Source organism: Chryseobacterium sp. 1B4, from assembly GCF_036631475.1.
In the GTDB taxonomy this organism is placed as follows: Bacteria; Bacteroidota; Bacteroidia; order Flavobacteriales; family Weeksellaceae; genus Chryseobacterium.
Genome location: NZ_JAPNUF010000001.1, coordinates 1 through 57,671, shown reverse-complemented (window position 1 = coordinate 57,671; position 57,671 = coordinate 1). Strand labels below are relative to the sequence as shown.

Annotated in this window: 57 protein-coding genes and 17 pseudogenes (1 of these 74 running past the window's edge); 16 read left to right on the top strand and 58 right to left on the bottom strand. The window is 35.2% G+C overall.

Annotated elements, in window-relative coordinates; all coding sequences use genetic code 11:
• From OWR28_RS00375 to OWR28_RS00330, 10 genes and pseudogenes are all read right to left on the bottom strand, one after another.
• Positions 1-482 (bottom strand): annotated as a pseudogene (locus tag OWR28_RS00375) (aminotransferase class IV); it reaches 333 nt to the left of the window's first position.
• A 78-nt stretch (positions 483-560) separates the two neighbouring features.
• A pseudogene (locus OWR28_RS00370) lies at positions 561-946 on the bottom strand (START-like domain-containing protein).
• Positions 947-1,134: 188 nt separating this feature from the next.
• A complete protein-coding gene (locus OWR28_RS00365) occupies positions 1,135-2,310 on the bottom strand; it encodes an aspartate aminotransferase family protein (protein WP_332385019.1) in 1,176 nt (391 codons plus the stop codon).
• A 28-nt stretch (positions 2,311-2,338) separates the two neighbouring features.
• The gene (locus OWR28_RS00360) at positions 2,339-2,929 is read right to left on the bottom strand and encodes a hypothetical protein (protein WP_332385018.1); all 591 of its coding nucleotides are present in this window, start codon (positions 2,927-2,929) and stop codon (positions 2,339-2,341) included.
• Positions 2,930-2,934: 5 nt separating this feature from the next.
• Positions 2,935-4,672, bottom strand: a pseudogene (locus tag OWR28_RS00355) (OstA-like protein).
• Between the two features lie 3 nt (positions 4,673-4,675).
• A complete protein-coding gene (locus OWR28_RS00350) occupies positions 4,676-5,122 on the bottom strand; it encodes a Fur family transcriptional regulator (protein ID WP_494168412.1) in 447 nt (148 codons plus the stop codon).
• A gap of 92 nt (positions 5,123-5,214) precedes the next feature.
• A pseudogene (locus tag OWR28_RS00345) lies at positions 5,215-7,207 on the bottom strand (KUP/HAK/KT family potassium transporter).
• A 113-nt stretch (positions 7,208-7,320) separates the two neighbouring features.
• Positions 7,321-8,301, bottom strand: a complete 981-nt coding sequence (locus OWR28_RS00340; RefSeq protein ID WP_002976871.1) for a pyruvate dehydrogenase complex E1 component subunit beta — start codon at positions 8,299-8,301, stop codon at positions 7,321-7,323.
• A gap of 233 nt (positions 8,302-8,534) precedes the next feature.
• A pseudogene (locus OWR28_RS00335) lies at positions 8,535-8,953 on the bottom strand (DUF2147 domain-containing protein).
• 193 nt (positions 8,954-9,146) lie between these two features.
• Positions 9,147-11,075, bottom strand: a complete 1,929-nt coding sequence (locus OWR28_RS00330; RefSeq protein ID WP_332385016.1) for an LTA synthase family protein — start codon at positions 11,073-11,075, stop codon at positions 9,147-9,149.
• 89 nt (positions 11,076-11,164) lie between these two features.
• Here OWR28_RS00330 and OWR28_RS00325 point away from each other — a divergent pair, with 89 nt between their 5' ends.
• From OWR28_RS00325 to OWR28_RS00305, 5 genes and pseudogenes are all read left to right on the top strand, one after another.
• Positions 11,165-11,878 (top strand): CDP-alcohol phosphatidyltransferase family protein, encoded by a 714-nt coding sequence (locus OWR28_RS00325; RefSeq protein WP_332385015.1) that lies wholly within the window; start codon positions 11,165-11,167, stop codon positions 11,876-11,878.
• Between the two features lie 41 nt (positions 11,879-11,919).
• Positions 11,920-12,684 carry a 3'-5' exonuclease gene (locus tag OWR28_RS00320; RefSeq protein ID WP_131435691.1) on the top strand — a complete coding sequence of 255 codons (765 nt, stop codon included), beginning with the start codon at positions 11,920-11,922 and terminating at the stop codon, positions 12,682-12,684.
• A 1-nt stretch (position 12,685) separates the two neighbouring features.
• Positions 12,686-13,084 carry a putative signal transducing protein gene (locus OWR28_RS00315; protein WP_278351908.1) on the top strand — a complete coding sequence of 133 codons (399 nt, stop codon included), beginning with the start codon at positions 12,686-12,688 and terminating at the stop codon, positions 13,082-13,084.
• Positions 13,085-13,173: 89 nt separating this feature from the next.
• Positions 13,174-13,777 (top strand): annotated as a pseudogene (locus OWR28_RS00310) (fumarylacetoacetate hydrolase family protein).
• Between the two features lie 59 nt (positions 13,778-13,836).
• A complete protein-coding gene (locus OWR28_RS00305) occupies positions 13,837-14,274 on the top strand; it encodes a universal stress protein (protein WP_332385014.1) in 438 nt (145 codons plus the stop codon).
• Positions 14,275-14,358: 84 nt separating this feature from the next.
• Here OWR28_RS00305 and OWR28_RS00300 read toward each other — a convergent pair whose 3' ends face one another.
• Positions 14,359-14,592 (bottom strand): DUF6341 family protein, encoded by a 234-nt coding sequence (locus tag OWR28_RS00300; protein WP_332385013.1) that lies wholly within the window; start codon positions 14,590-14,592, stop codon positions 14,359-14,361.
• Between the two features lie 42 nt (positions 14,593-14,634).
• On the opposite strand from OWR28_RS00300, the pseudogene OWR28_RS26695 reads away from it, so the two are divergent.
• A pseudogene (locus tag OWR28_RS26695) lies at positions 14,635-15,538 on the top strand (DUF6427 family protein).
• Positions 15,539-15,544: 6 nt separating this feature from the next.
• Positions 15,545-16,129 carry a DUF3109 family protein gene (locus OWR28_RS00280; protein ID WP_332385009.1) on the top strand — a complete coding sequence of 195 codons (585 nt, stop codon included), beginning with the start codon at positions 15,545-15,547 and terminating at the stop codon, positions 16,127-16,129.
• A gap of 74 nt (positions 16,130-16,203) precedes the next feature.
• On the opposite strand, the gene OWR28_RS00275 is transcribed toward OWR28_RS00280, so the two are convergent.
• From OWR28_RS00275 to OWR28_RS00185, 19 genes and pseudogenes are all read right to left on the bottom strand, one after another.
• Entirely contained in the window at positions 16,204-16,782 is a 579-nt protein-coding gene (locus OWR28_RS00275; protein WP_332385008.1) for an insulinase family protein, read from the bottom strand.
• Between the two features lie 46 nt (positions 16,783-16,828).
• Positions 16,829-18,364: a hypothetical protein gene (locus OWR28_RS00270; protein ID WP_332385007.1), complete on the bottom strand. Its 1,536-nt coding sequence runs from the start codon at positions 18,362-18,364 to the stop codon at positions 16,829-16,831.
• Positions 18,351-19,058: a pitrilysin family protein gene (locus OWR28_RS00265; protein ID WP_332385006.1), complete on the bottom strand. Its 708-nt coding sequence runs from the start codon at positions 19,056-19,058 to the stop codon at positions 18,351-18,353. The genes OWR28_RS00270 and OWR28_RS00265 overlap by 14 nt, the downstream gene beginning before the upstream one ends.
• 153 nt (positions 19,059-19,211) lie before the next feature.
• Complete coding sequence (locus tag OWR28_RS00260; protein WP_332385005.1) at positions 19,212-19,430, bottom strand: hypothetical protein; 219 nt, start codon at positions 19,428-19,430, stop codon at positions 19,212-19,214.
• A 65-nt stretch (positions 19,431-19,495) separates the two neighbouring features.
• Entirely contained in the window at positions 19,496-19,696 is a 201-nt protein-coding gene (locus OWR28_RS00255; RefSeq protein WP_332385004.1) for a hypothetical protein, read from the bottom strand.
• Positions 19,697-20,086: 390 nt separating this feature from the next.
• Positions 20,087-21,419 (bottom strand): annotated as a pseudogene (locus OWR28_RS00250) (trigger factor).
• A 136-nt stretch (positions 21,420-21,555) separates the two neighbouring features.
• On the bottom strand, positions 21,556-22,128 hold the full coding sequence (locus tag OWR28_RS00245) for a hypothetical protein (RefSeq protein ID WP_332385003.1): 573 nt from the start codon (positions 22,126-22,128) through the stop codon (positions 21,556-21,558).
• A 52-nt stretch (positions 22,129-22,180) separates the two neighbouring features.
• Positions 22,181-24,565: a TonB-dependent receptor gene (locus OWR28_RS00240; protein ID WP_332385002.1), complete on the bottom strand. Its 2,385-nt coding sequence runs from the start codon at positions 24,563-24,565 to the stop codon at positions 22,181-22,183.
• 240 nt (positions 24,566-24,805) lie between these two features.
• The gene (locus OWR28_RS00235) at positions 24,806-25,159 is read right to left on the bottom strand and encodes a hypothetical protein (RefSeq protein WP_332385001.1); all 354 of its coding nucleotides are present in this window, start codon (positions 25,157-25,159) and stop codon (positions 24,806-24,808) included.
• A gap of 146 nt (positions 25,160-25,305) precedes the next feature.
• A pseudogene (locus OWR28_RS00230) lies at positions 25,306-27,225 on the bottom strand (ABC-F family ATP-binding cassette domain-containing protein).
• Positions 27,226-27,409: 184 nt separating this feature from the next.
• Entirely contained in the window at positions 27,410-28,180 is a 771-nt protein-coding gene (locus OWR28_RS00225) for a hypothetical protein (protein ID WP_332385000.1), read from the bottom strand.
• Between the two features lie 726 nt (positions 28,181-28,906).
• Entirely contained in the window at positions 28,907-29,152 is a 246-nt protein-coding gene (locus tag OWR28_RS00220; RefSeq protein WP_332384999.1) for a helix-turn-helix transcriptional regulator, read from the bottom strand.
• On the bottom strand, positions 29,149-29,580 hold the full coding sequence (locus tag OWR28_RS00215; RefSeq protein WP_332384998.1) for a response regulator transcription factor: 432 nt from the start codon (positions 29,578-29,580) through the stop codon (positions 29,149-29,151). The genes OWR28_RS00220 and OWR28_RS00215 overlap by 4 nt, the downstream gene beginning before the upstream one ends.
• Before the next feature lie 93 nt (positions 29,581-29,673).
• Positions 29,674-30,024 carry an ATP-binding protein gene (locus tag OWR28_RS00210; protein WP_332384997.1) on the bottom strand — a complete coding sequence of 117 codons (351 nt, stop codon included), beginning with the start codon at positions 30,022-30,024 and terminating at the stop codon, positions 29,674-29,676.
• Positions 30,012-30,233: a hypothetical protein gene (locus OWR28_RS00205; RefSeq protein ID WP_332384996.1), complete on the bottom strand. Its 222-nt coding sequence runs from the start codon at positions 30,231-30,233 to the stop codon at positions 30,012-30,014. The genes OWR28_RS00210 and OWR28_RS00205 overlap by 13 nt, the downstream gene beginning before the upstream one ends.
• A 299-nt stretch (positions 30,234-30,532) precedes the next feature.
• On the bottom strand, positions 30,533-30,826 hold the full coding sequence (locus OWR28_RS00200; RefSeq protein WP_332384995.1) for a hypothetical protein: 294 nt from the start codon (positions 30,824-30,826) through the stop codon (positions 30,533-30,535).
• Between the two features lie 136 nt (positions 30,827-30,962).
• Positions 30,963-31,505: a hypothetical protein gene (locus OWR28_RS00195; RefSeq protein WP_332384994.1), complete on the bottom strand. Its 543-nt coding sequence runs from the start codon at positions 31,503-31,505 to the stop codon at positions 30,963-30,965.
• A complete protein-coding gene (locus OWR28_RS00190; protein ID WP_332384993.1) occupies positions 31,502-31,741 on the bottom strand; it encodes a hypothetical protein in 240 nt (79 codons plus the stop codon). Before OWR28_RS00190 ends, OWR28_RS00195 begins: the two co-directional genes overlap by 4 nt.
• 62 nt (positions 31,742-31,803) lie before the next feature.
• On the bottom strand, positions 31,804-32,424 hold the full coding sequence (locus OWR28_RS00185) for a DUF5715 family protein (protein ID WP_332384992.1): 621 nt from the start codon (positions 32,422-32,424) through the stop codon (positions 31,804-31,806).
• A 219-nt stretch (positions 32,425-32,643) separates the two neighbouring features.
• On the opposite strand from OWR28_RS00185, the gene aqpZ reads away from it, so the two are divergent.
• Complete coding sequence (gene aqpZ, locus OWR28_RS00180; RefSeq protein WP_332385082.1) at positions 32,644-33,360, top strand: aquaporin Z; 717 nt, start codon at positions 32,644-32,646, stop codon at positions 33,358-33,360.
• A gap of 47 nt (positions 33,361-33,407) precedes the next feature.
• Here the strand turns inward: aqpZ and OWR28_RS00175 are convergent, their stop codons facing one another.
• The 25 genes and pseudogenes from OWR28_RS00175 to OWR28_RS00060 form a co-directional block, all read right to left on the bottom strand.
• Entirely contained in the window at positions 33,408-33,698 is a 291-nt protein-coding gene (locus tag OWR28_RS00175; RefSeq protein WP_332384991.1) for a hypothetical protein, read from the bottom strand.
• A 56-nt stretch (positions 33,699-33,754) separates the two neighbouring features.
• Positions 33,755-33,952 (bottom strand): hypothetical protein, encoded by a 198-nt coding sequence (locus tag OWR28_RS00170; protein ID WP_332384990.1) that lies wholly within the window; start codon positions 33,950-33,952, stop codon positions 33,755-33,757.
• Positions 33,953-34,149: 197 nt separating this feature from the next.
• Positions 34,150-35,141 (bottom strand): annotated as a pseudogene (locus OWR28_RS00165) (LuxE/PaaK family acyltransferase).
• A 192-nt stretch (positions 35,142-35,333) separates the two neighbouring features.
• Positions 35,334-36,068 (bottom strand): annotated as a pseudogene (locus OWR28_RS00160) (UDP-2,3-diacylglucosamine diphosphatase); the annotation flags it as partial.
• Between the two features lie 53 nt (positions 36,069-36,121).
• A pseudogene (locus tag OWR28_RS00155) lies at positions 36,122-36,567 on the bottom strand (6-pyruvoyl trahydropterin synthase family protein).
• A gap of 159 nt (positions 36,568-36,726) precedes the next feature.
• Positions 36,727-37,044, bottom strand: coding sequence for a hypothetical protein (locus tag OWR28_RS00150; RefSeq protein ID WP_332384989.1), 318 nt, complete (start codon positions 37,042-37,044; stop codon positions 36,727-36,729).
• Between the two features lie 102 nt (positions 37,045-37,146).
• Positions 37,147-37,371 carry a hypothetical protein gene (locus OWR28_RS00145; RefSeq protein ID WP_332384988.1) on the bottom strand — a complete coding sequence of 75 codons (225 nt, stop codon included), beginning with the start codon at positions 37,369-37,371 and terminating at the stop codon, positions 37,147-37,149.
• Between the two features lie 47 nt (positions 37,372-37,418).
• A pseudogene (locus OWR28_RS00140) lies at positions 37,419-37,948 on the bottom strand (serine hydrolase domain-containing protein).
• A gap of 260 nt (positions 37,949-38,208) precedes the next feature.
• Complete coding sequence (locus tag OWR28_RS00135; RefSeq protein ID WP_332384987.1) at positions 38,209-38,586, bottom strand: acyl-ACP thioesterase domain-containing protein; 378 nt, start codon at positions 38,584-38,586, stop codon at positions 38,209-38,211.
• Positions 38,587-38,679: 93 nt separating this feature from the next.
• The gene (locus tag OWR28_RS00130) at positions 38,680-39,489 is read right to left on the bottom strand and encodes a hypothetical protein (RefSeq protein ID WP_332384986.1); all 810 of its coding nucleotides are present in this window, start codon (positions 39,487-39,489) and stop codon (positions 38,680-38,682) included.
• Positions 39,490-39,757: 268 nt separating this feature from the next.
• Positions 39,758-40,366, bottom strand: a complete 609-nt coding sequence (locus OWR28_RS00125; protein WP_332384985.1) for a hypothetical protein — start codon at positions 40,364-40,366, stop codon at positions 39,758-39,760.
• A 93-nt stretch (positions 40,367-40,459) separates the two neighbouring features.
• A pseudogene (locus OWR28_RS00120) lies at positions 40,460-42,105 on the bottom strand (outer membrane beta-barrel family protein).
• A 1,040-nt stretch (positions 42,106-43,145) separates the two neighbouring features.
• The gene (locus tag OWR28_RS00115) at positions 43,146-43,736 is read right to left on the bottom strand and encodes a hypothetical protein (RefSeq protein WP_332384984.1); all 591 of its coding nucleotides are present in this window, start codon (positions 43,734-43,736) and stop codon (positions 43,146-43,148) included.
• Between the two features lie 94 nt (positions 43,737-43,830).
• Positions 43,831-44,895: a DUF1611 domain-containing protein gene (locus OWR28_RS00110; RefSeq protein WP_332384983.1), complete on the bottom strand. Its 1,065-nt coding sequence runs from the start codon at positions 44,893-44,895 to the stop codon at positions 43,831-43,833.
• A gap of 216 nt (positions 44,896-45,111) precedes the next feature.
• On the bottom strand, positions 45,112-45,729 hold the full coding sequence (locus OWR28_RS00105; RefSeq protein WP_332384982.1) for a S8/S53 family peptidase: 618 nt from the start codon (positions 45,727-45,729) through the stop codon (positions 45,112-45,114).
• 103 nt (positions 45,730-45,832) lie between these two features.
• On the bottom strand, positions 45,833-46,576 hold the full coding sequence (locus tag OWR28_RS00100; protein WP_332384980.1) for an SPASM domain-containing protein: 744 nt from the start codon (positions 46,574-46,576) through the stop codon (positions 45,833-45,835).
• Positions 46,518-47,183 (bottom strand): hypothetical protein, encoded by a 666-nt coding sequence (locus OWR28_RS00095; RefSeq protein WP_332384979.1) that lies wholly within the window; start codon positions 47,181-47,183, stop codon positions 46,518-46,520. Before OWR28_RS00095 ends, OWR28_RS00100 begins: the two co-directional genes overlap by 59 nt.
• Positions 47,184-47,247: 64 nt before the next feature.
• Complete coding sequence (flmA, locus tag OWR28_RS00090) at positions 47,248-47,391, bottom strand: FlmA family RiPP peptide (protein WP_332384978.1); 144 nt, start codon at positions 47,389-47,391, stop codon at positions 47,248-47,250.
• Positions 47,392-47,427: 36 nt separating this feature from the next.
• Entirely contained in the window at positions 47,428-47,574 is a 147-nt protein-coding gene (gene flmA / locus OWR28_RS00085; RefSeq protein WP_332384977.1) for a FlmA family RiPP peptide, read from the bottom strand.
• Between the two features lie 36 nt (positions 47,575-47,610).
• Positions 47,611-47,754, bottom strand: coding sequence for a FlmA family RiPP peptide (gene flmA, locus OWR28_RS00080; protein ID WP_332384976.1), 144 nt, complete (start codon positions 47,752-47,754; stop codon positions 47,611-47,613).
• Positions 47,755-47,792: 38 nt separating this feature from the next.
• The gene (gene flmA / locus OWR28_RS00075; RefSeq protein WP_332384975.1) at positions 47,793-47,936 is read right to left on the bottom strand and encodes a FlmA family RiPP peptide; all 144 of its coding nucleotides are present in this window, start codon (positions 47,934-47,936) and stop codon (positions 47,793-47,795) included.
• A 35-nt stretch (positions 47,937-47,971) separates the two neighbouring features.
• A complete protein-coding gene (gene flmA / locus OWR28_RS26690; RefSeq protein ID WP_433986344.1) occupies positions 47,972-48,118 on the bottom strand; it encodes a FlmA family RiPP peptide in 147 nt (48 codons plus the stop codon).
• Entirely contained in the window at positions 48,115-48,669 is a 555-nt protein-coding gene (locus OWR28_RS00070; RefSeq protein ID WP_332385080.1) for a S41 family peptidase, read from the bottom strand. The genes flmA (OWR28_RS26690) and OWR28_RS00070 overlap by 4 nt, the downstream gene beginning before the upstream one ends.
• Before the next feature lie 50 nt (positions 48,670-48,719).
• Positions 48,720-48,926, bottom strand: a complete 207-nt coding sequence (locus tag OWR28_RS00065) for a hypothetical protein (RefSeq protein ID WP_332384974.1) — start codon at positions 48,924-48,926, stop codon at positions 48,720-48,722.
• Positions 48,927-49,018: 92 nt separating this feature from the next.
• Entirely contained in the window at positions 49,019-49,930 is a 912-nt protein-coding gene (locus tag OWR28_RS00060) for a hypothetical protein (protein ID WP_332384973.1), read from the bottom strand.
• Between the two features lie 114 nt (positions 49,931-50,044).
• On the opposite strand from OWR28_RS00060, the pseudogene OWR28_RS00055 reads away from it, so the two are divergent.
• The 8 genes and pseudogenes from OWR28_RS00055 (at position 50,045) to OWR28_RS00020 (ending at position 56,051) form a co-directional block, all read left to right on the top strand.
• Positions 50,045-51,099, top strand: a pseudogene (locus tag OWR28_RS00055) (ABC transporter transmembrane domain-containing protein).
• A 32-nt stretch (positions 51,100-51,131) separates the two neighbouring features.
• Complete coding sequence (locus OWR28_RS00050; RefSeq protein ID WP_332384972.1) at positions 51,132-51,725, top strand: ATP-binding cassette domain-containing protein; 594 nt, start codon at positions 51,132-51,134, stop codon at positions 51,723-51,725.
• 13 nt (positions 51,726-51,738) lie between these two features.
• Entirely contained in the window at positions 51,739-52,215 is a 477-nt protein-coding gene (locus OWR28_RS00045) for a hypothetical protein (RefSeq protein WP_332384971.1), read from the top strand.
• Positions 52,191-52,730 (top strand): hypothetical protein, encoded by a 540-nt coding sequence (locus OWR28_RS00040; protein ID WP_332384970.1) that lies wholly within the window; start codon positions 52,191-52,193, stop codon positions 52,728-52,730. Before OWR28_RS00045 ends, OWR28_RS00040 begins: the two co-directional genes overlap by 25 nt.
• A gap of 266 nt (positions 52,731-52,996) precedes the next feature.
• Positions 52,997-53,344, top strand: a complete 348-nt coding sequence (locus OWR28_RS00035) for a hypothetical protein (RefSeq protein ID WP_332384969.1) — start codon at positions 52,997-52,999, stop codon at positions 53,342-53,344.
• A 21-nt stretch (positions 53,345-53,365) separates the two neighbouring features.
• Positions 53,366-54,267, top strand: a pseudogene (locus OWR28_RS00030) (DUF6734 family protein).
• 2 nt (positions 54,268-54,269) lie between these two features.
• Positions 54,270-54,806, top strand: coding sequence for a hypothetical protein (locus tag OWR28_RS00025; RefSeq protein ID WP_332384966.1), 537 nt, complete (start codon positions 54,270-54,272; stop codon positions 54,804-54,806).
• A 612-nt stretch (positions 54,807-55,418) separates the two neighbouring features.
• Complete coding sequence (locus OWR28_RS00020) at positions 55,419-56,051, top strand: hypothetical protein (protein WP_332384965.1); 633 nt, start codon at positions 55,419-55,421, stop codon at positions 56,049-56,051.
• 88 nt (positions 56,052-56,139) lie between these two features.
• On the opposite strand, the gene OWR28_RS00015 is transcribed toward OWR28_RS00020, so the two are convergent.
• The 3 genes and pseudogenes from OWR28_RS00015 to OWR28_RS00005 form a co-directional block, all read right to left on the bottom strand.
• The gene (locus OWR28_RS00015; RefSeq protein ID WP_332384964.1) at positions 56,140-56,343 is read right to left on the bottom strand and encodes an OmpH family outer membrane protein; all 204 of its coding nucleotides are present in this window, start codon (positions 56,341-56,343) and stop codon (positions 56,140-56,142) included.
• Between the two features lie 50 nt (positions 56,344-56,393).
• Positions 56,394-56,711 (bottom strand): OmpH family outer membrane protein, encoded by a 318-nt coding sequence (locus OWR28_RS00010; protein ID WP_332384963.1) that lies wholly within the window; start codon positions 56,709-56,711, stop codon positions 56,394-56,396.
• 102 nt (positions 56,712-56,813) lie between these two features.
• Positions 56,814-57,671: pseudogene (locus OWR28_RS00005) on the bottom strand (isocitrate lyase/phosphoenolpyruvate mutase family protein); the annotation flags it as partial.

The window sequence follows — 57,671 nt, the reverse complement described above, 5'->3', positions numbered from 1 at the left end:
TCGTCAAGATCGTTTTCCTGGGCATAAATTGCTCCGTAAATGTTTTCCGGACAGTGAGTCCGGATATTACTCAAAAGGTTGTTATTAACATTAATTTCCTTGATCAGGTCTAGCTCCAGAGGTCTTTGATGTACTGCCAGCACATCAGCCATCACAGTAACCTCGTAAAAATAGGAAACAGAAGATTTCGCCAAAGTCACTCCGTCATTATTTCTGAACACCTGGAAGTTGATAATCCCGTTAGCTACTCCTTTACCTTCAATAATATCTTTCTGAAATAGCGTCTGGAAAAACTCCAGCGTGTAAGTCAAAGGAATATTCATTCTCATCTTTCTCATGGAAGCCATCAGGAAAAAATAGCATTCTTCGTCCATGATCAATCCACCATTTCTTACAAAGAAAGAAACCTTCACTGAGTCTCCCCAAAGAAAAGCCCTGTTCTTTAGATTTAATTCGTCTGATGTAAAATATTGATTTTCCAATTTTTAATGTGATTTATTTACAAAAAAATAATGAACGATAAATCGTTCATCAGTTTTATCATTTAATAGAGCCCAGCATTATGCTGCCCCTAATTTTATCCTGAGGTTTTCAATAAGATTTTCCCAATACATTGCGTTTTCGTCTTCATCACCATCTTCACAGAAGTCTGTAATATTAAGAGACAGATCTTCTGTAATATCATCTATCACGATAGTCATTTCAAAGAAGTTTTTAGTTCCTTCATCTTCTTCCCATCTGAAACGCACGAAACCTTCAGGCTTATATCTGATCAAAGTGGCCTTCTCAGCAGGTCCTCCGCCCCAGCTAAAAAGAAATCATCGCCTTTCTCTGTTACCTCATCCGCAAACCATTCAGACAATCCCTCTGCAGTCGCCAGATATTCGTATAAAATCTCTGATAAACAGTGCATTGGAAATTCGTAATGGACTTTATGTTTCGCCATATAATCTTTGTTTTATCGTCCCGCAATATATAAATTAATTTTTTTATTACGCAAAAAAACAATTACTTTTTTATAGAATCAGCATGATATTTATCAGAGGTTTTACATCTTTATTTTGGCAGATTTCAAGCCTTAAAAAATGCCATGCAGAACATAAAAAATCTCTCCTTTCCGGAGAGATTTTATCTTTAATTTTCATTCAGTATGTCAAGAATAATCTGGCATCCTTCTTTGATTTCATCCATAGATAATGTAAGAGGCGGAGAGATTCTCAGGTATTCATTTCTGTACAGCTGCCAGAAAACAATAAGTCCTCTTTCCATGCATTTTTTGGCTACTTCCAGAGTATATTCAGGAGTTCCGAGATTGACAGCCAGCATCAAACCTTTACCGTTGATATTTTTGATTTTCGGATGAACCAAAAGTTCTCTGAACAGTTTTTCTTTTTCATCCACTTCATTCATAAGCCCGCTATCCAGAACTTCTTTTAATGTTGCATAGCTTGCTGCTGCAATCAGAGGATTTCCACCAAAGGTAGTAATATGCCCAAGCTTTGGTGAATGTGAAAGCGTTTCCATAATTTCTCTGGAACTCATAAAAGCGCCTACAGGAACTCCTCCTCCCATTCCTTTTCCCATTACGAGAATATCCGGAACAATTCCAAAGTGTTCGAAAGAGAACAGTTTTCCGGTTCTTCCGAATCCGGGTTGTATTTCATCCAGAATCAACAGCGCTCCTACTTCTTCACATCTTCTTTTTAATCTGATGAGATAATCCTGAGAAGGAACCAGAAATCCTGCTGCTCCCTGGATTGTTTCCAGGATTACACATGCGGTTTTCTCTGTGATTTTATCAAGATCTTCTACGTTATTAAATTCAATAAAAGAAACCATTGGCAGCAAAGGGCGGAATTCTCTTTTATGGGTTTCATTTCCTGAAACACTTAAAGCACCATGGGTATTTCCATGATAGGAGTTTTTAAAGGAAACGATTTCTTCTCTCCCTGTATATCTTTTTGCCAGCTTCAAACTTCCGTCAATAGCTTCTGCTCCGCTGTTTACAAGGTACGTTACCTCCAAAGGATCAGGAGTAGCTTCAGCAAGCAATCTGCATAATGCTACGGGCTTTTCCTGTGCATATTCACCATACACCATGACGTGAAGGTACTTATCGGTCTGCTCTTTAATGGCATCTACAATTTTAGGATGTGAATGCCCCAGTGTATTGGCAGAAACTCCCGCCACAAAGTCAAGATATTTCTTTCCGTCTGTACCATAAATATAGCTTCCTACCGCTTTCTCCACCTCAAAACCTGCTGCAAATTTTGTGGTTTGTGCCTGATATATAAAAAAATCTTTTTGCATTTCCAGAAATATTTTATGAAAGTCTAAATCAGTGATCTTCTTTAGAATCTTTTTTTATTTTTATTTTAGATGTATTGTTGTAATCAAAATCAGAAAGTTCATCAAGTTCAGTCTTAATTTTCTGTTTCCAATCCTCAAGTTTTTGAGCGTTAAGCCCGTAATTGGTTTCACTGTCTAATAAACCCTGAGCTTTTACATATTCAGCTGTCAGACTGTTAAACATTTCATTGGCATAAGCAAAACCCTTCCAAATAGTATTTTTATGGATAAGAAGATCTTTACGCATTCTTCGGGCATACACTTCAGCCAAATCAAAGTTGACTTGCTGATACTCGATCATTGCAGGAATATTGCTGGCATTTGGGTTTAGTGATGAAGCATTACTGGAAAATTTGTTGAGAATCTTCCTGTTAAAATTATTACTTAATGCGTTATAGCCCCTTAACTGATATGAAAAACTAATTGCTGATTTGATTGAGATATTCTCATTGTGAGTAATTAATTTATAATCTTCTTTCCGCAATTTTCTTTCTTTACTCCATACAAATTCATCCGGTTGTAAATCTTGTGAAAAAAACATCAATGGAAAAAATAATAACAGCAACAGTATTTTTTTCATAACTATTATTTTCTTGTTCGCTTAGGCTTTTTAGCTTCTTCTTTAGCTTTTTCGTCATCAATCGCTTTCTGAGCTTTATCGAAGAGCTCGTTATCAGCAGTATATTGTATTTCTTCGTTGTTCGGGCTGTCTACAAGGATATCCTGCCATTTTCTGATCCTGTCTCTGGTATTCCAGTTAAAGTCCGGGAATTTTCTTTTGAAGGTTCTATCATACTCATCGGATAGGTATCTGAAGCCGCTCCGATACTGCATGAAATAATCTGTAAAGCTCTTTCTTCAAATAATGCTCCGATAATTCCGCAGGTAGAAAGTGTAATTCCTATCCTTTCCGGCTTTTTGGTTTCCTGATCGGTATCATCCACATATACGATAGATTGGGCGTTTCCGACTACTCTTGCTTCTTTAATCGCATTCTTTTCATAGTATACCGTCATGAATTTTCCTTTCACCTGGTTGAACTCATCTTTCAGATTCAGGGAATCTACTTTACTGATGGCAAAAGCATTTCCGATAACTTTTAAAGAATCAATATCTTCTGTCTGGGTATTAAAATAAGCTTCTACTTTATCACCGGTCACCTGTTTTTCACCACTCCAAAGAATAGGGTTGGTATACATGTGCATAATTCCGTCTGTTTCATTGAAAGCGATAGAGTCTGCTCTTCCCTGGGCATTGGATTTATAAATACGGGCTTTTTTAAAGGCTCTCAGGTAGCTTTTCTTAACTTTGATATCAAGAGAATCTGGTCTTTGGTAAGAGATGATTTTTTCTGCAGCAAAATAGATGGAGTCTTTTTCCATTACTTTTACAGCATAAGGACTTTTCGTCATCATTGCAGAGTCTTTCTTCTCGAAAATCTCTCCGTATCCCCCTTTTATATATCTTTTTCTTTAGGATCATCAAGTGTCACATTTCCCGTTGCTTTACCAAATCCTGAAATCTGGTTATAATACATGTCGTCACCGGTAAGGATTTTCTCGTTATAAAATATTCTGGAGTTTTTCGTTAAATAAGCCTCCTTGGTATCCATTTTATAAGTACCTTTTTCAGTGTAGATCCTGTTTCTTGGATTCGTCTTGCTGGTAATGGTTGTCGGACCGATGAAATCAGCAATCTTTGTATTCTGATTCTGCTTGATATTGGGTCCGTCTATGATATATTGAGGGGTTTCTATTTTTACATTTCCGGTAAGGTCTACTACCCTTGTATTAAGAAAATAGGTTCCTACTTTGGCATAGGTCACATTCTGTCCGTCCGAGATCGTTCCTCCTGTATTAAAATAAGCCTGATTAGCCAGCCTGTCGTAATACAGAATATCTGTTTTGATGGTTTGCTTGGGATCGGTAAGGACCACATTTTTTCTGGCAACACCTTTCTGGGTATTGGCATCATATTCCATTTCTCCTGCTGTAATTACAGATCCGTCTGTATTTTGAAGCCTTGTATTGCCTATTGCTTTGACGAAGTTCTCTTCATTGTACAGAACTACTTCATCAGCCGTAAGAATAGAGCCTTGGTGTTCAATCTGAACATTACCTGTAAAATATTGATTCCCGTCGTATTTTTCAGGGTTTTTCTTGATCTCGTCCGCATGGATGATCTTTACTTTATCTTCAGGTCTCACCTGTTTAGGCTGAGTGGGTGAAGGAGCCTGCAAATAGGGATCTCTCTTCACAGGGGTTTTATCCTGCGCAAAGTTTAGCGTAGAAATAAAGAGTAACAGAAAAAGTACTATTCTCATTAATTAGTCATTCTTAGTGCCATAAAAATATAGCGAATGAGAATCAATTTTTACGCCAAATGCTTCTTCAATGGCTTCTTTGATTCCTTGAATTCTTGGGTCGCAGAATTCAATAATTTCTTCAATTTCTTTATCTGAGTCTTTTTTGTAGATCACCAGGTGGTCATGCTGCTTGTCAAAATAAGACTTCTCATAAGATGAAGAGGTCAATGTCTTTTCTCCGAACTGATGCTTACGGATTAAGCCTGCATCAAGGAAAATTTCAATAGTGTTGTAAATCGTTGCTTTGGAAACATGATATTTTTTCTGCATCATGAGAAGATACAGATCATCAACATTAAAGTGATGATCCATATTATAAATCTCTTCCAATATCGTATATCTTTCAGGAGTGTTTCTGAACCCTTTTTCCAATAAGTAGTTTCTCAAAACATCCTTGATCAAAGCTATATTTTTTCTTTTTGTACTGTATCCATTAAAAAAATTATCTACAAATTTATTGAATTTTATTTAAATAGATAGTATACTTAAATACCAGAGGATTAAGAGTTGTGACGGAAATACCCTGATTGCTCGATCTTATTATCATAAACTGTAAGCTCTGTGATAGGTGCAGATTCCACTTCAACGTTATGCGAAGATACTCCCCAGGCTTTAAAGTCATCACTTCCTATGTACTTCACAAAGTTGTAAATATTAAGCGTAATCTTCTGTTTAACAGTTAAAAGTATATCGTTGATATAGGTGTTATCTATGATCACATATTTAAGATCCGGCGGTATATCATGAGCTCTTAAAGAAGGATGGCTGCTTCTTGAAGGAATGGTTCCGTCTGCCATCAGATCTTTAAGGACCATATTGAAATAATCGTTGATTCTTCGGTCTACTTTAAATCCTAAAAGGAAGTTGATTTTATATACTGTTCCCGGAAGAATTTCATCTACGGTATATCTGAAAGTATAAGGATCTTCCTGGTTCACGATGCTCAGGATGAAATAATGATCTGCCCTTTTAGGTTGTTTTTTGATGATGGAATAAATAATTTTGGATTCCACCTCATCATTTCTTTTGCTCTGCTCAGGTAAGCCAGATTGGTAGCATATTTCGGAATGGTTTCATCCAGTTTCATGTCTTTAAGAATAGACACGTATTTTTCTATTTTCACAAACTGGATAAATCTTGTTTTGATCAGTCGTCCGTTATACCATGCATACATAGAAACTCCGATTGAGCCTGCCAATACAACGGTAATCCATCCTCCTTCCATGAATTTGATGATGTTGGCACTGAAGAAACCTAGTTCAATAGCCATGTAAACCAATGCGAAAAACAGGATTAAAACCTTGCTCACTCTGTGCTTCAATAACCAGAATACCAGCAGAACTGTTGTCATTAGCATTGTTACTGTAATGGAAAGTCCGTAAGCCGCTTCCATTTTTCCTGATTCCTTGAAATGCAGGACGACAATGATACACAGGATAAGAAGTCCCCAGTTGATTCTCGGAATATACATCTGTCCTTTTACTCCGGAAGGATAATCAATTTTCTGATTCGGCCAAAGGTTAAGGGACATTGCTTCTGAGAATATGGTGAAAGAACCTGTAATCAATGCCTGGCTGGCAATAATTGCTGCGGCTGTTGCTAAGATTACTCCCGGGATAATCATCCATTCCTGCATGATTCCAAAGAACGGGTTTACCACAGAGAATCCAGGTTTGTTATAATTGGTCAGCAGCCACGCTCCCTGCCCCAGGTAGTTCAGAATAAGCATGATCTTAACAAATGCCCAGCTCACTCTGATATTTTTAGCACCACAGTGTCCCAAGTCGGAATACAATGCTTCCGCCCCGGTTGTACAAAGGAAAACAGCTCCAAGAATTACAATTGCACTCGGAGAGTTCACGATAAGCTTATAGGCATAGTAAGGGTTGAAAGATCTTAAAATCTCAAAATTTTCACTCAAATGCATAACTCCCAGACCGCCTAATACCAGGAACCAAACCACCATCACCGGACCGAAAAACTTTCCGATAAAGCTGGTTCCGAACTGCTGTACTACAAAAATGGCAATCAGAATTCCGATAGTGATAGGAACAACGGGAGTGTGGGGATTATAAATCTCAAGACCTTCGATAGCTGACATTACCGTCAGTGATGGGGTAATAACTCCGTCTGCAATAAGTGCGGCAGCACCAATAATTGCAATGAGGTATAACCATCCTTTTTAAGGTTCCTTACCAGTGAAAACAAAGCGAGAATACCCCCTTCACCTTTATTATCCGCTCTCAAAGCAATGATCACATATTTGATTGTGGTCTGCAGGGTAAGGGTCCAGATAATACATGAAAGAGCTCCTTCTATGTATTCATTGAAAGGCATATTGCTCCCCTGGGATCTCGCGTTCACAATTGCTTTCATTACGTAAAGCGGAGAGGTACCAATATCTCCAAAAACAATTCCCAGAGACACTAAAACTCCAATAAAGGAAAGTCTTTTTATGTCGAAGTGGTAGCCATCTTCTATAACTTCTGCCATATCAGCTTAATTTATTTTAAAGGCGCAAATTTATACTAATTTTATGACGTCAAGAATTTTTCTTCATGAATATAATAAATGAAAAAACTTCCTTTCGGAAGTTTTTTCTATAACTATTTTACGTACATCGCTTTTTTGATTTCCTCTTTTACTTTTTCAAGTTTAGGGAACCATTCTGCAAATAATGCGGCAGAGTAAGGTGCAGGTGCATCAGGAGTAGTAATTCTCTTGATTGGAGCATCCAGGTAATCAAATGCTTTCTGCTGTACCATATAAGTAATTTCTGAAGATACTGAACCAAATGGCCACGCTTCTTCCAAAATAACCAATCTGTTTGTTTTTTTCACGGATTCCAAAATGGTATCGAAATCAAGAGGACGAACAGTTCTAAGGTCAATAACTTCTACAGAGATTCCTTCTTTAGCCATATCTTCAGCAGCCTGTAAAGCCAGCTTCATGATCTTTCCGAAGGAAACCAAAGTCACATCTGTACCTTGTCTCTTGATATCTGCTTTTCCTATCGGTAAGTAGTATTCTTCTTCAGGAATTTCCATTTTATCTCCATACATCTGCTCAGATTCCATGAAAATAACAGGGTCATTATCCTGAATTGCAGTTTTCAATAATCCTTTTGCATCGTATGGGTTAGAAGGTACTACCACTTTAAGTCCCGGACAGTTGGCGAACCAATTTTCAAATGCCTGAGAGTGAGTAGCTCCTAATTGCCCTGCAGAAGCAGTAGGTCCACGGAAAACGATTGGACAATTCCACTGTCCACCACTCATCTGGCGGATTTTAGCTGCATTATTGATAATCTGATCAATTCCTACCAATGAGAAATTGAATGTCATAAATTCTACGATGGGTCTGTTCCCGTTCATTGCAGCTCCCACAGAGATTCCTGTAAATCCAAGTTCTGCAATCGGTGTATCGATTACTCTTTTCGGACCAAATTCATCCAGCATTCCTTTTGAAGCCTTATATGCACCGTTATATTCTGCAACTTCCTCCCCCATCAGGTAGATGGATTCGTCTTTACGCATTTCCTCGCTCATTGCCTGTGCAATTACCTCACGAAAAGTATATTCTGCCATATTTTCTTGAAAAATTTAGACTACAAAAATAGTGTTTTTTTATTATACACATAATAAAAAGCCTCTTCATTTCAATGTGAAGTCATAATATTAACTGTATTTAAAATGAATTTACCTTCTTTCAGCTTAGTTCTTATAGTTTTTTAAGGTTCCGAAGAATTTATTCAAACTTTTATTCACAAAAAAGGCATTCCATTTCTGAAATGCCATGTAAATTCTATTTTAAACTTATATTAATTAGCTTTCTCCCAAACCTGGGTTCTTCCTAATAAAGACAATCCTAAATAACCTCTTACGTTCAGCTTGTCACCGCTTCTTGTAATGGTACATTTGTATGTTTTCCCGGTTTTAGGATCTGTAATGGTTCCTCCAGTGAACTCATCACCGTCTTTTTCAGTCCTCTGATGATTTCCAGCCCTAAAAGTGGTTTTCCTTTTCTGTCATCTTTACAAAGTGTACAGTTGGCATCAGCCGGTTTTATTAATAACTGAGAAACTTTTCCATAATATTTCCCATCAGATTTTTTATACACCTCAACAATAGATTTTGCCTGTTTGGTTTCATCATCTATCGTTTTCCACTTACCTTCTATCTGTGCAAATGTAAGCACACCGCATAAAGAAAGTGCGAACGTTAACAATATTTTTTTCATATTTCTTATAGTTTTAATTGTAATACAATATTCTTATCTACGTATTGATAAAAGTATAAATTAATTTTCAACAAACAAAAACTTTTATTATACAAAGCATAAAGAGGGTATAAAAAGTAAATTTCAATCAGCCTGTTTATGTTTTCGTCATTTTACGGTTTTGCTGTTTTACCTTTTTGCCATTTCGCTCTAATTAATACAGCTTCCTGTTAATCACTCTGTCCATATAATCCTGATACCAGGCTTTTGCTGTTTTCTTTCCCTGCTCTACTTCAGGATTTTTAACCTCATTAACCAGATTCTTTTCAAGGCCCAGATCAGATTTATCATACACCCCTACTATTTCTTTTCCGTCAAAACGATAAATATAATTTCCGATCATGAACTGCTCCATGCTTCCGTCAGAATTCACAACAATGAAAGGATATTTCTTATCGCTCACAAGACTTCTCCCCCAGCTTCTGATAGGTTTGTTATATCCGATAAGATCAGCCAGTGTAGGATATATATCTGCCTGCTGCGCAATTTCCTGACTGACTCCTTTAAGCTGGTATTCAGGATTCGGAGAATAGAAAATCAACGGAACAGCATAACGGTTCATTGCTCTCTCATATTCCGGATAATATACCTGGTTGGTATGATCTCCCGTGAAAACAAAGATCGTATTATTGAACCAAGGCTGTTTTTTAGCTGTTTCAAAATATTTCTTTATTGCATAATCCGTATATTGTATCGGTTCATGCATTTCTATTTTTCCCTTTTTAAATTTTCCGTTGTATTTTTCAGGGATTTTAAAAGGGTGATGTGATGAAGCCGTAAACACAGTAGTCATAAAAGGCTGTTTTTTTCCTACATTTTTTGCAAAATACTGAAGGAAGGGTTCATCCCAGATCGCCCACATCCCGTCGAAATCTTCATCATGATTATACTCTGTTTTCCCGAAATAATGCTTAAATCCTAAGATATTTCCGAAACCAAGGAATCCCATAGAACCATTTGGGGCTCCATGATAGAACGAAGTGTCATAGCCAAGATCATTGCATACAGAAACAATAGACTGGATTTTCTGATTGGAATAAGGTGATCCTGTAAATGCATCCGTAAGACTCGGAATTCCCGCCAATACGCTGCTCATCCCATGAATTGATTGTCTGCCGTTTGCAAAAGTATTCGGAAAAATAAGACTCTGGGTTGCCAGACTATCTATGAACGGTGTATAAGAAACATAGTCTTTGATATTTTTATCTTTATTGAAAGCTCCTGAATATTCTCTCCCGAAAGATTCTACAATAAAAATAACGATATTCGGACGGTTTTTTACTTTTCTGTCATACACTTTATAAGGCTGTACATACTGTTCTATATCTTTTTCACTCACAAAATGAACTTCCTTGAAATTATTGGTATTTAAAGTTCTTAAAAAGGAGAAGGTACTGTTGAGCACCATATTTCCCTGCAGCGGATTCGTTACAAAACGGGTCGCATCTACCATATTAATAGGTCTCGTACTGTGTTTAAAGTCACCTCTGATTCCTCCCACAACCAGTACAGCAGTGATGCACAAAGTAATAATGGAGGTAATAAAATAAGGCAGCAGCTTCAGAGGTTTTACCTCTTCAACTTTTATTCTTTTATAAAGGAAAACCCACAGAATCATCAGAATGACATACCAGATCAGCACGAAAGGATGTTGTCCGATAGAAATCATCAGTACCTTAGAAACATTAGATTCGTGCTCAGCTACCTGAAATACGGCTGAGGTAAGCCTTGCCTGTGAAAATTTATAGTAAATAAAATCCCCGAAATTCATCGCATAGGCAATCCCGTTGGTAATGAAATACAGCCAGAAAAGAATTTTCTGAAAAATTTTCTTTGTGTTAATGACCAAAGGCAGTAAACTAAGGAGTATAAATAAAGCATTGACATACAGAATCGCTGTGGTATCGAAAGCCGTGCCGTGGTATGCCAGCTTTATATATTCTGAAACAGAGTCAACCTTAATCAGATCTTTATTGAAATACCAGAATAAAAGTCTGGCGATCTGGTAAAAAACATAGGCCAGAAAAATCCGGTAAACCAATACCAGAACTTCCTGTTTTCTAAATCCTTTTAAAAATTTCATGGGGCAAATTTACATCAAAATCATTTTAATGCGTTTTTTAGTTCATATTATTTTGAGTTAGAATTTTTAAAAACTGTAATTTTGTGTTTATGGATTTTATAAAGAATAATCTGGCCAATGCTTTAACCCTGGCTAATTTATTTGCAGGCTGTATAGGTGCAATACATCTAATATTAGGAGATTATCAGACAACGGCAATCTGCCTTATTCTCTCCTCAGTTTTTGATTTTTTTGACGGCTTTGTAGCCAGAGCTTTAAAATCGAACTCCAATCTTGGTCTTCAGCTTGATTCCCTTGCGGATATGGTAAGCTTTGGAGTCATTCCGGGACTTACGATGTATAAAGCGCTTGAACCGTTTGGAGCAGAGCTTCTTGGGATTCACTTTCCATTTGAAATCAAATATATCGGGATCATCGTTACTGTATTTTCCTGTCTGAGACTTGCCATCTTCAATCTCGATGAAGAGCAGCGCTACTATTTCAAAGGATTAAACACGCCTACCAATACGGTTTTACTTTTTGGTCTTTATTATGCTTTTAAAGAAACCGGAAATTTCAGCTTTTTGTTTGAAAATGAACTGCTGTTGATTCTGCTGACTCTTCTTACTTCATGGCTTCTGATCAGCCCGATTAAAATGATGGCAATGAAATTCAAATCCAGACAACTAAAAGACAACTACCCTAAAGTTGTATTACTGGTGGGAGGAATTGCCATTCTTGCCCTACTTCAGGTAGTAGGAATTCCGATGCTTGTTATTTATTATATATTGGTGTCTCTTATTTTTCAGGGACAGTTAAAATAACTTATTAAAATAAAACACATTTCAAATTATTAATCACCGACATGAATTTAAAACTCCATAAACCACTTTGTATTTTTGACCTGGAAACCACAGGAACCAACATCGGGAAAGACAGAATTGTTGAGATCTGTATCCTAAAAGTAAACCCGGATGCTTCCAGAGAAAGCAAAACATGGCGCGTCAATCCGGAAATGCCGATTCCTAAAGAATGTAGTGAAATCCATGGTATCTATGACGAAGATGTAAAAGACGCTCCTACTTTCAGGGATATTGCCGCTAAAATTATGGAAATGATTTCTGGAAGCGACCTTGGAGGCTTCAATTCCAACAGATTTGATGTTCCGCTTCTGGCTGAAGAGCTTTTAAGAGTGGGAATGGATTTTGATCTGAGTAAATTCAGACTGGTAGATGCACAGACTATTTTCCATAAAAAGGAACCCAGAAACTTAGGCGCAGCTTATCAGTTTTACTGTGGAAAAACATTAGAAAATGCACACTCTGCCGAAGCCGATGTAATGGCAACGTTTGAAGTTCTGGATGCCCAGGTCGGAAAATATGATGATATTCCGAATGAAATAGCGCCGTTAAGTGAATTCACATTCCATAACAAAAATGCAGATCTTGCCGGATTTATCGGATATAATGAGAAAATGGAAGAGGTTTTCAACTTCGGGAAATATAAAGGCCAGGGAGTGAAAGCAGTGTTCCAAAAAGATTTAGGATATTTCGGATGGCTTCAGAATGCTGATTTCCCGCTGTATACCAAGAAGATTTTCACAAAAATACAACTGTCAAGCAGATTTTAACATGTCTGATCTGGTTCGTTTTAAATTTTATGAAACTGCCCTTGAAGCTAACAGGGACAAACAAATTCTGGCTGAAAACGGAATTAACAGCTTTATTGCCAATGAGCAGCTCATTCAGTCAGACTGGCTTCTGTCACAGGCGGTAGGCGGTATACAGCTTCAGGTATTTGAGGAAGATGTGGAAAAAGCCCGGCAGATTCTTCAGGATTATAAAGACAATGAACAATATTCTCTGGAAGTGGAACACACCATTGAAGATCCTGAGTTTGATTTTGTATGCCCGAAATGCGGCTCCAATCATATCTACAGGGATGACAGTGCTACCAGCTTCTTCGGAATTTCTTTTCTGACAAGTCACAAATTCAAATGTTATTATTGCGGGAACGAGTTTACCCACTAATTTATTTAGGAATCAATAGTCTTTAAACAATCCAGAAAATTGCTTCGCACCTCGCAGTGACGAGGTCAAAAAAATAAAATAAAAGAATTATGAAAATCATCTGCATAGGAAGAAACTACACTGAGCATGCGAAAGAATTAGGAAACGAAATTCTGAAAATCCTGTTATCTTTATGAAACCGGATACAGCTGTTCTAAAGGGAAATGATTTCTACATCCCTGAATTCTCCAATGATATTCACTACGAGCTTGAAGTGGTATTAAAAATTTCTAAGGGAGGAAAATATATCCAGAAAGAAACGGCACACAAACATTATGAAGAGATTGGTCTGGGAATAGATTTCACGGCGAGAGACCTTCAGAGCGAGCTGAAAGCAAAAGGACTCCCATGGGAACTTGCCAAAGGTTTTGATGGCTCTGCTGTGGTAAGCAGCTTCTTTAAAAAGAGAACTTCAATCTGGAGAACCTTCAGTTTTTATTATTAAAGAATAAAGAGAAGGTACAGGATGGCAATACAAAAGATATGATGTTCAACTTTGACGACATTATTGCATTTGCCTCCCAATACTTTACGTTAAGAGTAGGAGACCTTATTTTCACAGGAACTCCGAAAGGGGTTGGAAAGGTAGAGGAAAATGATATCCTGGAAGCTTATCTTGAAGAAGAAAAAATCCTTGATATCCGAATATTATAAGTATTTAACATCATAATCTGGCAAATTTTTCATATCTTTAGATAACAAAATTAGAGGTTATGATAAATATTGTATTACCCGTAGATTTTGGGGACAAGACAGACCAACTGGTAGACGGTGCCATAAAATTTGCAAAACAGCTTAACGGCAAAATTTACCTGATCCACGTAGCGCCATCAGATATCGGCTTTGCCATTGGTGATATGGGATTTCAATATTTTCCGGAAGTGGAAGCCAACGAGATCAGAGAAGAGCTGGTACAGCTTAATAAGATCGAGCAGAGGATCCTTGCCCATGATATCGATTGTGAACACCTTTTAAAACAGGGAATTGCCAAAGATATTATTCTGGAATATGCCAAGTCCAAAAATGCAGATTATATTGTGATGGGATCACATGGCAGAAGCGGAATATATGATGTATTCGTGGGAAGCTTAACCAAAGGAATTACAAAAAGCTCAAGTATTCCTGTTCTGGTACTTCCGATACACGACTAAGAAAAAGAAAATTTTAATCGTTAGTAATAAAAAAACCGATCAAAGCATATTGTTTGATCGGTTTTTTACTATATAACCAATTAATTAACCTTCTTTTTTGTAGATATTCGGATCGTAGTAAGGGTGCTTACCTTCCGTTGGAGAATAATAGTCTTTATCTTTGTCGCCACCAAGTGTAACCACCAGTACATAGCACCAATAAGTGAATAGTACACAGCAAACTATAAACAGAATCCAGTTTAAAATATTACCGAAAGCATCAAAGAAACCGAAAGACCATTTGAAAACTTTGCTTAAGAATAGAAAGAAAGACGTCATTATTTTCCTTTTTTAAATTAACTTTGTACAAATTTATAAAAAATGTTTAAATTACTTTCAAAAGAAAGCAATATTTTTTCAATTCCTGTTTATATTGGTTTTCTTCTTTTAGTAGTAATAATATTTAACATACTGAATTTCAATACTTACGAAGCTATTGTTGCCGGAATAACTTTTCTGGGAATTGCTTTGGGATATTTTTGTTTTCACAGTATTGCTCTTAATTATCAGACCCATCTTCCATTATTCCTGTATACTTTTTTTATTTTCGGGCTGTACCCCGGAAATCTGGATATTGGAATTGCCGTTTCGCTGCTTACCAACTCTTTTCTACTTCTTCTTCTGACCAGTGCAGATGAGGATGTCAGGAAAAATCATATGTGCTGGTGGGGGCTATTGTAGCGCTGAATTTTATTTTTCTTCCCACTACCTGGCCAATGGCTGTTTTTGTGATCATCCACGTGATTGCAACTTCTGCCAAAATCGGGCTGAATCTTTTCAGGTTCCTTCTGGGAATCGTCATGATTACATTCAGCTATTTTTCTGTCATGTATTTCGTTCAGTTTACTTCATGGAATATCGATTATTTTCCGTTTGGAAAAATGAAACCTGTTACAGATTACACCGAGCTTCTGCCACTTATTCCTGTGGTGCTGATGCTTATTTATGCCGTATATGACCATTTTAAAAATTATAATAAAAAAGTCCGATAAGCAGATATAAGTATACTTTTCTGCTGGTCTTTTCAGTGGCACAGCTTGTCACCATTATCCTGTATATGAATAAAAGCTATGAATACCTGCTGCTGCTGGCATTCCCTTCAAGTATTATTCTGAGCAGAATGATGAGATTTTTACCTAAATACTGGATGCGTGAAGCCAGTGTATGGCTTATTATTATTAGTTTACTGGCCTTTAAGGCGGGTACAGTTTTTGATTTATTTTAAAAAATTATGATTCAGATAGACGATAAATTGATTTCAGAGGAAATTTTTTCCGAAGAATTTGTTTGCAACCTTTCGAAATGTAAAGGTGCATGTTGTGTGGAAGGAGATGTGGGAGCTCCGTTGGATAAAAACGAGCTTGAAATATTGGACAGTATTTTTGATAAAATAAAACCTTATCTTACCCGGGAGGGAATCAAAGCCCTTGAAGAGCAGGGAACATGGACTACTGATCCGCACGACGGAATGTATGTTACTCCTATGGTGGAGAACCGCGAATGTGCTTATGTAACATTCGATGAAAAAGGAATTACCAAATGTGGTATTGAAAAAGCGTATGAAGATGGTGCTGTAGACTGGCAAAAGCCGATCTCCTGCCACCTCTACCCGATCCGTGTTACGGAATATTCTGCTTTTACTGCATTGAATTATCATGAGTGGAATGTATGCAGTGATGCCTGTACACTTGGAAAAGAGCTTCAGGTTCCTGTATATAAGTTCTTAAAAACTCCGTTGATCAGAAAATACGGCGAAGAATTCTATACCGTTCTGAGCGAAGCTGCTGATGAATGGAAAAAAGAATATGGTTCTTAACCTGTAAGGATTGAATTAAATAACAAAAACCGCAGACTGATCTGCGGTTTTTTATTATTGTAAATAGTGAAAAGTTATTGTTTTACAACAGCAGCTCCTGTAACTTCTATTTTAGGATCTTCTTTTTTTGCTTTTTCCCAGCCGTCTTCCGGCATTAGAGTCGCTACAATTCTGCCTTTTGTAAGGTATTTCCTGGCCACATCCTGAAGATCTTTTACCGTAAGTGCTTTTACTTTATCCTGATAATTTAAGATATCATATTTATCACTTCCGTCCAGCTGATTCTTGGCAATAGCATTCATCCAGAACATATTATCTTTAAGGTCTGTTTTGTTATCGTTATATTCTCCTTCTTTGTATTTGTCAAGATCTTTTTGTTCAGGCCCGTTGTCAATCAGTTTCTGAAGCTCTGCAATAGCGCTCTTCGTCAGCTTGTCTACATTTTCCGGTCCACAAGGAAAACTTATACTGAAGTTATAGCTACCATAAGGAACCCTGTTCATACCTCCTCTGGCCCCGCCGCCGTAAATACCGCTTTCGTCTTCTCTCAGTTTTTCGATTACTTTAATAGTAGCCACTTCTCCAAGAGCTGACAATGCCAGTGCTTCTTTTTCGTTATAAGGCGCTTCTCCTGTATAAGAAATGGTTACCATACTCTTCGGATCTTTTCCTTTTTATATACCTTGGTATAATCTCCTGTCATCGTTCTGTATCCTGTATCCTTAAACATTGTTGTTTTTCCTGATGAAGGCAGGCTTGCGATATACTGCAGGACTTCATTTTTAAACTTCGCTTCGTCAATATTTCCAACGAAATAGAACTGGAAGTTCCTGCATTGGCAAATTTATCCTTATAGATGTCATATGCTTTTTTATAATCCGTATTCGCCCAGTCTTTTTCCATTGGAAATACTCCAATGAACCGTGGATTCTTCTGGTTCATAAATTTCGCGTGCTCATTAGAAAAATAAGCCTGGGGGTTAGATAACAGGTTATTCGTCATTGCCGACTGCTTTTCTTTGTATGCATTAAAGGATGCCGGGTTATAATTTAAGTTTGTAAAATATGCATACATAAGCTCCATAGCCGTTCCTAAATCTTTTTGTGTAGTTCTTCCGGAAACACCTTCAAAAAGTGATGTCACCATAGGATTTACACTTACCTGTTTACCGGCAAGATAGTTGGTAAGATCCGCTTTGGAGAAACCGCCTACCCCAGCTTCCGTCAGTGCAGCAAAAGCAAACTGTGTTTTGTTGTAATCGGCATCCGGAACCAGAGAACTTCCTCCTAAGCTTCTTGCTGTAAACACAATTTCATCGTCTTTGAAGTCTGTTTTTTTGAAAGTTACTTTAGCACCATTGCTTAACGTCCAGGTTGTTGTCCCTAATTTTGTATCCGTTTCTGTTTTCGCAATCTTTCCTTCAGATTTGAAAGGTTTTATTAAATTTTTGATCGCGGCTTTTTCTTCATAAGGCTTAAGATCAGCCATTTTCACCGCATCAAATGTATTGAGAACCATTGCTTCTGTAGGCATGGCTACATTATCTTTTTTAGGTCCGGTGATCACAATTACCCTGCTGTCATCTTTCACCATTTTTTTGATGATTTCGTTGGTCTGGGCAAGAGTAACAGAAGGCAGGAAAGATTTGGTATCTTCATACTCCCAGGCAATACCAGGAATTGGTTCCTGCTCCAGAAAGTTTCTTACATACTCACCAACCAGCATATCACTTTCTGTTTTATCCCTGTTGTTATAAGATCTTTCAAGGTTGGAAAGAACCTGAGATTTTGCCCTGTCAAGTTCAGACTGTGTAAAACCGAATCTTTTTGCTCTTTCCACTTCTTCCAGTAAAACTTTCAGTCCATTAAGCTGATTTCCTTCTTTTACTATAGCAAATCCCTGGAAAGCTTCTTTGCTTCTTGCATAAGTGCCTCCATGGTATACGGATCCAAAAGTAAAAGGGGGATTTGTAGAATTGATCAGTTCTCTCAGTCTGTTGTTCAACATCGTTGTTGAAAGATTTTCTATAATACTTTGATTGTACTGTTCAACGGTTACATCCGGTTTGTAGGCATCAGCATCTTTCATGATAAACTGGACCATAGAATTGGTAGCATCAGGATCCGTTTCAACAGCTATCAGCGTTTCTTTATGGTTCGGAAGATCAAAAGATTTTCTTTCTCTGGGCTTTGAAGGATTTTTATATTTGCTGAAATTGTCCTTAATTTTTTTCAATTTCATCCACATTGATATCTCCTACCACAATAATGGCCATCAGATCCGGTCTGTACCAGTCCTGGTGAAATTTCCGGATAACATCAGGCTTAAAGTTTTCCAGTACTTCTTTTTTACCGATCGGAAGTCTGTCCGCATATTGAGACTTGTATAAAAGCTTGGGAAGGTATTTATCCATCATTCTTTTATCCGGTCCAAGACCCAATCTTAGCTCTTCAAGAACCACTCCTCTTTCTTTATTGATCTGCTCATCAGAAAGGGTGGCATTAAATGCCCAGTCTTCCATTACTTTCAGTCCGGCATCCAGATTTCCGGGTTTATCCAACGGAACAGGGAGCATGTAAACAGTCTCATCGAAGCTGGTATACGCATTAAGGTGCTGTCCGAATTTGACCCCGATTGACTGTAAAAAGTCAACAAGTTTATTATCTGGAAAATTTTTGGTCCCGTTGAAATTCATGTGCTCCATAAAGTGGGCCAGCCCTCTTTGATTCTCATCTTCAAGAATAGATCCGGCATTGATAGCCAGACGGAAATCTACTTTCTTCTCAGGCAGGGTATTTTTTTTGATGTAGTACTTCATTCCGTTGGAAAGGGTACCCATTCGCACGGAAGGATCCACAGGAATATTCTGTGCAAAGGCATTTGCAGACATTAAAAAGATGACTGCAAATGAAGATAATACTTTTTTCATGGTATTTGATTTTATTTACGGCTTAAAACTACCAATTATTCACAAGGTGAAGAAATCATAAAATCAGGTTTGATAGTTAAATTTGAGTTAAAAATATTAATATATCAAAAAAGCCGGGAAATTCCCGGCTTTTATACGTTAAAAAGTGATTTTTTATTTAAAATCAGCATCTGTAACTCCAGAGTTGATGACAACCTTTGTCGTTTTAATGGTCATTTTCTGCCCCCCTCCTTCAGCATCCAGTTCAGCAGGGAACTGTATTCCGTCTACAGTCATATAGCTCTTAATAGTTGCATTTCCTTCTCCGGCATCCGTCTTATACAAAAGTCCGGTTCCGGCATCAAAATAAAATTTTCCTTTATCTGAAGACAATACATTATAGTCTTTTCCGTCAAGTTTTTCTGTAGATACGGTCTGGAAATTAGAAGCATCAAATGCTAATGCATCAATGGGTCTTCCTTTTTCAGATCAGCAATTTTATCAGCAGGAATATCTGTTTTAGTTCCCATCTGGTCAAAATATCCTTTTTCTCCATCGAAAAGCTGAATCATTTCTTTCCCCATGAAAGATTGCACAGATTTGAATTTATTTCCTAATTTCTTAGTTGTCATTTGAATTTCCATTCCCTGTACAGCCACGGTGTTATCAGTAATGGTAGATTTTACAGCGTCCAGTTTATCTTTTCCACCTAATGCTTTGAAATAATTATCAATAACTTCTTTAGGTGTAAGTTTTGATTTTACGGCTTCTGTTTTAGCAGATGCAGCCCCTTTTTCTGAGCTGCTGCAGGCACTGAGAAAAGGACAGCGCAGAAAAACGGAATGATGATCTTTTTCATATTTATAATAAAGTTTAGAGAGTAAATATAGGAATATTGGCGGACATACAAATTAATAATGAGTAATGAGCAATCAGTAACGCTTGATAATTGATAGATGATTATGATGAAGGATTAATTTCAGGTATGGGATATATAATAAAAAAACCGCCAAAAATTGACGGTTTCCAAATATTTATATCTGATATAATTATTTCTTAAGTTCTTCTAAAAATTCGTCGTGAGAAATTTTAGTTTCTTTTTTGCTTGCTTTTTCAAGAATTACATCTTTTAATTTAGCCATAGCTACTTCAGAAGAAATTTGTCTTACCTGCTCCTGATCCTTCAACATTTCAACAGCATACTTCTGGATTTCTTCATCACCTAAGTGGTGGATTCCGTAGATTGCCAATTGATTTTTCACTAACTGCTCAGCCTGAGCCAATACATCAGCATAGTCAAGGTTGATTTCGTTTTCAGTCATCAGTTTACCTTCGATGATCTGATATTTCAACTGGTTTTTCTCAGCTTCAAGAATTTCTTTAGCCTGCTCTTCAGACTGGATGTTCTGGTTAGAGAATAATAACCACTTCACGAGGAATGATTCAGGAAGTTTTACCTCTTCTTTCTCAGTTACCTGCTCCAATACTTTATTCACGAAGTGAACATCAGCATTCTGCTGGAAATACTCATCCAATTCAGCTTTTACTTTCTCTTTAAGCTCTTCTTCAGATTTGATGTTTCCTTCTCCGTATACTTTGTCGAATAAATCCTGATTAAGTTCAGCTAAATTTAATGAATAGAAATCTTTTACTTTTACTTCTATTTCATTGTGGTGTAAATGCTCTACTTCTTCTTTGCTGAATCCTAATTCTTTAGCTAATTCTTCATCACCTGCAAGCGTTTCTTTAGTCACTTTTACAGACCCATCCATTTTCAAACCTTTTACCAGTTTGAAAGCCTCTTTGTTTTCAGCTGTAATAGTAAGGTTTTGGGTGGTGGTGGTGCTCTCCTTCAGCATCTTCTTCCACAACCTGAGAAACTTCTAAAGCAATGTAAGAATCTTTAGTGATTTTATCTTGAGGAACCTGCTCAGCGAAACGCTTCTGCATGTTTTCAATACTCTTACCGATTTCTTTGTCAGAAGCTTCTACTTTGTAGTGAGGTGCTTCATATTTAGCTAAATCTATAGTGAATTCAGGCTCAAATCCTACTTCGAAAGCAACTTCCAATTGATCAGCATTGTAATCGAATTCGTTTACTGGCTGAGGAATAGGCTGACCAACTAATCTTAATTTGTTTTCATTAACATAGTTGTTCAATGCATCAGAAACCTGTCTGTTGATTTCTTCAAATGCAATACCTGCTTCATATTGTTTTTTAACCATACTCAAAGGCACTTTCCCTTTTCTGAATCCAGGAACTTGCGCATTTTTAGCATAATTAATCAACTGCTTCTCTACTTTTTCTTTGTAGTCAGATTTTTCCAATGTTACTGTAAGCAATGCACTTACGTCATCATGGTTTTGTGCGGTAACCTTCATTATTGATTAAAATTTTAGGTTGCAAAAATAGGAATTTTTTATGAAAATCACCCATTTAAAATCAACTTATAACGCCAAATATTGTTAAATAAAAAACCGCCGGAGAATTCCGGCGGTCCAAACAAGATTAATTGTCCTAATTACTTAGGTTGTATTTTGCTTCAGCATCAGTTTCTCCTCCTACTACACTTCCCCAGGCAGTTCCTGATTTAGCATCATTTACGCTTTGTGGGGAGTGAATAAGGGTTAATTTTAAGAAAGGTTCTGTTCCGTCAACAGCTTTCACAACAGTCCATTTTGTTCTCAATCCTACTCTCTTTCCATCACTTCTAAGATCACTGCCATCTACTCTTTCTACAGTAATACTGGATTTTGGAAAATCGAAAATTAAAAAATGTTCGTTTTTAGCATCAATAATCTCCTGGGTTGCATCTTCATTTCCGTTTTTGAATTTTGCCTGAACGGTATAGCTCTTTCCGTTTGTAAGGGGAATCGTAGGTGTTCCTCCTGCACCAATACTGTAATCATAGCTTTGAGTAGTTCCGGCTGCATCATCTGTTACCAACAAAACGATATTGGTAAGTTCTTCCTGAGGAAGATCATCTTCTTCTGCAGAGCCGTTTCTCTGACAAGAAGTAACAACAGTAACGGTGATAAATAAAACAGCTAATAATTTGATGATATTTTTAGTATTGAATAGTTTGTTCATTGTTAAGAATTTTAAAATTGTAAAATTTTGATTAAATAATTTTTTGAAATCTTTAGAATCTATATCTAAAGTTTAAGATAAAGTTTCTTCCTGCCTCATCTGCAAAGAATCTCAAACGGTTCAGATACTCCCTGTAAGAAGTATTGAAAAGATTATTTACGATAAGTCCTGCAGAAAGATTTTTGCTGATATTGATTCCCGTCTGGATATTCCAGAGCGAGTATCCGTTTGGCGGGGTACTGAAATCAATTTCCTTATCCACCAATTCGCCGTTCACATACAGCTCCAATGGTGCATTTCGGATCGGGAATCTGGTTTGTTTTAAAAATGTCTGATTTTCAACAGTGAAATAGAAGTTACTCCATTCCTGTTTTTTAAACTGCAATGCATTGGAAAAATTCGGCGGCATCATCAGAATCAGTGGTTCATTATGGGTATCATCCTGACCATATACATAGCTTCCTTTTCCTACATAGGTAAGTTCATCTGTAAGCCTCCAGTTGATATCAAGATCAATTCCGTACATTTTTGCATCAATCTGCTGATACACCCATTCCGGAAATACTCCTCTTATCGTTCCTTTGATTCCTACCGGAATTTCATTAATGAAATTTTTAGTGATGAAAAAATATGGATTTACAGAAACATTCAGACCTTTGAGAACATTGAATCTTGAGTCAATATTTAAATTAAACTGATGTCCCTGCTCATTTTTTAATCCCATGTATCCTGTTTCAATAATACCTGCAGAATGGTGCAATCCATCTGAAAATAATTCAGCAACGTTCGGAGATCTTCCCACTTTTGCATAATTAAATTTCACATTAAAATTAGCATCGGGACGATATTCCAAACCTGCGTTGAAAGAAACATTATTATAATTAAGCTGAGGACGTGTCAGAACTCTGTTCTGATCTGTTTTCACATAAAATTGCGGATAAGTATCTGCATATGATTTCTCCCAATCGCTTTTATCATACCATTTGGTTACATCATAACGTGTGAAATCATATCTTGCCCCTGCTTCAAAATTGAATTCAGGTGAAATTTTATATTTGAAAACAGAATATGCTCCAGCAGAATATTTATCATAATTCGGGATCAGACGTCTTGCTTTTGTTGCCGGGTCTGAGTAATTGTTTTGAAAGCCTACATCAATGCCGGTTTCCAAAGACCATTTTTCCCTTTCTAATAAATCATTAACATTGAACTGATGTGTCATCAACGCCAGGTCAAGAGAAGGCGTATCACTTAAATCTCCTCTTCTGATATCATATTCCTGTCTATGGTTATACTGATAGCTATATGTTGCCGACAGTTTTCCTATATTTTCAAATCTTTTGAAAGCGGAAACTTTTGCAATGTGATGCTCAATAACCTGTCTTGGATTGTCAATATCATAACTGAATTTCCCTGAATATATCGGAGGATTGGCATTCATAGCCCTGTCGTAATCTTCAGAAGTTGAAACGTGTGAATCTCTTAGTATCCCAATATTCTGATTTGTCAGATAATAATCAAAAGAGATTCCTCTTTCATAAGTATTATTCTGAACAGTAAAATTGAAGGAAGAAAAATCCATCCCTGTATTTTTCAGATTATAGTTGGGAGCACTCTGGTCACCAAGCTTTTTAATGCTTCCGCCAGATTTTACCGCCCATCCGTTTTTCCAGACTTTAGCAACATCTACATCAAGTCCAAGACCCCTTCCGTTGGAAATCCCAGTAAGACCAACTGAGCCTTTAATAGTATCCTTTTTAGGGAAAATTTCCGGCTCCATTACCACGACTCCACCAATAGCATCGCTTCCATATTTCAAAGCAGAAGCTCCTTTAATCACGTCGATATGCTGAAAATTATTAATATCAACGTTCGGGGCATGTTCTACTCCCCATTCCTGCTCAGCAAGACGTACCCCATTGTTCAGGATGCTGATTCGACTTCCATACAGCCCATGAATAACAGGTTTTGAAATATTATTCCCGGTTTTCAAAGCCGTCACTCCTGAAATTTTAGATAATAAATTTCCCAGATTATCTGTTGAGTTTTTCTCTATATCAGATTTATTGAGAGTCTTCACTACCAATGAACCGTTATTTTTATGGCTTCCATGAATGGTGACGGTTTCAATATCTTTGATATGATGTTCCAGTGTAATCACCAGCTGAACATCCCGATCCACTCCTATATTTTCAGTATAATCATTGCAATCAGGATGTTGTGCAACGAGTGTATACTTTCCTGCAGGAATTTTATCAAAAGAAAATTTACCTTTCTTATTGGTTTTAGCTGTAAAGTTCCCGATCTTGATCACTGCATTTTCCAGCAATGTTTTATCATGGAAATCCTGAACGGTTCCCTCTACAGTATAAGTTTTTTGTGCACTTGTAAATACTGATCCGCAAAAGATCAGCAGCAGGCAATATATCAATTTCATTGTAAATAGATGATTGCGTACCCTTTTTAATTTCAATAAGGTACATTTTTCGTTAAAAATTGTGGGAAGGGTTTGTTTTGTAAACTGTACATTTACAATGTAAAAAGTAAAATGTATTAATGATGAGCGATTAAAAGTTAGTCCCTGAAATCGTTAATAATAATCATTATCAAATGATTTCCAACAGCTTTAAACTTTGAACATCAAACATTGAACTTTAAACCCTATAGAATCTATGAATTATGAAAGTGCGGGCGGTCCCCGAAGCTGAAAGGTGAATTTGGTCTGAGACCAGATTTTCTCCTGGATGGCGATGATCTGTTTTACTTCATGGCTGTAATGCTCAAAAGTAAAACTGAATTCTTCAGGAGCTAATGTATGTCCGGTAACCAAAAAGTGGCAGGCCAGACAGTCGCCAGCTTTCTCTTTAGTAACGGCTTTCGTCACCGAATTCTCGACTTTTTTAAAATGAAAAGCTTTAAAATAACCGACAGAATCATGATGGTGAAAGCTTTGAGAAAGCAGTGCGAGGAAATATATCCCAAACAATAGCCTGGAGATAAAATTCTTTAAATTTCTGCTTTCTTTAATCATGGTTCAAAATTATGAAAATAATTTAATTGTTCCCTTAAACTTTTATTAAATTACTTAATGACTATGGATAATAAGTTGTATTGAAGAGAATTCTGTTACAAAAAAATGCTTCATCCTTTTAAATTGATGAAGCATTTCTATTTTATTTAATCCAGTTGGGTTCCCAGGTATTCCCACTCCTGTAATGCCGTATCTAAGTCTTCCTTAGCTTTATTATACTGCTCCAGGGTTTCGTCTGAAGGATTTTCTCTGGCAAAAGAAGCTTCCATTTCTTCAATTTTGGTTTCAAGCTCAGAAATTCTTTCTTCTACTTTCTTGATTTTATTCTGAATATTTTTCTGTTCTTTACTGATAATATTTGAACTCTGGCTGATTACAACAGGTTTCTCTTCTACTTTCTTAGGTTCTTCCTTCACCTCATTATGAAGTTTGGCTTTTTCTGCAGAAATTTCCCTGATGGTTTCCTTTTGTCTGTACTCAAGGTATTCGTTGATATCTCCAAGGAATTCTTTCATTTTCCCGTCACGGAATTCGTAGATCTTATCACAAAGTCCCTGCAGGAATTCCCTGTCGTGCGAAATCACAATCAGTGTTCCTTCAAAGTTCTGTAATGCCAGCTTGATGATTTCCTTAGACTGGATATCAAGGTGATTGGTAGGTTCGTCCATAATCAGTGTATTAAAAGGACGAAGCAACAGCTTACAAAGTGCCAGACGGTTTCTCTCCCTCCGGAAAGTACTTTTGTTTTCTTAGTAACGGCATCTCCTGGAATAAGAAAGATCCTAATAAATCTCTTACTCTTGGTCTTGTTTCTTCCGTTGCTGCATCTTCAGCTTCTTCCAGAACTGTTTTATTAGGTGTTAATACCTCTTCCTGATTCTGTGCGAAATATCCGATATTGACATTATGCCCAAGATTCCATGTTCCTGAATAGTCTTTGATATCTCCCGCCAGAATTTTAGCCAGTGTAGTTTTCCCTGGCCGTTCTGTCCTAAAAGAGCAATCCTGTCTCCTCTCTGAACGATGAAATCTACATGGTCAAAAATCTGTTTGTTACCGTAAGCCTTACCAAGGTTTACCGCTTCGAAGATTACTTTTCCCGGAACCATAGACTGTACGAAACGGATATTGAATTTTGAAACGTCTTCGTTATCAACTTCAATACGTTCTATTTTATCCAGTTTTTTAATAAGCGACTGCGCAAAAGATGCTTTTGTAGCACTTGCACGGAACTTATTAATATTGTCTTCCATCTGCTTGATCTCCGCATCCTGATTCTTTTAGCCTGAATCAGTTTCTCACGGCGGTCTTCTCTCATGATGAGATATTTGGAATAGTTGGCTTTATAATCGTCAACCTTTATTATTGATATCGAAAGTACGGTTACAAACCGCTGTCATAAACTGCTTATCGTGACTTACCAGAACAATAGCTCCCGGATAGTCTTTAAGGAAGTTTTCAAGCCAGATGATGGATTCCATATCGAGGTGGTTCGTAGGCTCATCGAGAAGCATGATATCATTCTTCTGAAGCAGCAATTTTGCCAGTTCTATTCTCATTCTCCATCCTCCGGAAAATTCATCGGTAATCTTTTGAAAATCATCTGCCTTAAAGCCTAAACCAAACAACACTTTTTCCATATCCCCTTCAAGGTTGTAGGCATCATGATTCATCAAGAGATCATTCAGCTCGGTCATTTTATTAATCAGGTCCGTATAAGAATCACTTTCGTAGTCTGTTCTGACTGCCATCTGGTGGTTCACTTCTTCAAGCTCGTTTTTCCAGGCATTAATCTGTTCAAAAGCCTGCATGGTTTCATCCCAAACCGTTCTTCCTTTTACGAAGTCAAGATCCTGCTTCAGGAAACCAATGGTAATACTTCCTTCCGTGACAACTTCTCCTTCGTAGAAATTAATTTCTCCGGAAAGCATTTTCAATAAAGTGGATTTCCCCGCTCCATTTTTACCTACCAGACCTACTTTATCATCCTTTTTAATGGTGAAATTGACATTTTGAAATAAATAATTTCCTGAATGATGTAATCCTAAACTCTGAACCGAAAGCATCTTAATTATAATTAGTAATGAATAATGAATTTTCGCCGGCAAAAATACGGAAAAAGAAATGAATAGCCCAGAAATAAAAAAATGGTCCGTTGTGAAGTGCTTCTCTTCTATATAGATGAGACTTAAAAAAGGAGACACCATCAGATGTCTCCTAACCTAAATTTAAAACTGAGAAGCGTTGGCACTACTTTTTTATTTTATTGAATGCGATCTTTTCCGGTGCTTTTAAAATGGAACGGATCCAGATATCATTATTCGGAACACTGGTTCCATATAGAAAGTCAGCCACAAAACTGTCTTCCGGCAGGTGAAGCTCTGCAGAAAGCCTTATACAGTTCGTCTGATCAACAGAGGTACTGCTTGAAACGTTTAATCCGTTATTGATCAGCTCAATATTAATTTCATGTTGAGTTCTATACCGGAAACTATCACTGTACAGACCAAAGTTTGATGAAATATGAATATAATCTGCAAATTTTCCAAAATCATAAACCGGCTTTTTGTTTACAGAAAGATCTTTGATATATTCCTTCATTTTGCTATAAAACCGGTCAAGAAAAGAATGCCTGTTATAGTCTGTTCCGAAATAAGCTTCATTCCCGGCACTAAATACGGCTGATACTGCATTGGTTTCATCCATCATGAGCTTTCCATATATTTTTGCCAGCTCATTGTACACTTTATTACGGCAAACATAGGCTTTTGAAAGTCCATTGACTGTCTCTACTTCATATCCTGAGAGCAATGCATCCCAGATTTTATTTCCATCCGTATCCGTTTTGGTATTTCTGATTTCTGAAATATAGCTGTGCAGATCATCAGTATTGATAAACTCTGTAGAAATATATACAGATTGTGGCCCTTCCAGATATCCGCCTCCTATATCAGCATGGTCTCCCGGCACAAAGATTTCTTTCCAAACAGATGATCTGGTTTGTAATTTCTGATCCTGCATCGCTCTTGAGTTTTCAAAAAAACCGGTAAGCGGAAAGAAAACCTGCTCTCATTGACCGCACAGATGTGCAAAGCATTTTCTACCCGGCCCGGAATATGCATATTATAAGTATTAAAAGGTCTGGACTCTACGGTATCAAAAGCGCCTAAAAATTTTATTATGCAATTTCCCGGCGCATAATCAGTCAAAAACTGATTGCAGAAAGTTCTGGCAAGCATTCCTCCTCTCCCGAATCCATAAAGATAAAAGTGATATTCCGCAACCTCATTGTCAACTAAATTTTGTACAAAATCCCCAGCTTTCTGAAGTTTGTCATCTGAAGAATACCCGTTTCCATAAGGTGGGTTTGCGCAGGTTGTCATCGCAAAATTATTATCTTCACTACCTGTTACGGTTCCAATTCCTTCAATATATATTTTTTCTTCTCCAACGAATAAACTGTATAATTTATAGATATTGGTGAAGGTGCCATAATAGCTTTCATTATTGTTCAGCGGTTTATCCGGTGAAAGAATATTGCCCCATTGTTTCCTGTACCGTCAAAGAAAATCCCGACGGAAATCACTCTGCCATTCATGCTTTACTTTAATTTTTTATTACAGATCGTGTTTGTGTTTTTTTCAACTAAAATCCCTGAAAGAGACATTTCAAAATAACAGAAGAAAAACAAGGCTGGCTAGAGTGAAAAGTACCAAATAAAAAATTCCGTATTTCTACGGAATGCAATTATATTTTTTCAAGAGAGTAAATATTGTTGACAATGGCATAGATGACTATTCCTACTGTATTTTTAGCTCCTATCTTTTCCAGAATACGCTGCCTGTGGCTTTCCACAGTTCTTGGGCTGATGAAAAGTTTTTCTCCGATTTCGTTATTGGTCAATTCCTGGCAGATCAGCTTTACGACATCTTTTTCTCTCTCGGAAAGTTCATCTTCTGTTTCAAAAGAGATTTTTTTGGCCGAACTGTTCATGTAGGTAAACAGCATCTGATGGTCTTCAGCAGTGAAAAAAACGCCGTTTTTATCCACCATTGTAATGGCTTCAATAAATGTTTTTTATTTGAGTTTTTAGGAAGAAATGCCGATACACCCAGCTTAACCATATAACCCAGAATAGAGGTTTTATAATGGGAAGACAGGATAATGATTTTAAGGTCCGGATATTTTTCTTTAAGGATTTCTACCAGCTCAAAGCCATTCATAGGTTTCATCTGAACGTCTATAAGGGCAATATCAGGAAAATCATCTTTTGAAAGTTTTCCGAGGTCCTCTATAAAATCGGGGCCGTTATCAGCGGTAAGACTTACCGATATATTTTTTTCATTGGACAGCAACATTTTTACCCCTTCGAGGATGAGCTGTTCATCATCAATCAGTGCTAGTTTGATTTGGGAACTCATGATATTTTGGAATTTTTATGATTAAACGACTTCCTTTATTCAAAAAAGTTTTTTTCCATTTGTGTGTGGCATTCATTGATTTGATACGGGATTCTATATTTTGATTCCCATTCCTTTTTCCACTTCTTCGTATTCAAACCCCTGTCCGTTATCAGAAATGACAACCACTGTATCTTCCGGATAATCTTTAATGTAAATCCAAAGATCCGTTGCATCCGAATGTTTGATCACATTGGTAGTAAACTCCTGAATAATCCTGTACAGCTGCACTTCTGCAAAAAGGTCTTTCTTCTCATATCCCGGCATTACCTGCAATGAGATATTAATCTTATGGGAAAGATTCGCAATCAGTTCTTCCACATATAAAACCAGCCCTACCGATTCGAGATTAACAGGATATAACGAATGGGAAATACTTCTGGCTGCATCAATCAGGGAAGACATCTGGCCGTAGATATTTTTTTGATCTGCTCATCCCCTTGTGTGTCAAGGTTATTCAGCCATAAAGAAAGAATATTGAGACGGTTTCCGATATCATCATGAATCATGACCGCAATTCTTTTTCTTTCTTCTTCCTGAGCTTTGATGTTTTCCAGCACCAGTTTTTTCTGGTGAAGAACTTCCGCCTCATGCTGTGCATTCTTTTCCTTCATAATCCTGGTTATAAAAGTTCTGTAAGCCAGCAGAATAAAGGATACTATAACTGTTATGGTAACAATTATAAGGATCAGCAGGTTGATATTTAAGGTTACTTCTTTAATCTGAAAAAAGTATATAAAAATGAACAGTACAAAATACCCGAAAGAATATTATTGGCACTGAGAATAGTATAATAATCGTTTTCTGACAGATTGGCGATCTGGTGCTGGATGATAAAAATAAATACCGAAACGGAATAATAGAAAAAATACTGGCATCTGCAAGAAGGAAACGGTTCTGTAAGGAAGTATTTTTAATTTCCCGGATCAGGGTAAACCGAAAGACAAATGATTGTGATATTGGAAACTACTTTTGCAATATCAGCATTTGCAGGATAATCAAATCCGTATTTTGAGATCATAAAACCCGCTGCAAGTATACCTACAGCTCCAAGAACAGATTTTGGCCAATCCAGCTTTCTGATAAATAAACCGGCCAGTAGAAAAAATTCTCCTGCGATATATAAAGGATAGAGGAATGATGTATCATTAAGACTGAAGATATAAGGCAGTGCCAGATTCAGCAACTCAATAAAAAAAGAAAACAATATAATGAAAATACTGCTTTTCTTTAGCGTTTAATATGCGGTACTTTGCTGCTCCCAGCAGTATAACAGACAGAAGCAGTGCATAATTCAGGAATAAAATTATCTTATAAAGTTCAGCCATTCCTCAGCGTATCATTTAAAATTCGCATCCTACGTCTACATCCGGTATACGGCAGATAGGCGGACATGGTTTGGCCCAGTCATAGGTATTGGAGATAGTATCGACACCGAGTTCTGCATTTCTAAGATTCTCACGGAAAGAAATAAAGATAAGAGTTACGAGCATTTTCCCATAAATATCATTATATCTGATCCCGAAAGAACAGGTAATACCTGCCAGGCCTTCATCTGAAAGACAAAGGTCTGCTGTAGGAACATAGAATTTTCTGAAAATTCCGCTTCCTTCGTTTTCTCTGCTCTCTTTATAAAACCAGTCCATTCCTTCATTTCTCCAACGTTGAATCGCTTCTACAGCTATATCCTGTTCAAGAACCGGCGTACTGGTTACCGGGAATCCCATATTCATATTTTTCTCAGTACTTTCAAGATTTTTAGAAAGAACCGCATTTCTAATAACCGTATATTCCTGAATTTCCTGTAATTTCAGATCTCTGTCAAGCTCAGTAAGAAAACTGTATGGATATTCTTTCAGATCTATTTTTCCCCCATCGTTATTCATGGGATAAAAATAAGGATCAAGCGGTCCCTGTAAATTCCGACTGCTGCACAAAAGTCTTTATAGTCACTGAACCCTTTCATCCACTCAAGGTGTTCTCTGGAAATATTAAAAACGTAATTGGTTGGAATAAGTTTTTGAAGTTTTGAAAAGTCAGAAAAGGATGCTTTCCACTCATTTGATGCTGCTCTGCATTCTTCTACAGGCAGCATATAATCTACAATGTTTAATGTTAACATAAGCATAGTTTTTAGTCGTATAAAAATAGATAAACTAAATATGCTATGCAAGAGGGTTTTGATTAATAATTTTTCACAGTAATATGATAACAGCTCTGCTGCTTCTCCTTAATATAATATATCCTGCCGGCCTTTTCATAATATTTTAAAACTTTCTCCAGAGCTATTTCCATCTTCGGATTGTACTTCAGAACGTTGTTGAATCTTATGTAAGAAATATCAAAGGAATTACCATAATTATGAGAACTAATCCCTAGTGAGGCGTTGGAATTCACTCTTCTCAGTCTGCATTGGTCTTCAAGGGTTCTGGTAATGGAAGAAACAGTAAATGTACCGCCTTTCGTGTCCTTGCTGAACTTGGCTCCTATTTTTTCTAATGTGGTCTTTGCTTTGGATACCATATAGGCCCTGCTGTAATCAAGTCTCTGAACCTGATACCCTTTTCCGGATTTCTTTATTTTGTGGAATTTACCGTTATTGATGTATTTCTGTACTGTTTTTGAGTCTTTCAGCAGCTTTAGCCCAAAACTCTTAGAAGCATCAAGGTGAGATTTATAAAGCGGTGTGGGTTCAACCTTCAATACAGTGGCAAGATCATAGCAGGGAAAAGCCTTTTTTGCTGCCTGCGAATAATGTAAACTATAAATAAAAGGTACAAAGACCACACATAAGAACTTTCTCATTCACCAACCTTTAAAATTACAAATGAAAGATAAAACATTTATGTTATATCTTTCAAAACTGACTATAGTACTCTACAAATAAATCCCAAACAAACTTTACACCAAATTATATATTTTATAATTTTTGTTCCCTTTTTTTGAAATATTTTTTCAGTTTTAACTTTTTACTTTAAGATTTAAATTTTACATTTGAGATACATTTAAACAATAAACAATATGATAAAAAAACTTTTCGCTGAATTTTTCGGCACATTTTGGCTTGTTTTCGGAGGTTGTGGAAGTGCTGTTTTTGCAGCCGGTGTTCCAGATATTGGCATCGGACTTCTAGGAGTTGCTTTAGCCTTCGGCCTTACGGTTCTTACAATGGCTTACGCTGTAGGTCATATTTCAGGAGGGCATTTTAATCCGGCAGTTTCTTTCGGGCTTTTAGCGGGAGGAAGATTTCCTGCAAAAGACCTTATTCCTTACATTGTAGCGCAATGTCTGGGGGCGATTGTGGCAGCAGGATGCCTGTATACGATCCTTAACGGTGCCGGAGCGGTAGAATTCTCAAAACCCGGAGATTTTGCCACGAATTTTTACGGTGAAGCTGTTTACAATGGAAAAGCGTTCAGCATGGGTGCTGCTTTCCTGGCTGAGTTCTTATTAACAGCATTTTTCCTTATCGTGATCATGGGAGCTACAGACAAATGGGCTAACGGTAAATTTGCCGGTCTTGCCATTGGTCTTGCCCTTACTCTGATCCACCTGATCTCTATCCCGATTACAAACACTTCTGTAAACCCTGCAAGATCACTTTCTCAGGCAGTTTTTGTGGGAGGAACTGCTATGTCACAGCTTTGGTTGTTCTGGGCAGCTCCTATTTTAGGAGGAGTTGTGGGAGGATTGATCTATAAGTTCTTACTTCAGAGAGACACTGCTGAAATTGCAGATTAATTTTAAATAACATTCAATGATAAAATCCTGCCAGGCGGCAGGATTTTTTATGTAAGCTTTTTGATTTCAAAAGGATTTTTAAAAATCAGCTCTTCATGCTTTCCCTTGATTTCCATTTTGCGCTGAAGAAGATTCAGGGCCATTTTCCTGATAAAAAGATCTTTATCATTCAGTTTCCAGTAAGAATCTTCATGGAGCTTTCTGGGCTGGCGGATCAGGTAAAATTCGGTTTCCCATGTATCCACATTATGATAGAATTCAATAATCCCGCAATGTTCCGGAATAAGCCCAGCATCTACCATTCCCATCGGGAGCAGAAAACTAAAAGAATTACACATATAATCCCCGCAGGAAATTTTATCGTGTTTCAGAAATTTTTCTCCGGTATCTTTATTCAGGTATGATTTTTTGAAATCATTTTTAAAATCACTTTTTGAAAGTTTGATTTCAATTTCATGGCTACCCCTTCTGCATCAATGATCAGGATATCTGCTTCCCAATCTGCCTGAAAATAATTAGTCAGTACAATCTCTTTTTCAAAATCGCAGTGGGTATGGATATATGCGTGTATGAGTTCTTCTATTTTAATCATTGTTATGGTTGTAAAATGTACAATGTACAATGTAAAAAGTAATAATGATATTACACTTCATTAATAGTAAATATTGTAACACAATATTCGCAAAGGCTTTTCACTCAGCAAAGTTACAAGCTATTTATAGCTGTTATAATTATACAAAAATGGACAGACGAAGCGACTTCGACTATTCACATTTTTTTATTAAATCATCAGCTTACGAGCAGGCTGCAGCCTCTGATATCGGAATGGTCTATTCTTCCCAGTACCTGAAATTTATCTCCGGTTATTTTCCCAAGATCTTGTGTTGCTATAAATGAGCAGGAATGGACATTGGCAAGGTCAATAATATTAACAGCGCCCGTTCTTCCTTCTTTTTCATAAGCTAAAGGATCTTCCGCATTCCTCACCATGATTCTCATCCAGTTCGGGCATTCATACTCGTTATTCCCAAGGGAATATGCTTGTGAAAGCAGTTCTGTCATGGAATATTCAGAGTATATTTTATCTGTTTTAAGGCCTTCCTGTAAGATCTTCAGCAATTCATCTTTTGTCATTTCTTCTTTTCTGCCTTTCATTCCTCCGGTTTCGATCACTATCAGATTTTCAGGAAAATTGAGAGATTCTTCGCTTTGCCCGGAATGACAATAATCCAGAAAATCAAGAAGAGCAAATGAAACTCCGAAAAGAATAACTTTTTTATCCTGAAGCTTATTCAACAGGTCAAAGAGTTCAGCATGATTGTAAAGAAAATATCCGTTTTCCGGCTTACCCGATTTTTTCATCAGATAGTCTACCATATAGATCAGTGATGAATGTTGTTTCTCAAGATAACTTGGGAGCAGACCCAGGAAGATAAAATCTTCCGGTTTTCCTATAAACCGTTCAAAGCTTTTATAAATACTTTCCTCATATAACTCCGGATCTGCAATGAAATGTCTGGAAAGATTCATCTGAGTAGTTCCTGAACTTTGAAAATACAGATCTGCCGTTACATTTTTATCCAGAATCTGATGGTTTTTAAACATTTCGATAGGTAAAAACGGAATTTTGGCCAGGCTGTTTACCTCATCGGGATTCACATTCAGAAAGTCAACGAACTTCCTGTATATTTCAACATTTTCATATTGATAACGAAATGTTTTCAATGATGCATCCAGGAAACTTGTTCATTCTGTATGTTGAATATATTGTTCAGTTCCATAATTTTTAAATTCATTAATCCTCACTACGAGGCAATTACAGAGATAAAATATTGTTATTTAATAATTTTTTAATGTACAAAACCTATTTTGGTAAACTTATTGCAATCAATTATCTGGAATATGGATTAAAAACAAGAGTGGGTTTTCCACCTGTTCGAAAGTTACCTCTTTTTAGAGGTAATTTTTTTGTTTTATTTTTCAAAAGTCTTCAATTCAAAATCTTTTTCGAATACTCCATAGGTAAAATAAGAAATCCAGTCCCCGAGATTGATATATTTTGCACCCGGTTCCAGATCCAATACCATAGGCAGATGTCTGTGTCCATAGATAAAGTAGTCAATCTTCTGCGTTTTCAGCTTTTCTTTGGAATAAATAATCAGGAACTCTTTATCTTCCCCAAGAAATGCTTTGTCTTCTTCTCCTGAGATCATTTTATTTTTTGGGAAAGGTATAATGCAATTTTCATTGCAATATCAGGATGAAGCCATTTAAAGAACCATTGTGCAACAGGATTCGTAAATAGTTTTTCATTCTTTGTATCCTTTATCACCAGGTCCCAGGCCATCTCCATGAGCCAGCAGAAACTGCTTCCCTCCCATTTCAAAATATTGTTTCTGATAGAATACCGTACAACCAATCTCTTCTTCCAGATAATCTTTCATCCACAGATCATGGTTCCCGACAAAGAAATAAATATGAATCCCCCTGTCTTTGAGTTCTGCAATTTTACCAAGCACCCGGACATATCCTTTGGGAATAACATGCTTCCACTCATGCCAGAAATCAAAAAGATCACCCATTAAAAACAATACCTGGGCGTCTCCTTTGATCTCGTCCATCCAGCGTATAAACCTCTCCTCGCGCAACTTACTTTCCTTTGGCGTAGGAGCACCAAAATGCTGATCTGAAGCGAAATATACTTTTTTCCAGGTTCTAAATTAATTGTTGTTTTTAACACCTTCTGAGTTTTGTGGGTAAATTATTGATTATCTTCAGCAAACCACTCTCCATAAGAGTTTTCTGTCTCATGAAGTTTAAGATAAGCTAAAGAAATTCCTTCAGGAAGTTTTGATTTGATTTTAGCGGCGATTGCGTACAACATATTCTCACAGGTTGGCTGGAAACTGCAATAAATAACTTTATGGCCTTTCTGTTCCAGATCATCTCCCAATTCTTTGTGTGGAGACAGTGCATTGACAAGAACCGCATGGTCCCATACGTCTACGATCTCAGATTTTACGATACTTTTGATATCTCCGAAATCAACTACCATCCCATTTTTAGGTTATCAATATCATTAATCGGTTTTCCTTTCACTGTAACAAACAGCTTATAGGAATGTCCATGCATATTTTTACACTTCCCATCGTAGTTGTAAAGTACGTGAGCCGTTTCGAATGTAAAAATTTTTGTAATACGTATCATACTGCAAAGATATGATAAAACCGCTTAACACAGAAAAGACTATTGTTTCTATTGATGCGATTTTAAAATATTCTTTAATCCATTTTAAAAGTCAGATTATTATCTCTGGTTCCATCAACATTCATTGCATTGTAAGGTACAGAAAGCCAGCCTTTTTATTCATGACAAATTTAAACTGATAAGTTTTCCCTTTTCAAACTGAGATTTTGGCAGTACCAGTTCAAAAATATTGCCGTTTTTCAGGCTCATATAATATGCGTGATCATCAGGATTCCAGTTATTAAAAGAGCCGGTAACTGATATATTTCTGATATATTCTACACTTTGTTCGTCCGGAAACGGGTAAGAAAAAATGATGTTATCTTTTTCAGTCCGGTAGCCATAAACTTCTTTTTTAAGATCAGGATGAACAAGAGGTTCAGACCTTGTATATTCTTCTGCCACCATGTATGGATTCAGCATTCGTTTATCCATCATACCGGCAATCTGATTGATCACTGGATAAAAACAGCAAGTTTTTATATCCGCTGGACATCACTATAATTGCTAAATGCCTGTCAGGAAAAATTCTGTAGGCACTCACATTTCCCCCCGAAAATTATAGGATCTTATATTATTAAAAGTATCTGTATCCCAGCCATGAGTGAAAGTAATCTCTTTATTTTTGTATTCGAATGGCTTCCACATTAACGCCCGGGTGGCTGGTTTTAGAAAATCATTCTTACTAAGATGAATGCTCCACTGTAAAAAAGCAGGCAATGAGATGGCCAGACCGTTGGCAGCATGTGCTCTTCTTCCTTCCACAAATGTAGATTTATCATACTGATGTGTATTCTTGTTGTAAATATATTTTACAATTCTGTTAGGAATTTTTCAATGGAATTGGATGAAAACACCACCTGATTTCTGGAATCTGAGAACTGATTCTTCAGGATATAATCTTCAAATTTCTCTCCGGTTACTTTTTCAATAATCATCGCAATCAGCATATAGTTTGTCTGATTGTATCTATAGTCAGTTCCGGTTTCAAATTCCATTTTTTCTTGTGACAGGCGGTTAATAACCTCAGCGTTAGTTGCATCTGTTGCAATATCACTGAAGTTAATCCAGTCAGGTAACCCTGAAGAATGAGACAAAGATTTTTCACCTTAACATTCTGCCATTCTGCCGGTATATTGTCAATATATTTTGAAATTTTATCTTCCAGAGATATTTTTCCTTTCTCAATAAGCTGGAAAAGCCCAACATTGGACATCAGTTTTGTAGTAGAATACACCCTGAACATAGAATTAGAATCTACTTTCTTATCGTTTTCCAAAGTTTCTGTTCCGTAGTACTTCTGGAAAGTTACTTTATTATCGGTTACAATTCCGACAGCCATTCCCGGTATCTCATTGATTTGAATAACCTTTTTGATATAGTCATCGATGGCCTTTGATTGTTCTGTAGTCTGGCTGTACGCGGTAAAGAAAAACCTGAAAACAGTATTGGTAAAATAGATAGTTTCATGGAGATGTTTGTTTGATGTTCCTTATTAAAACAGCTGTGGACCTTATTGTATTACATCAGAAAAATGATCTCCTGGTTCAGGCATTATTTATCATTTTTTCAAATCTGTTAATGATTTTGTCTTCTCTCTGATCACAAAAACTTTTCCAACCAGTCGCTTTCCAAACGCTTGATCTTTTTAGTTTCAGGATCAAATAAAATCCAAAGTGTGCTTGAATCTACCACCAGCTCATCATTGCAGTAAAATTCTACCTTTTGTGGCTGTCTGGCTCCTTCGGGGGCCAGAGGGTAGGTTCTTACCGTAATGACATCATTCAGATAAACCTGTTTTTTATATTGGATATGGTGGTCCAGAAGCATCCAGACATCATTTGCATACTCTGTTTTATGTTTTAACAGATCCCAGTGCTCTGCTGCCACTTCTTCCACCCAGTGCACATACTGTACATTATTGACATGATTATTCTGATCAATATGTTGTTCTGTTACTTTTATCTGTTTTTCGTACATTAAATTCATTCTTCTGAAAGTTTACTCAAATTTATTATTTTTAAAACAGAACTTTTCCAGAATTATATAATATTTAACCGTTGTTTTTTTAGATTATAAAGTATTTCTATAGATTTTTTTATTGTTGTTTTTAACCATAAATCTTAAAAAAAGTTTAAGTTTAGAAAGATCTATTATTTTATTTTCAGAACTGTAAAATTCCGAAAGCCGGATTTCGTAATCTGAAATATTGGTATAAGAGGTACAGAAAATGGTAATTAAATCCACCCATTCACAAATTTGTTTATTTACATCTTTTGAAAGGTCATTGACAACAATTTTTTTAAGTAATTCTACACCGGGTTCAAAATCATTTCTTACAATATTGGTTAATACCTGATTAATGGTTTCTACTAGCATAAAATATTTCAGATTCTCCGGTGTCTTTTGTAATGAGCGAATATCATATCCGGAGGCTTCTTCCGGCAAATCATAATTCAGCAAATAATGGATATTGGAAAGAGTGGTTTTTTCCCAATTTTTCAAATCATTTAAAGTTAAATAAACTTTAGACAAGTTCATCAGCATTTGAGATATATGTAAAGAAATAATTTCCGAATATTCGTAATTATTTAATTGAACTCCATACCGGATACCTTCTAAGGTAATATCGATAGCATGTTTCTTTTTATTGGTTTTAAAAGCCAGATAAGACTTGGTAGAAGTAATGAATGTTTGTATATAATTGTAAGAAAAACCACTTTGAGGCAGTAATCTTTTGGCCAGTACATCTGCATTCGCAAAAGTATGATTAGCTTCTGCAATTTTTCCTGATTTTGCATGGATAAACCCTTTGCTGTATTCTTTGTTAAGGTATACAATGGCCATATGATCCAAATGATCTTTAACATTATAAGAAATCATTTTTCAAAGCTTTCCAGGATTTCTGATTTTAATGTTAAACTATTACTAACACCTGTTATTGTACTTTGGGATATTTCTTCTGTTTCTCTGCTAAAAATTTTCAGTTTACTATATTTAAATGAAGGACATTTTACTTCAATTCTATCAATATATCCGCCACACAATGGTAAAACTGGGCATTCAATACAGTCTTTATGTATTTTGCGAGTTTTAATAAATTCTAATACTTTGTCATAATCAACAAGAAATCCGGATATCGGTAATTCTTTCAGATAATGATGAACAGATGATAAAAGCGATAAGGAATCCTTCCTTTTTGTCTTACAAGTTTATCCCTGTAGGTATGCAGAACAGCATTGTTCATTTCCTTAAATGAGATATTCTCTTCATCTACAGAAGTTCTATAAGTTTCGAAATCATTTGTATTATAAACAATTGCATGGGAATACATTTGTTTTTCTTCACGAAAATTATTTAACCATTTATAGATATAAATTTTACTTTCAAAAGAATTTTTGTCCAGTTTTTCCAACCTCAGAATGGATATATTTTCCAGTTGTTGAGAATACTTTGGTAATTCTTCTTTTATAAAATCAATATTATTTTTATTCTGAAAGGTGAAGAGCAGACAGATATCCTTATATTCTATTCTATTCAAAAGATGAAATATATCCCGAAAAATAGTATCAGAAAAGTGATGATCATCAAAAACAATCGTTAATTTATTTAGGTTCTGCAAAGATTGGGTAATATTTTCTTTTTCGTCAATCAGTTCCGGAATTACAATATCCTTAGTGATCAATTCACTTAATATTTCCTTATCTATAAACTGAAATGATTTTTCCTGCAGTAAATGGTAAACTGTTTTACTGATCAATACCTTTTTGTGTGAGATATACGAGTGTAAATAAACATTTTCTCTGTTTATTTCTTCTTCATAAATTTCAAAAAATCGGATAATTTAAATATACTATTGGTTGATTCTGTTGACCTCATTGCTATTGGTAGATTCTATCTGCTCTCTGTTGGTATTTTTCTTTCCTTTAGAAAAGCTATAGGACAGTCTTAGGGACACACTTCTTATAGCAAATCTATTTTCGATTTCTCTATTAAAATCGGATTCATTGACATCTATTTTAATTTTTTTAAGATTAAACAGATCATTAACATTCAGGTTAACATTCAACTTATTATTAAAAAAGGATTTTCTAATGGACAGGTTTATTACCCCTTGCGGATGAAGATCATATATACCATAGAACGTTTTTGAAAAATAGCTTCCGTTAAGTTCTATAAAGAAATTGTCCTGAATTTTAAAAGTGTTACTAATTCTGATGTAAGGTGTTACTTTTTCATAAGATTGTGGATTTTCATTATTCACTTTAATTTTTCGATAAATTACATTAGAATACAGACTGAAATTCCACCATTTATAAATATCAAAATAAGTACTGAATGATGCTAAATACATATCTTCATCATTAATGTTATCAAATGTAGAAATCGTCTGTGAATCCTCGTTGGTAATGAAAACATTATTGATAACATTAGAATTCTTCTGGTAAAGAAGGGTGAAATTATGCTTTTTCTTAATCAGATATGTAAGCTCAAAACTGTTTGAAAAATAAGGTTTCAAAAAAGGATTTCCTTTTGAAATGGAAAACGGATCTTCAATATTTTCGAACGGATTAAGAACTCTGAATGCGGGCCGTGTTATTCTTCGTCCATAGGAGAAGTTTAATGTATTATCATCTGAAGGTTTATATTCAAGAAAAACTGTTGGGAAAAATCCCATCTGTTTTGGGAAATAGATTCAGATGAAGTTACCGAGTTTGCATTATAATTGGTATTTTCAACTCTCATCCCCAGGTTCATTCCCCATTTATTCCATTTTTTTGTCATACTGGAATAGAAAGCGAGAATCTTTTCATCATATATAAATTCATTTGAACGAACAGAATTGTATATTTGATTCACTCCATCAAAGAATTGTATATTATTATTGGTTTTGGAGTTCACATATTTTGATCCAATCTGAATGGTTAAATCATTTTTAAGCACTTTATTATAATCCAAATTGAAAGTATGGATATTAATTTTCATAGGATTTTTTATAGTTAAAAATGTATTTGGTCTTATGCTGTGATTGTTATCATCAAAGAAGCTATTGTTTAGATAAGATTCCTGATGATTATTATAATTGATAAAATTATAGCCTGCATCTATTTTGCTGCCAAGCGAGTCAATCTTGTATCTGTAAAAAGCATTAAATGTCTGATTATTCAGCCTTAAAGGTTTTTCATTGTTGGTAATATATATTGAGTCAATATTAAAATTGACGGTATTTCTTATTGAATTTACTGATAACCCATTGGTTGTGCCATCCCAGTAGTTCAGATTATAATTAGCACCTGCAACGTTTTTATCGTTGATATTATAGTCAAGTCCCAGATTGAGATTGTGTGCATTAATTTTCTCTTTATAATCTTCGTGCTGACTGAGCTGTAAAGGTTTATCAAAGAAAGTTTGCGTGTCATTATTATCATTAAATCCCCTACCTGTTCCAAAGGAATAACTAGCCTGTGTTGTGACTTTTTTCTTTCTATATACAAGCATTAATCCTGTATTCCATTGAAAGCGTCTATGCTGCTGCACTTCATTGTACACCGTACCTGTTAGTCCGTATTTATAGTTGTTTTTTGTATTGATGTTAATCACAGCTCCTTTATTGGCTGCGTCAAATTCAGCTGAAGGAACCGAACTTATTTCGATATTTTTAATAGATTCTGAAGGAATTGATTTCAGATAATCCATTAGTTCTCTTCCTGAAAGCTGTAGCTTTCTGCCATCCATATAGACTGTTACCGATTCATTTCCCCTGAAAGTTATATTCCCAATATTATCGGTCTGAATCTCAGGGGAAATATTTAATAATCGATAAGTATTATCTCCTACTTTATAAATACTATTTTCTATATTAATAATTGTCTTGTTAATTTTCCTTTCCAGGAGGGGTTTAACAATAACAACTTTATCTATTAAAATTGTATTCTGATGAGCTGTAATGTTTCCTAAATCAATAGATTTATTATTAATTTCAAATATCTCCTTATATTTAATTGAAGTTCCCTGCTGAATACTGATGATATATTTTCCGTTTGACAGATTTTCAAGAATAAATTTTCCACTATCATCGGTAACCGCAGCTTTTACAAGTAAAGAATCTGATTTTGTGCTAAGAATTACTTCCGCTGCTGCCGGCAAACCATTCTCGTTTACTACTTTACCGGCGGCTGAATATTTCTGAGAATATACAGATTGAATAAGGCTAATAAATAAAAATACTGAAAGGATTTTTTTCATACTTAAGCAAGAGCAAGATGCTTTTTAATAATATTTTCAACAATCTCCGGGCTGGAAAAAGTTCACATCTAATTCGTCATCTTCAAATTCAATTGAGAATTCGTCTTCAAGGGATGATATAAAAACCAGCGCCAGCATTGATTCTGAAGTCAATAGCTGTAATCTGTCCTGGTCATTCTCACACCCTTCAAAATATCACGGTACTCATTCTGCGTTAAGTCCTGTAAAATATCACTGATTTTTTCCTTTATATTGTTTTCCATAAAAATTGTTTTTGGTTTTTACTCTGATCTTTATACGAGATCGGACTGACTTAATTTTTCAAATTGACTTTTGATCGTTTTTTCAAGATGTTTAAAATCTTCTATGTTAAATTTTCTGATGGCTATTCTAACATCGTCGTAGTTGATTTCGTTAATAAATTCCTGCTGAAATGTATCGGTATCTTCCAAATTAATATGCATATGATAATTGCTTCCGGGGATATAAATTAACTCTCCAGGTTCCTGGATAGCATAAAACGGTTTGATCGCATTTTCAGAAATTTTTCTGTTAATATCTTCGAGGTTATCCGGTTGATATTTAGAGAGGTTATTACTTATTTCAGAATTAAATGCAGACGGATATACCAGCCAAAGTCTTTTGCCGGAGGCTAAAGCATTCCACTTACCTTTGTTAAATTCTTCGCGGTTTAAATTTGAAAACATTTCTTTCTCTTCTGACATCATATCAGTTTTTGTCGTTTTATCTTCAGATAGCCAGCAGTTAAAGACATTTAAAATTTTTTCAGTATCTGGTTTTCCATCCTCAGATTTAAATGCTTTTTTAAAAACAACCGATTCCTCATACCCATACTGGTCATTAAAATAATCTTTTTTAACCACCTCACTATCATCATATGTTAAAGCATGATAGCTGTTATTTATTTTATTGATATCTATTTTCATATTACAATTAGATTTCTTTATACTTATACTGCTACTTTTCTTTAGTAAAGAAATTTACGATTTCTTCTATTACAGTATTGTGATGACTGGTGTCTTTGATATTGATTACTTTCTTATCCAGGTTTTCATTATAATAATTTAATCTTTCATTATATTCTTCTTCACTTATCTTATCAAAAGATACAATGGTTTTATACCCATGATGAAATTTGTACTGCCATGGAGTCAGTACATAAAAAAGCACTTCCGTTTCTACAAATGATTTTATAGTATCCACTGTTCTCTTTATGACCTCAATGGAATCGCTGGGACTGATCGTACAAACAATAGCATCAGGATAGAAAGACTTTACATAAATTAGTTTTTCTGGTGGCAGAGAATCATTTACAGGGTGTAAAGGAAGTATACCTCCCTGGCTTCCTGTGATGATAATATCCGGATCTTCAATTTCTTCAATACTTTGAGTCAAAAGTCTTAATGATTTATTCCATTCCCGAAGGTCTACAGATACGGTCCCATTGTGACCTATCGGAAAAACGCAGGAAGAATTAAGAAGTATCCCCTGAGGTTCAGTGGAAATATGTGAAACTTTATACCCTTCTTTTTCCAGTATTTTCCTCATCATCATCTGTGTGGTAAATTTGCTCTGTCTGCTGTTTGTTCCTACCACACAAACAGAAGGTTTTTTCAATGCAGCATAGTCTGTATTCCGGTATAGAAAATTTTTCTTTTCATCATCAAAGGATGTTAAAAACAGTTTCCCTGTGTATGTGAATCCACCATCGGTAATCTCCTGGTTAATAATATCATATACAGCCTTATCCCAAACGATAAAGTTTTTGTTTCTTACGATACATTCTTTGATCAGTGTGTAGCCAAAAAAAGAGTTTGCGTCTGATAATTTATCAAGAAAATACCCTATTACAATGGTATCAAAAAGATCGAAATGCTCAGAATCCAAAGATCTGGTAATGAAATCAATATCCTTTTTCTTCAGTAATTCTATTGTATTATCCAGTTTGATGACCCTTGGTGAGCCAATGGCTAAGATTAAGTTTGAGCTTAAATCTTCTTTAAACTCAATTAACGTTTTCATTTCTTTCTCTTCAAAAGGAAAAATCGCAAAATTCTTAACTGATTCGTCAAGAGTAAAACATCTTTAAAAGTACGTTCTTCTTTTACGGATGTACTTTCATCATGACTGACTTTTAACCGATCATGTTTTGTAAGACTTATTGTATCATTGTCAGAATGTACATAAACCCAATTGTTTAACTCTTCTCTTGTTTTCCACTCTCCTTTTATATACGCTTCAGCAAGTATTGATGTAAAATGAGCTGTTGCCAGGCTTGTTCCTGTACTGAATTGATATTTGTTTCCTGGTGTAGCCACTCTTTGAACCCCCTTTAGCCAAAACATTTACGAAAGAATCTAATCCCAGAAATCTGAAACTTTCTTTACTTTTAACAATTCCTGATCCTACTCCCAATACAGTTTTAAAGTTTGCGGGGAAACATAAATTATCATGTTTATAATAGGCAGAGGCAATTACTATAATCCCTTTATCAAAAGCATTCTGGCAGGCTTCTTTTAATTTTGCGGATGGGCTGTTGGTATTAATCCCCATACTGATATTCAAAATTTTGACATCAGTATTATTTGTCAAATATTCAATAGCTTCAATCAGTAAATCTTCTGACACTATATGATCAAATGATTCGATTTTGACGATAATGATCTTTGATGAGGGAGAATTCTTATGTATAATCGATACGATTCCGGTTCCGTGCCCTTTATTGTCTGAGAATTCGTTTTCTATGATAATAATCTCATTACTTTCTTTTTTGTAAATAGTTATCCCCTCGATATTTAAACCGGTAAAGCGTCTATGCTCTTTATCACATCCTGTATCAATAATTCCTATAGTCATTATTCCTGATGTTATTTATTAGAATGTCCGGAGTTAAAAGTGTCTACTCTTTGTGGAGCTGTAATGGTTTCAGGCTGTTCAAACATTCTCAGATATTGTGTTTTCAGGTAATTCTCCAGTTTATACTTCCATGGTGTACACTCTGGCACTTTCTTTTTATGGCTTCATATGAACATGATATTTTATCACAAATAGGGAGATAGCTGCAGTTTCTGCATACATCGCTATGGGTATATCTGTTAAAGGCAGAATATTTTTGAAATCTATTAGGATCATAAGGTTCAAAGACATTGGTGGGTGCTTTAGAATCATCGTGAATGGTTTCCCAGCATTTATGTACATAGCCGTTAGGATCAATTACCAGACTGATAGGGGAAGCCCAGGTGGCGCAGGTAGACTGATACATAGGTAAGTCCCATTTCAGTTTTGCAGTCTTTTTGTTTATCCCGGCTGCCCAGTTATTGTATCTTTTGATCAGTTCAAGTCTGAAATTCTGTTTAAATTCAAAATATTCATCAACACTCATTCTTTTGTTGCCTTCCTCTTCAGATAAATCAATTTCTTCATAAGATCTCAGCCATGCCGGATCAAAATGGATTTGTGCATTTTTTTGAGGCCATATGCCGTACTCATAAAAATCATCAAGTAGTGTTGGAATACTTTCTGCAACCTCCTTGTCGATATTGAGTCTAATGGTAAAACTCAGGTCTTTACTATCTACTTCTGCAATATTCCGAATTATTTTAAAATAATTTTCTCCTTTTGTTTGCTTCAAAGGTCTTTTTCTATCATGAACCTCCCGGGCACCGTCTATCGTTATCTGGGCTGTTCTGACACCACTTTTCACTAAGATGTCTGCATTTTTTATTCAGATAAATACCATTGGTAATAACGTTAGCATCGTACTTTAGGTTGAACTTTTGTGCCAGATTTCTCAGATCAACAGATAAATCTTCAATGGCTTTGACATTGATTAAAGGCTCACCTCCGTACCAGGTTACAGACAATGTATGAACGACTTTTCCGGAGTTAGTAACAATTTGGCTGATATAGTCTACAATTCCTTTTTTAACCTTGTCATCCTTAAGGGTATGATTTGGTTTTACAAATTCAAAACAGTAGGAACACCCCATATTACAGGTAATGGTAGTACCAATTGTAAGATTGATGACTCCTGCATTTTTAAACTGGGTCTCGTTTACATTTCTTTCCAGTAGGTTAAGAACATCAAAGTCACTGTCTATCAGATATTCTTTTTCAGAGAGATCATTGATAAAATTCTGTGAGTAATTGTCAGAATCGGCATGTTTCATCATTGCTATGCCACTCAGTTGAATGCCATCATCATAGGTTAAAACATCCAGGCCGCCCGTAAGAGTGTTATATAACAAAAACTCATCTCTTTCTTCTACAGGCACCAAAATATTAAAAGGATTATTTTTTATTAGTGACATAATTAATATAGATTAGTGATTTTCGTAAATTAAATAAATACAGCCCTATTTTATTTATTATTATTTAGAAAAGAACATCAGTATCATCCCCTGTACTACCTTGAGGTGTCCAGTTGAATGTTGAGCAAGTAAATCCGTCACAAAGAGATTCTACTTCTTTAGCAGCTCTGTCTTTGATTGAATTTGGTTTTACTAATTCTTTTTTCATAAGATTTGATTTGTTTTGTTAATAATAATTTTAATGTTAGAATAAAACATCTGAATCGGTTCCTGTATCCCCTGCAGGACTTTGCCACAAAAATGTAGCACAAGAAAACCCATCACAAAGTGATTCTACCTCCTTAGCGACTCTGTCTTTAATAGAATTTGGCTTTACCAGTTCTTTTTTCATATTAATTAAGATTACTTGTTATACAATAATTGCGTACTAGAACAAAACATCTGTATCTGTTCCTGTATCACCAGTAGGCCAGCTCGCAAATGAACCACAAGAAAATCCATCACAAAGTGATTCTACTTCTTTAGCTACTCTGTCTTTAATTGCGTTTGGTTTTACTAATTCTTTTTTCATATTAAAAAATTTAATTTGTTATACAATAATTTTAGTTTTTAGAACAAAATATCTGTGTCGTCTCCTGTATCTCCTGCTGGCGAATGAGAAAACGTACCACAAGAAAATCCGTCACAAAGTGATTCCACTTCTTTAGCTACTCTGTCTTTAATAGAATTTGGTTTTACTAATTCTTTCTTCATAAAATGAATTTAATTTGTTAAACAATGGTTTTAGTTTAGAACAAAATTTCTACATCCTTTCCTGTATCGACAGTAGGCGGATTGTTAGAAAAATTGGAGCACGTAAATCCATCACAAAGTGACTCGACTTCTTTCATTGCTCTTTCCTTAACAGGACTTGGTTTTACTAATTCTTTTTTCATAATAAAAAATTTGATATGGCTTTTTCAAGCACTTTATCTTTATAGGGCTGTAAATCTTCAACAGATTGTATTTGGATAAATACATCTGGTTCTATTCCTTTTTCTTCGATGATTTTTTCATCTAAAAATATCTTTCTTTTGCTTCCAAGAGCATTGGTTGTTATGGTAATTCCGTCCGGCAAGTGAATCTCATATGCAAAGGATAATGCTCCTGCAGTATGCTTGTCTTTACTTACAATATGAGTGGTCTCTTTTCTATATTTCGATAGTGCGTAGGCTATCATTTCTGCAACACATGCTGTATCCGCATCTACCAGTAAAATAACTTTTCCTTTTCTGCTATAATTGTAGGATGTATCCTTTGAACCGTTTACGATCACAGCATTTTTATTATCTGCCTTGTCATAACCATAGTTAAAAACAAATTTTTCCCCGATAAAATAAGAAAGGAACTGTGATGCTGCTAAAAAGTCTCCTCCGGTACATCCTCTTAAATCCAGCAATAATCCCTTTGACTCATTAATTAGATTAAAATTATTGAGGTAGGCTATATTCAGATCGTAAGTAATTTTATTAATTTTAAAGTAAGTCCAGTAATCATTTATTTTTTTATATAAAGATTCTTCGGTTTAAAATTATCCGGTATTTCATATTTATCTTTAATAAAGTAAGAAACATTAGCAACTTCTCCTGAAGGCTTACTAAATTCAAGGTTCATATAGCTTTTAACAGGCTGTTTTAATAATTCATCATTAATTTCCTTATAATTCATATTCTTCGTAAGAATATGATCGTTTATTTTCAGCAAGGAGCTTCCAACCGGAATCTTTTCACGCAGTTCTGGATCAAATACTGCAGAAACAATATACTTTCCTCCTATCGGATAAGTGTATACCGGACTTATTTTTTGGGCTTTTCACAAACAGATCCTATTTTGAAATGTGGATCATTAATAGTACGTTTGAAATAACTGTTTGCAGAATCTATAAATTCACATTTTGATAAATATTTGTTCTTATCAAAGTAAAGCTTGCTTACTTTTAAATATTCATCTTTATTAATTTTTTTAACATCATAAAAAGGATAATCTTCCAATAAAAGCAACAATGTTTCTGCTAATAATTCCTTACTATCAGTTTTTCCAATATTGTCAACTTCTATGCGGCCTCTGAAAATTTCATTGGTCACTTTTTCAGGAAAAGATGCTAATTCTCCATTAGATTGAAATGGCGTAGATGAATATTGATTTGTGTATTGGTTATTATCAAATGGTTTTTTCTGAAAAACAGCAGATGGTGAAATTTCATCTTTCAATCTATAATTCACCAGATCCAAGGATGAAAATATCAAATCATAAGGGAGTCCTTTTTCTTTAACATCAAACTGAATTTCAATTTCTTTCGGGTATTTATCCTGATCCAGATTCAAGCTTGTAATTGTAGGATATCCATAGCCTTCAGCCGGAGTAATAGTATTTAATTCTTTACGTTGATTGTCATTGGTTATTATATAAATACGGATCTTTTCTATATTCTTAGTGTAATATCTGTAGGATAAGGAAACTGGTTCTTTAAACTGATTTTTAATATCATCAGGAATAGATATTGTGGTATTTGCAGTTACCTTAAATGATATATTTTTACTTGGAAAGTTATTATATACAGGAAAGAAAAAGTTTGAATTTTTCTCTTTACTGATAACAGAATACAGGGGTGTTATTATTTCGCTTTTATAATATGCCCTAATCTGTCCGCTTACAGCATGAAAAAAGAGAAATGCACAGCAAATCACGGTTAATCTGATGAATTTCATTAAAGGTTATTGTTTTTGTTAAATGTATTAAAAATCTAAAACATTACACAAGAATAATGAAATTAAAATTAAAAAAAATTTTAAGTTTGTTTTATTAAACTTTTAACCATTTCAATGTTCAAATACTTTATATCCTTTATGAAGACGCATATGAAGTTACAGGTAGCTCTGCTCCTGTTAATGATAATAAGCAGCGTCTGCTCTTTGGCATCCCCTTATGTCCTCAAAATCATTATTGATGATATTTTTCCTCACAAAACGTATAGCTACCTGATTAGTACGCTGTGTATTTTAGTTTTAATTTATATTATAAGAATTGGTATAGGCATATTGTCAGATATAGCCTATACAAAAATAAGTAAAGATATCATTGCAGATATTAGGGTAGATGTGTTCAGTAAAATCTTAAAAAGAATTTAAACTTCTTCCGTGAAAATAAGTCCGGAGAAATTGTTTTCTTACTCACCAATGATATCGGGAATATTCAGAATATGATGTCTTCTCTGGTGCTGGCTTTTCTTAACAATTTATTTACCGTTGTCAGTGTACTTTTTATGCTTTTCGCATTAAATGTAAAATTAACATGGGTTAGCCTAACTATTATTCCTCTTATTATTATCTGTTTAAAATTGTTTGTTCCATATGTAAGGAAAACCTTTTCTGAAATTCAGGTAGAGGAAAGTAAGATCTATGATTATCTTATGAATTGCATCAACAATATAAGAGTGATACTCTCCTACGGAACAGCAGATTATGAGAAAGGAAGAGCTACAAGAATGCACGAAAAACTAATTAAAGTAAGTATAAAAGCTTCTCTGTACAATGCCTTCAGTAAAAATACCACAACATTTTTTATAGCTATAGGTCCTGTAATCGTTTTATTAGTGGGTGGTAAGATGGTATTCCAATCTGAATTGACAGTAGGTTCCCTGATTGCATTCATCCAGTATCTGAACAGAATCTATAACCCGGTAATAAGCCTATCAAACAGTTACAATGATTTTGAAAAGGCAAGAGTTTCTATGGAAAGAATTTACAGACATATCAGTAATGAAAATCCTGACGAGATTAAAGCGAATTCACTGAATATTCAAATATCAGATACTGCCTCTATAAGCAAAATAGAATTCAGGAACGTTTCTTTTGTTATGGCAATAAAACCATCTTAGAAAATTTAAATTTCACCTTTGAAAAGGGAAAAGTGTATGGGATTATTGGAGAAAGCGGAAGTGGGAAAAGTTCAATAATTAATTTACTCTGCAGGCTGGAAAAGCCAAGTACCGGCAATATTATTTGTAATGACAGAAATATTGAATATTTTGATAACTGGTCACAACATATTGCTTTGATAGAAAGAGAAAATCAATTATTCAATGATACTATAGAAAATAATATTTCTTATGGTTCTCCAGTACCGAAATCCAGTCTTTTAGAAGAAATCATTTCAGATGCTGAATTAATTCATGTTATCAGCGAAAAGAAAGATGGACTGCAGACAAATATCAGTAATTATACTACTGTTATTTCTGATGGGCAGAAACAAAGAGTTTCTATTGCCAGAGCTTTATTAAAGAAGCCGTCCATTATTATCTTTGATGAGGCAACCTCTGCTTTGGATATTTTGCTGGAAAAGAAAATTGTAGAAACCTTAAAAAGAAAATATTCAGATTCTATCATTATTATTGTCACTCATAGACATAATCTACTGGACGAGTTGGATGCTGTCTATAAAGTTCAGGATAAAACAATCCTCAATATTCGTAAAAATATAGTAACCAATACCGAATTACATTAACTCAAATTTTAATATGTCAAATTTTAAGAATCTCTTTTCTAATATTAAAAATGATGAAAGAATACTTTTATCGTTTGACTCAAATTATCTTGTTCTTAACGGAGAAATTGATTTAAGAATCATCAGATCACTTATTTATACTATTTTAGAGTCTCCTCAAAATGAATTTACAATCAATGACAGAACAGGACTATTGCAAGAGATTATTGAAAAGTCCGGAATTTCGCCCTCAATAAGTAAAAATATTACAATTACTTTCAAAAAGATTAAAGATCTTAACTATAAAAAATATGATACCATTTTTTCTCTGGAAATTTTAAGGGAGGAATGGGAACAAATTTTCAAAGCAGATAAAGACCTGATAATACCCAACATGGTATATTTTCCTGCATCAATGATTAAAGAGTTCATCTCTATTTATGAAGCAGAAGAAATCCGGAGCCAGCCCTTGAACAGGAAACACTTTTGCCTGCAAGTATTCAGAAAATAATCAGCAGAAACAATATCAATAAAGCCAAACCTATAGAAAATGTAATAATTCTGGATGATCACCTGAGGCAGTTTTACATTGGAGACACCCATATGTGGCTTTCATCAATAAGACAGATACAATCCAAAACAGACAGCACAATTACGATTGCCTGCGGAAATGTTCTTTTCTATAAAAAAGCTATTCAGATTTTCACCTCGAACCCATTTCCTGAAATGAATATAATTCTTTTGAACTGGGACACCCTGAACCTCCATGCCTTTGATACCATTATTTGTCATCAGAATTCAATTTTACCACTATTAAAGTTTTATGAACAAAACTCTGACACATTAGCTGACAAAAAAATCTACCGGTTTGCTCCGAATACTGAGTTCAACAATCTTAGAATAGCTCATCCCTGGGATATCAATCATTTTTTTAAAGACAACCTGGGAATTGAGAAAAAATTAAAAGCATTAAAAAGCTTAAAAAGCAAACTCATAAAGAAATATATTTATCTGATGAAGAAATAGATGCTGCTGAAGACTGGATAGCAAAGAATGGATATTGCAAAGGAAACAAGCTTTTTATTGTATTTGATGAGTCATCATATTCTGAGAAGACACTAGATTTTGCTAAAACATTAGCATTAATCAAATTAATTTTAGCCACCCCTGAAAACCAAATAATTCTTTTTGATTATGAGAATACGGGAAAAAGAAACAGACTAGAATCTCATTTGACATCATCAGAATACAACAGGATTATATCGGTCAATGGTCTGAATATAAGAAAAGAAATGGCTATTATGGCAAGTTCTGGAATTTTCTCAATTATTGGACCATGTACCGGAATGATGCACCTTGCTAACGGAATTTATTTAGAATTGCTAAATAATAAAAGAAGAAATAAACATCAGATTCCATCAATAATTGTATATTGTGGTACTGGGATAGATGCTAAAAATTATCATCCCCGTTACTGGTGGCAAGGTGCTATGGTCACCTGTGTTGCTGCCACTAAACAAAATGATTTAATTTTACTGAAAGAATTACATGAAATCCCCTTAGATATTGAAGAGTTCCATAGCTGTTATTTACCTGTCTCAGGTATTGAACCTGAACATATCCTATCACTTCTTAATTAATAAAAAAACTACTAACAAACCATGAAAATAGTCCAAAGTTTTTGGTCAAAACCTTACCATTCCCGAGATCTGTTCTTCTTAAATTCCGGTGGATGGAGCCACAGAACATTTAATTATATGAGTTGGGCATTAAGCTGCCTTCGGTTTAAAAAATTCTACAATGTTGAGCTTGTTACAGATACAGTAGGAAAAGAATTATTAATTGATACTTTAGAACTTCCTTACGACAGTGTATCACTTAAGCTGGATGAATTAAATGACACCTATCCCAATCCCAAAAACATCTGGGCACTGGGAAAATATATGCTTTTGAAATACAGCAGGAACCATTTATCCATGCTGATGCCGATGTATTTATCTGGGAAAATTCCTGACAGAATTGAAAAAGGAGAGCTTATTTCCCAACAGCTAGAACAGGATACGGGCTATCACGAAGGAAATTTAAAAGAATTATATTCCTGTCTTGAATTTGTCCCTGAAATTATAGAGTCATATTATAAAAAAACCGGTGATGCCTCTCAATATAATGCAGGTATTATTGGCGGAAATAATATTTCATTTTTTAAGGAATATGCAAAATTAGCCAGAGAAATAGTAGATAAAAATATTAATGCACTTGAAAATGTAGAATTTTCAGTTAATAAAAATGCATTCCCTTGTTTTTTTGAGCAATATCTATTTTTATGCATGGCCAGAGAAAAAACATTGATGTAGAAGTTCTTATTAACAACCTTAAGCCTAAAGAACATATTTTTCAAGAACTTATCAATTTTCACAATGCTCATAGAACTCATTATATCCATTTACTCGGTGCATATAAACTAGCATATAATAATGCTAAACTTGTATCCTACTATCTGTGGAAAGAATTCCCTTACTACCATGAAAAAATTACCAACCTCATCAATGATAAAAAGATTTAGACATGAGTGATTTCAAATACGATTTATTTACAGATGAAATAAGCTTGAAGCTTCTTCATGCCAACCCTAATATGATAGTGGTAAGAAATCTGCTTAAGGAGCTTAAAAAAGCTGTTGAGAAAGATAACATTATTAAATCTCAATCTGATCTTGAGGAATTTAAAAATTTTGAAAGAAAACATATTGAAAACAGTATTGAGGCAGTTCAATATGATAATAATACATTTGGAAAATTGAAGCTTCAGGTAAACCCATATTTGATTTTTGTAGAATCCCGCATAGCAGAAAATGGTGTAGTGGATAATGCTGAAAATGATATTATCCTGCAGCCCAATTTTATTCCTTTCAATTATTTTCATTATGTTCCTTCTTATTTACATAAGAACGATAAACAACTTAAAAAATTAAAATTACAATATAAAAATTTCAGCCTAGAACAGATTGCAGGAATTGAGAATGACAAAAGTGCCCTGGTAATAGATCTTTTAAAATCTTTCCTCCTAAAACAGTATTTAATAATAGCTCCTGAGAATGAATGAGTATACCTTGAAAGATGGCGAAAAACTTCCTTTTCTAAAACAAATCCAGGATTACCATAAGTACTCTGCTTTAGGGAGTACCTGGATGGTGGCTAGACTTGATTTTCAGAATTTTGATATCACTAAATTTAAAAAGGTTTATTTCGAACTTTTACATGAACAGTCTATTTTAAGAACAATTTTTGTAAGAAATAATGATGGGTTGATCCTTAGAAATACTCTTCCGGTTTCTTTATTTACTGTCAAAATTTTTAATGTGGATGATTATACAAGAATTGATCATTTTTTTGATTCATTTCATAATGATTACAGATATTCAGATTTATCCAGTCCCCTAATCAAGCTATTTATTTTTAATATCGCTAGTATAAGTTATGTTTTCCTTTGTATCAATCATATCATATGTGACAGACACTGCGTCGATAAAATTAAAGAGAATCTGATAAAAAAGTATATAAATCCGGAATACGCATTTCATTTCTATAGCTTTGATGACTATTGCAGTAAAAGAAACTCAGGATTATTTCAAAAATTCAATAGTGATTATTCTTTTTTTGAACAAAAATTCAATCATGGATTTGAAAATAATATTGATAAAAGTAGTGAATATTCATGGATAAAAAGCATATGCAATCTCCAGTATCACTATTATCTAAAAGAAAAAAATCACTTACTACTGACTCACTGGTAAAATTAGATATGGACAGATTAAGCCATATCAATATAAAGAGCCTGGTTATATGTGCTTTGCTAAAAACTCAAAAAACCTTTTTAGATAAAAGCCATCATATAGGCTTTTTGTTTAGAGATTCTGCTCATCCTAATTTTAATAATTGTATAGGGCAATTAACTGCAGAAGGAGTTATTTCTTCAAATTCTGAAAACATAGATTATCTCACTGTAAACAAAGAGCTTTTTAATTCATACAGAAGACCTATCTTCAATTATTCAATGTATAATTTAAATGAACTCTATTTAGAAGAAAATTCTACGCCTGTATTTTTGAATTTTAGCAAAACAAAAGCCGAATATACGCAAACTTCCTATTCTTTCAATGCATCATTTTACGGTGCCGCTATTTTAAAAGGAGACATTGAGCCCAATATTATTTTATATAGCAACGGATATTTACTATGCAGATGGCTGTTTGATGAAAATAAAATAAGCAAAGAGGAGATCTCTAAATTTAAAGATCTGTTCGCTATTAACATTCAGAATGAAAGTTTGTTATTACATAATCACTAAATTTTATATTTTATCATGAGGTTTAAAATTATTATAAAAAAACGGAATCAGGTCTTCTGATTCCGTTCCTATATTCGGTATATAAAATTTATTTGGATTTCCCAGCCGGCTTAGCGGTTGTTGCTGAAGCACCCAATTTACTTTTCACAAGCGCCGTGATATCTTCACTTCCGTCGTTGTAAACAAGGTTATTGGTTTCCTGAGATGCAATATCGAAAACATAATTGATCCCTCTTTCTTTAGCGGCAGCAGCAATAGCAGCTTTTACTTTTTGCTGCAATGGAGTAAACAATTCATTTTGTTTTGCAGAAATATCTTTAGCAGCCTGGGCTCTTGATTCTTCTATTTTTTACCAAGACCCTGTAATTCCGTCTGTGCAGCAATCAGTTCTTTAGTGACTGCTTCTTTGTTGGCTTCGCTAAGAGTTTTTTCTTTATCCTGTGCTGCTTTCAGCTTAGTCTGATAATCTCCGATCAATTTTTCAATTTCAGTCTGCTTGGTTTTTGTCAGGTTATCCACAGTTGCACTTATTGTTTTTACTTCGGATAAACTTGCAAAAATGTCATCAGTATTCACGCTTCCGATTTTCTGTTGGGCTTTTGCAGCATTTGCAGTAAGTGTTAATCCTAATGTAATAAAAAGTACTTTGATTAAATTCATTTTTAATTTTTTCGTCCCCAAATATAACTCAATTTTGATTATTTATGATGAAAAACCTTCCCAGAACAGAGAAGGTTTAACATCAAAAATATGGAAAAATGACTAATGGAATTGTGCGGTTTCTGTAGAATCCTTCATCGCTACCGTAGCTGAAGAACCGTTTGTAACAATATTCTGTACTTCATCGAAATATCCGGTTCCTACAAAAGACTGATGTTTCACTGCTCTGAATCCTTTCTGCCAAGGTGTCTCGTTCTTGTGTTCTGAATATCCTGCCATTCCTCTTTCTTTATAGAGCCAGTTCAAACATCGCAGTATTCAAAGCATGGAATCCTGCCAGAGTAATAAACTGGAATTTATATCCCATTTTTGCCAGCTCTTCACGGAAGGAAGACATTTCTTCTACGCTCAGCTTTGCTGCCCAGTTGAATGATGGAGAACAGTTATAAGCAAGCATCTTTCCAGGGAATTTTGCATGAATTCCTTCGGCAAATCTTCTTGCCTGCTCCAGATCAGGATTTGAAGTTTCCATCCAGATCAGGTCTGCATAAGGTGCATAGGACAAACCTCTGTCAATCCCTTGCTCTACTCCGTTTCTTACTACATAAAACCCTTCTGAAGTTCTTTCTCCTGTTACAAATTTTTTATCTCTGTCATCAATATCTGAAGTCAGTAAATCCGCAGCATCAGCATCTGTTCTTGCAATAATAAGGCTTGGAACTCCCAATACATCGGCAGCCAGACGCGCTGCAATGTTTATTGACAGCTTCTGAGAACCAGTACTTTTCCACCCAAATGCCGCATTTTTTTGCTGAGGACAGCTGGTCTTCAAAATGTACAGCTGCTGCTCCTGCTTCAATCATTTGTTTCATCAGCTCAAAAGCATTCAGATTACCTCCAAAACCTGCTTCTGCATCTGCAATGATGGGCACTAAATACTCTTTATTACCGGTTCCGTTT

Bases quoted from the DNA above. Each gene is read 5' to 3' on its own strand.
- OWR28_RS00365 (WP_332385019.1), bottom strand. From the start codon at position 2,310: ATGCAAAAAGATTTTTTTATATATCAGGCACAAACCACAAAATTTGCA.
- OWR28_RS00360 (WP_332385018.1), bottom strand. From the start codon at position 2,929: ATGAAAAAAATACTGTTGCTGTTATTATTTTTTCCATTGATGTTTTTT.
- OWR28_RS00340 (WP_002976871.1), bottom strand. From the start codon at position 8,301: ATGGCAGAATATACTTTTCGTGAGGTAATTGCACAGGCAATGAGCGAG.
- OWR28_RS00330 (WP_332385016.1), bottom strand. From the start codon at position 11,075: ATGAAATTTTTAAAAGGATTTAGAAAACAGGAAGTTCTGGTATTGGTT.
- OWR28_RS00325 (WP_332385015.1), top strand. From the start codon at position 11,165: ATGGATTTTATAAAGAATAATCTGGCCAATGCTTTAACCCTGGCTAAT.
- OWR28_RS00320 (WP_131435691.1), top strand. From the start codon at position 11,920: ATGAATTTAAAACTCCATAAACCACTTTGTATTTTTGACCTGGAAACC.
- OWR28_RS00315 (WP_278351908.1), top strand. From the start codon at position 12,686: ATGTCTGATCTGGTTCGTTTTAAATTTTATGAAACTGCCCTTGAAGCT.
- OWR28_RS00305 (WP_332385014.1), top strand. From the start codon at position 13,837: ATGATAAATATTGTATTACCCGTAGATTTTGGGGACAAGACAGACCAA.
- OWR28_RS00300 (WP_332385013.1), bottom strand. From the start codon at position 14,592: ATGACGTCTTTCTTTCTATTCTTAAGCAAAGTTTTCAAATGGTCTTTC.
- OWR28_RS00280 (WP_332385009.1), top strand. From the start codon at position 15,545: ATGATTCAGATAGACGATAAATTGATTTCAGAGGAAATTTTTTCCGAA.
- OWR28_RS00275 (WP_332385008.1), bottom strand. From the start codon at position 16,782: ATGGTAACCATTTCTTATACAGGAGAAGCGCCTTATAACGAAAAAGAA.
- OWR28_RS00265 (WP_332385006.1), bottom strand. From the start codon at position 19,058: ATGAAAAAAGTATTATCTTCATTTGCAGTCATCTTTTTAATGTCTGCA.
- OWR28_RS00245 (WP_332385003.1), bottom strand. From the start codon at position 22,128: ATGAACAAACTATTCAATACTAAAAATATCATCAAATTATTAGCTGTT.
- OWR28_RS00240 (WP_332385002.1), bottom strand. From the start codon at position 24,565: ATGAAATTGATATATTGCCTGCTGCTGATCTTTTGCGGATCAGTATTT.
- OWR28_RS00235 (WP_332385001.1), bottom strand. From the start codon at position 25,159: ATGATTAAAGAAAGCAGAAATTTAAAGAATTTTATCTCCAGGCTATTG.
- OWR28_RS00225 (WP_332385000.1), bottom strand. From the start codon at position 28,180: ATGCAGGATCAGAAATTACAAACCAGATCATCTGTTTGGAAAGAAATC.
- OWR28_RS00220 (WP_332384999.1), bottom strand. From the start codon at position 29,152: ATGAACAGTTCGGCCAAAAAAATCTCTTTTGAAACAGAAGATGAACTT.
- OWR28_RS00215 (WP_332384998.1), bottom strand. From the start codon at position 29,580: ATGAGTTCCCAAATCAAACTAGCACTGATTGATGATGAACAGCTCATC.
- OWR28_RS00210 (WP_332384997.1), bottom strand. From the start codon at position 30,024: ATGTCTTCCCTGATTGATGCAGCCAGAAGTATTTCCCATTCGTTATAT.
- OWR28_RS00205 (WP_332384996.1), bottom strand. From the start codon at position 30,233: ATGAAGGAAAAGAATGCACAGCATGAGGCGGAAGTTCTTCACCAGAAA.
- OWR28_RS00195 (WP_332384994.1), bottom strand. From the start codon at position 31,505: ATGAATAACGATGGGGGAAAAATAGATCTGAAAGAATATCCATACAGT.
- OWR28_RS00190 (WP_332384993.1), bottom strand. From the start codon at position 31,741: ATGTTAACATTAAACATTGTAGATTATATGCTGCCTGTAGAAGAATGC.
- OWR28_RS00185 (WP_332384992.1), bottom strand. From the start codon at position 32,424: ATGAGAAAGTTCTTATGTGTGGTCTTTGTACCTTTTATTTATAGTTTA.
- OWR28_RS00175 (WP_332384991.1), bottom strand. From the start codon at position 33,698: ATGTGTAATTCTTTTAGTTTTCTGCTCCCGATGGGAATGGTAGATGCT.
- OWR28_RS00170 (WP_332384990.1), bottom strand. From the start codon at position 33,952: ATGATTAAAATAGAAGAACTCATACACGCATATATCCATACCCACTGC.
- OWR28_RS00150 (WP_332384989.1), bottom strand. From the start codon at position 37,044: ATGATGGATAAACGAATGCTGAATCCATACATGGTGGCAGAAGAATAT.
- OWR28_RS00135 (WP_332384987.1), bottom strand. From the start codon at position 38,586: ATGTACGAAAAACAGATAAAAGTAACAGAACAACATATTGATCAGAAT.
- OWR28_RS00130 (WP_332384986.1), bottom strand. From the start codon at position 39,489: ATGATTTCTTATAATGTTAAAGATCATTTGGATCATATGGCCATTGTA.
- OWR28_RS00110 (WP_332384983.1), bottom strand. From the start codon at position 44,895: ATGAAAACGTTAATTGAGTTTAAAGAAGATTTAAGCTCAAACTTAATC.
- OWR28_RS00105 (WP_332384982.1), bottom strand. From the start codon at position 45,729: ATGACTATAGGAATTATTGATACAGGATGTGATAAAGAGCATAGACGC.
- OWR28_RS00095 (WP_332384979.1), bottom strand. From the start codon at position 47,183: ATGTCACTAATAAAAAATAATCCTTTTAATATTTTGGTGCCTGTAGAA.
- flmA (WP_332384978.1), bottom strand. From the start codon at position 47,391: ATGAAAAAAGAATTAGTAAAACCAAATTCAATCAAAGACAGAGCTGCT.
- flmA (WP_332384977.1), bottom strand. From the start codon at position 47,574: ATGAAAAAAGAACTGGTAAAGCCAAATTCTATTAAAGACAGAGTCGCT.
- flmA (WP_332384976.1), bottom strand. From the start codon at position 47,754: ATGAAAAAAGAATTAGTAAAACCAAACGCAATTAAAGACAGAGTAGCT.
- flmA (WP_332384975.1), bottom strand. From the start codon at position 47,936: ATGAAGAAAGAATTAGTAAAACCAAATTCTATTAAAGACAGAGTAGCT.
- flmA (WP_433986344.1), bottom strand. From the start codon at position 48,118: ATGAAAAAAGAATTAGTAAAACCAAGTCCTGTTAAGGAAAGAGCAATG.
- OWR28_RS00060 (WP_332384973.1), bottom strand. From the start codon at position 49,930: ATGAAATTCATCAGATTAACCGTGATTTGCTGTGCATTTCTCTTTTTT.
- OWR28_RS00045 (WP_332384971.1), top strand. From the start codon at position 51,739: ATGTCAAATTTTAAGAATCTCTTTTCTAATATTAAAAATGATGAAAGA.
- OWR28_RS00035 (WP_332384969.1), top strand. From the start codon at position 52,997: ATGGCTATTATGGCAAGTTCTGGAATTTTCTCAATTATTGGACCATGT.
- OWR28_RS00025 (WP_332384966.1), top strand. From the start codon at position 54,270: ATGAGTGATTTCAAATACGATTTATTTACAGATGAAATAAGCTTGAAG.
- OWR28_RS00020 (WP_332384965.1), top strand. From the start codon at position 55,419: ATGGATAAAAAGCATATGCAATCTCCAGTATCACTATTATCTAAAAGA.
- OWR28_RS00010 (WP_332384963.1), bottom strand. From the start codon at position 56,711: ATGAATTTAATCAAAGTACTTTTTATTACATTAGGATTAACACTTACT.